The sequence below is a fragment of the Parapedobacter sp. genome (assembly GCF_053550995.1).
Map to the genome: position 1 here is coordinate 1 of NZ_JBMQOC010000073.1, position 42,327 is coordinate 42,327.

General features: G+C 48.5%; 45 protein-coding genes and 1 tRNA gene. 22 read left to right on the top strand and 24 right to left on the bottom strand.

Annotated elements, in window-relative coordinates:
- On the top strand, positions 1-1,201 hold a 1,201-nt coding region (locus tag ACO1NT_RS10545; protein WP_449048593.1), incomplete at its 5' end, for a replication-associated recombination protein A.
- On the opposite strand, the gene ACO1NT_RS10550 is transcribed toward ACO1NT_RS10545, so the two are convergent.
- The 3 genes from ACO1NT_RS10550 to ACO1NT_RS10560 are packed head-to-tail and all read right to left on the bottom strand — an operon-like array spanning position 1,166 to position 4,177.
- A complete protein-coding gene (locus ACO1NT_RS10550) occupies positions 1,166-2,023 on the bottom strand; it encodes a glutamate--tRNA ligase family protein (protein WP_449048594.1) in 858 nt (285 codons plus the stop codon). The genes ACO1NT_RS10545 and ACO1NT_RS10550 overlap by 36 nt on opposite strands.
- A 17-nt stretch (positions 2,024-2,040) precedes the next feature.
- Entirely contained in the window at positions 2,041-2,913 is an 873-nt protein-coding gene (locus ACO1NT_RS10555) for an alpha/beta hydrolase (protein WP_449048595.1), read from the bottom strand.
- A 52-nt stretch (positions 2,914-2,965) separates the two neighbouring features.
- Positions 2,966-4,177: an alanine dehydrogenase gene (locus ACO1NT_RS10560; protein ID WP_449048596.1), complete on the bottom strand. Its 1,212-nt coding sequence runs from the start codon at positions 4,175-4,177 to the stop codon at positions 2,966-2,968.
- Positions 4,178-4,402: 225 nt separating this feature from the next.
- Between ACO1NT_RS10560 and ACO1NT_RS10565 the strand changes: the two genes are divergently transcribed.
- The 5 genes from ACO1NT_RS10565 to ACO1NT_RS10585 all read left to right on the top strand — a co-directional run bounded on the left by ACO1NT_RS10565 (position 4,403) and on the right by ACO1NT_RS10585 (position 8,608).
- Positions 4,403-6,334 (top strand): SDR family NAD(P)-dependent oxidoreductase, encoded by a 1,932-nt coding sequence (locus ACO1NT_RS10565; RefSeq protein ID WP_449048597.1) that lies wholly within the window; start codon positions 4,403-4,405, stop codon positions 6,332-6,334.
- A 72-nt stretch (positions 6,335-6,406) separates the two neighbouring features.
- Entirely contained in the window at positions 6,407-7,087 is a 681-nt protein-coding gene (locus ACO1NT_RS10570; protein WP_449048598.1) for a tetratricopeptide repeat protein, read from the top strand.
- A gap of 17 nt (positions 7,088-7,104) precedes the next feature.
- On the top strand, positions 7,105-7,608 hold the full coding sequence (ribH, locus tag ACO1NT_RS10575) for a 6,7-dimethyl-8-ribityllumazine synthase (protein ID WP_449048599.1): 504 nt from the start codon (positions 7,105-7,107) through the stop codon (positions 7,606-7,608).
- Positions 7,609-7,620: 12 nt separating this feature from the next.
- Positions 7,621-7,743 (top strand): hypothetical protein, encoded by a 123-nt coding sequence (locus ACO1NT_RS10580; protein WP_449048600.1) that lies wholly within the window; start codon positions 7,621-7,623, stop codon positions 7,741-7,743.
- A 103-nt stretch (positions 7,744-7,846) separates the two neighbouring features.
- Positions 7,847-8,608 (top strand): hypothetical protein, encoded by a 762-nt coding sequence (locus ACO1NT_RS10585; RefSeq protein ID WP_449048601.1) that lies wholly within the window; start codon positions 7,847-7,849, stop codon positions 8,606-8,608.
- Here ACO1NT_RS10585 and ACO1NT_RS10590 read toward each other — a convergent pair.
- The gene (locus ACO1NT_RS10590) at positions 8,605-9,003 is read right to left on the bottom strand and encodes an RNA-binding S4 domain-containing protein (protein ID WP_449048602.1); all 399 of its coding nucleotides are present in this window, start codon (positions 9,001-9,003) and stop codon (positions 8,605-8,607) included. The genes ACO1NT_RS10585 and ACO1NT_RS10590 overlap by 4 nt on opposite strands.
- Before the next feature lie 82 nt (positions 9,004-9,085).
- Here ACO1NT_RS10590 and ACO1NT_RS10595 point away from each other — a divergent pair, with 82 nt between their 5' ends.
- The 4 genes from ACO1NT_RS10595 to folP all read left to right on the top strand — a co-directional run bounded on the left by ACO1NT_RS10595 (position 9,086) and on the right by folP (position 11,858).
- The gene (locus ACO1NT_RS10595; protein ID WP_449048603.1) at positions 9,086-9,904 is read left to right on the top strand and encodes a 2,3,4,5-tetrahydropyridine-2,6-dicarboxylate N-succinyltransferase; all 819 of its coding nucleotides are present in this window, start codon (positions 9,086-9,088) and stop codon (positions 9,902-9,904) included.
- 20 nt (positions 9,905-9,924) lie between these two features.
- Positions 9,925-10,503, top strand: a complete 579-nt coding sequence (locus tag ACO1NT_RS10600) for an L-threonylcarbamoyladenylate synthase (protein ID WP_449048604.1) — start codon at positions 9,925-9,927, stop codon at positions 10,501-10,503.
- Positions 10,504-10,567: 64 nt separating this feature from the next.
- Entirely contained in the window at positions 10,568-11,047 is a 480-nt protein-coding gene (locus ACO1NT_RS10605; protein ID WP_449048605.1) for a DUF4920 domain-containing protein, read from the top strand.
- 1 nt (position 11,048) lies between these two features.
- Positions 11,049-11,858, top strand: a complete 810-nt coding sequence (gene folP, locus ACO1NT_RS10610; protein WP_449048606.1) for a dihydropteroate synthase — start codon at positions 11,049-11,051, stop codon at positions 11,856-11,858.
- Positions 11,859-11,881: 23 nt separating this feature from the next.
- Here folP and metG read toward each other — a convergent pair whose 3' ends face one another.
- Positions 11,882-13,957, bottom strand: a complete 2,076-nt coding sequence (gene metG / locus ACO1NT_RS10615; protein ID WP_449048607.1) for a methionine--tRNA ligase — start codon at positions 13,955-13,957, stop codon at positions 11,882-11,884.
- A gap of 134 nt (positions 13,958-14,091) precedes the next feature.
- Between metG and ACO1NT_RS10620 the strand changes: the two genes are divergently transcribed.
- The 5 genes from ACO1NT_RS10620 (at position 14,092) to ACO1NT_RS10640 (ending at position 17,756) form a co-directional block, all read left to right on the top strand.
- Entirely contained in the window at positions 14,092-14,499 is a 408-nt protein-coding gene (locus ACO1NT_RS10620; RefSeq protein ID WP_449048608.1) for a DoxX family protein, read from the top strand.
- A gap of 4 nt (positions 14,500-14,503) precedes the next feature.
- Entirely contained in the window at positions 14,504-15,157 is a 654-nt protein-coding gene (locus tag ACO1NT_RS10625; protein ID WP_449048609.1) for a class I SAM-dependent methyltransferase, read from the top strand.
- A gap of 111 nt (positions 15,158-15,268) precedes the next feature.
- Positions 15,269-15,340, top strand: a tRNA-Glu gene (locus ACO1NT_RS10630).
- A 250-nt stretch (positions 15,341-15,590) separates the two neighbouring features.
- Positions 15,591-16,811: a site-specific integrase gene (locus tag ACO1NT_RS10635; RefSeq protein ID WP_449048610.1), complete on the top strand. Its 1,221-nt coding sequence runs from the start codon at positions 15,591-15,593 to the stop codon at positions 16,809-16,811.
- A 60-nt stretch (positions 16,812-16,871) separates the two neighbouring features.
- Entirely contained in the window at positions 16,872-17,756 is an 885-nt protein-coding gene (locus ACO1NT_RS10640) for an Rpn family recombination-promoting nuclease/putative transposase (protein ID WP_449048611.1), read from the top strand.
- Between the two features lie 338 nt (positions 17,757-18,094).
- Here the strand turns inward: ACO1NT_RS10640 and ACO1NT_RS10645 are convergent, their stop codons facing one another.
- From ACO1NT_RS10645 to ACO1NT_RS10675, 7 genes are all read right to left on the bottom strand, one after another.
- On the bottom strand, positions 18,095-19,081 hold the full coding sequence (locus ACO1NT_RS10645) for a DUF5712 family protein (protein ID WP_449048612.1): 987 nt from the start codon (positions 19,079-19,081) through the stop codon (positions 18,095-18,097).
- A 9-nt stretch (positions 19,082-19,090) separates the two neighbouring features.
- On the bottom strand, positions 19,091-19,645 hold the full coding sequence (locus tag ACO1NT_RS10650; RefSeq protein ID WP_449048613.1) for a BfmA/BtgA family mobilization protein: 555 nt from the start codon (positions 19,643-19,645) through the stop codon (positions 19,091-19,093).
- Positions 19,632-19,961, bottom strand: a complete 330-nt coding sequence (locus ACO1NT_RS10655) for a hypothetical protein (protein WP_081445152.1) — start codon at positions 19,959-19,961, stop codon at positions 19,632-19,634. The genes ACO1NT_RS10650 and ACO1NT_RS10655 overlap by 14 nt, the downstream gene beginning before the upstream one ends.
- On the bottom strand, positions 19,954-20,229 hold the full coding sequence (locus ACO1NT_RS10660; RefSeq protein ID WP_326326652.1) for a helix-turn-helix domain-containing protein: 276 nt from the start codon (positions 20,227-20,229) through the stop codon (positions 19,954-19,956). Before ACO1NT_RS10660 ends, ACO1NT_RS10655 begins: the two co-directional genes overlap by 8 nt.
- A 111-nt stretch (positions 20,230-20,340) precedes the next feature.
- Positions 20,341-20,505: a hypothetical protein gene (locus tag ACO1NT_RS10665; protein ID WP_326326651.1), complete on the bottom strand. Its 165-nt coding sequence runs from the start codon at positions 20,503-20,505 to the stop codon at positions 20,341-20,343.
- A gap of 129 nt (positions 20,506-20,634) precedes the next feature.
- Positions 20,635-21,375: a hypothetical protein gene (locus ACO1NT_RS10670; protein WP_326326649.1), complete on the bottom strand. Its 741-nt coding sequence runs from the start codon at positions 21,373-21,375 to the stop codon at positions 20,635-20,637.
- Positions 21,376-21,398: 23 nt separating this feature from the next.
- On the bottom strand, positions 21,399-22,472 hold the full coding sequence (locus tag ACO1NT_RS10675) for a tyrosine-type recombinase/integrase (protein ID WP_449048614.1): 1,074 nt from the start codon (positions 22,470-22,472) through the stop codon (positions 21,399-21,401).
- Positions 22,473-22,789: 317 nt separating this feature from the next.
- Here ACO1NT_RS10675 and lnu(I) point away from each other — a divergent pair, with 317 nt between their 5' ends.
- From lnu(I) to ACO1NT_RS10695, 4 genes are all read left to right on the top strand, one after another.
- A complete protein-coding gene (gene lnu(I) / locus ACO1NT_RS10680; protein WP_008992950.1) occupies positions 22,790-23,560 on the top strand; it encodes a lincosamide nucleotidyltransferase Lnu(I) in 771 nt (256 codons plus the stop codon).
- A 154-nt stretch (positions 23,561-23,714) separates the two neighbouring features.
- A complete protein-coding gene (locus ACO1NT_RS10685) occupies positions 23,715-24,278 on the top strand; it encodes a hypothetical protein (RefSeq protein WP_449048615.1) in 564 nt (187 codons plus the stop codon).
- A gap of 172 nt (positions 24,279-24,450) precedes the next feature.
- Positions 24,451-24,807, top strand: a complete 357-nt coding sequence (locus ACO1NT_RS10690) for a nuclear transport factor 2 family protein (protein ID WP_449048616.1) — start codon at positions 24,451-24,453, stop codon at positions 24,805-24,807.
- A gap of 302 nt (positions 24,808-25,109) precedes the next feature.
- On the top strand, positions 25,110-26,861 hold the full coding sequence (locus ACO1NT_RS10695) for a CocE/NonD family hydrolase (RefSeq protein WP_449048617.1): 1,752 nt from the start codon (positions 25,110-25,112) through the stop codon (positions 26,859-26,861).
- Positions 26,862-27,321: 460 nt separating this feature from the next.
- On the opposite strand, the gene ACO1NT_RS10700 is transcribed toward ACO1NT_RS10695, so the two are convergent.
- The 6 genes from ACO1NT_RS10700 to ACO1NT_RS10725 are packed head-to-tail and all read right to left on the bottom strand — an operon-like array spanning position 27,322 to position 31,505.
- Positions 27,322-27,873 carry a hypothetical protein gene (locus ACO1NT_RS10700; protein WP_449048618.1) on the bottom strand — a complete coding sequence of 184 codons (552 nt, stop codon included), beginning with the start codon at positions 27,871-27,873 and terminating at the stop codon, positions 27,322-27,324.
- 42 nt (positions 27,874-27,915) lie between these two features.
- Positions 27,916-28,386 carry a hypothetical protein gene (locus ACO1NT_RS10705; protein ID WP_449048619.1) on the bottom strand — a complete coding sequence of 157 codons (471 nt, stop codon included), beginning with the start codon at positions 28,384-28,386 and terminating at the stop codon, positions 27,916-27,918.
- Positions 28,364-30,055, bottom strand: a complete 1,692-nt coding sequence (locus ACO1NT_RS10710) for a WG repeat-containing protein (protein ID WP_449048620.1) — start codon at positions 30,053-30,055, stop codon at positions 28,364-28,366. The genes ACO1NT_RS10705 and ACO1NT_RS10710 overlap by 23 nt, the downstream gene beginning before the upstream one ends.
- The gene (locus tag ACO1NT_RS10715) at positions 30,052-30,447 is read right to left on the bottom strand and encodes a hypothetical protein (RefSeq protein WP_449048621.1); all 396 of its coding nucleotides are present in this window, start codon (positions 30,445-30,447) and stop codon (positions 30,052-30,054) included. The genes ACO1NT_RS10710 and ACO1NT_RS10715 overlap by 4 nt, the downstream gene beginning before the upstream one ends.
- A 32-nt stretch (positions 30,448-30,479) precedes the next feature.
- Positions 30,480-30,950, bottom strand: a complete 471-nt coding sequence (locus ACO1NT_RS10720; RefSeq protein ID WP_449048622.1) for a hypothetical protein — start codon at positions 30,948-30,950, stop codon at positions 30,480-30,482.
- Positions 30,951-31,505, bottom strand: a complete 555-nt coding sequence (locus ACO1NT_RS10725) for a hypothetical protein (protein WP_449048623.1) — start codon at positions 31,503-31,505, stop codon at positions 30,951-30,953.
- A gap of 481 nt (positions 31,506-31,986) precedes the next feature.
- Between ACO1NT_RS10725 and ACO1NT_RS10730 the strand changes: the two genes are divergently transcribed.
- Positions 31,987-34,395 carry an ABC transporter permease gene (locus ACO1NT_RS10730; RefSeq protein ID WP_449048624.1) on the top strand — a complete coding sequence of 803 codons (2,409 nt, stop codon included), beginning with the start codon at positions 31,987-31,989 and terminating at the stop codon, positions 34,393-34,395.
- Between the two features lie 334 nt (positions 34,396-34,729).
- Here ACO1NT_RS10730 and ACO1NT_RS10735 read toward each other — a convergent pair whose 3' ends face one another.
- Entirely contained in the window at positions 34,730-35,158 is a 429-nt protein-coding gene (locus tag ACO1NT_RS10735) for a hypothetical protein (protein WP_449048625.1), read from the bottom strand.
- Here ACO1NT_RS10735 and ACO1NT_RS10740 point away from each other — a divergent pair.
- Positions 35,157-35,540 carry an HU family DNA-binding protein gene (locus ACO1NT_RS10740; protein ID WP_449048626.1) on the top strand — a complete coding sequence of 128 codons (384 nt, stop codon included), beginning with the start codon at positions 35,157-35,159 and terminating at the stop codon, positions 35,538-35,540. The genes ACO1NT_RS10735 and ACO1NT_RS10740 overlap by 2 nt on opposite strands.
- A gap of 232 nt (positions 35,541-35,772) precedes the next feature.
- Here ACO1NT_RS10740 and ACO1NT_RS10745 read toward each other — a convergent pair whose 3' ends face one another.
- Complete coding sequence (locus tag ACO1NT_RS10745) at positions 35,773-36,054, bottom strand: hypothetical protein (RefSeq protein ID WP_449048627.1); 282 nt, start codon at positions 36,052-36,054, stop codon at positions 35,773-35,775.
- On the opposite strand from ACO1NT_RS10745, the gene ACO1NT_RS10750 reads away from it, so the two are divergent.
- Positions 36,047-36,181 (top strand): hypothetical protein, encoded by a 135-nt coding sequence (locus ACO1NT_RS10750; RefSeq protein WP_449048628.1) that lies wholly within the window; start codon positions 36,047-36,049, stop codon positions 36,179-36,181. The two genes, ACO1NT_RS10745 and ACO1NT_RS10750, sit on opposite strands and share 8 nt — an antisense overlap.
- Before the next feature lie 9 nt (positions 36,182-36,190).
- On the opposite strand, the gene ACO1NT_RS10755 is transcribed toward ACO1NT_RS10750, so the two are convergent.
- From ACO1NT_RS10755 to ACO1NT_RS10770, 4 genes are all read right to left on the bottom strand, one after another.
- A complete protein-coding gene (locus ACO1NT_RS10755; protein WP_449048629.1) occupies positions 36,191-37,153 on the bottom strand; it encodes a hypothetical protein in 963 nt (320 codons plus the stop codon).
- 342 nt (positions 37,154-37,495) lie between these two features.
- Positions 37,496-39,736, bottom strand: a complete 2,241-nt coding sequence (locus ACO1NT_RS10760) for an anion permease (protein WP_449048630.1) — start codon at positions 39,734-39,736, stop codon at positions 37,496-37,498.
- Between the two features lie 136 nt (positions 39,737-39,872).
- Positions 39,873-41,660 carry a chloride channel protein gene (locus ACO1NT_RS10765; RefSeq protein WP_449048631.1) on the bottom strand — a complete coding sequence of 596 codons (1,788 nt, stop codon included), beginning with the start codon at positions 41,658-41,660 and terminating at the stop codon, positions 39,873-39,875.
- An 18-nt stretch (positions 41,661-41,678) separates the two neighbouring features.
- The coding region (locus tag ACO1NT_RS10770) for a trans-sulfuration enzyme family protein (protein WP_449048632.1) at positions 41,679-42,327 on the bottom strand (649 nt) is incomplete at its 5' end.

Consider the following 42,327-nt stretch of genomic DNA (forward strand, 5'->3'; position numbering starts at 1 on the left):
CGAAGGAGCCGTGCTCTATCAAGCCATCCAACAGCAAAACATACCGTCTATGATTTTATGGGGGCCACCGGGGGTGGGCAAAACCACATTGGCATCCATCATTTCCGCCCAACTAAGTCGACCGTTCTTCAGCCTCAGCGCTATCAACTCGGGAGTGAAAGATGTACGCGAGGTTATCGATAAGGCTACGCAGCTTCGCAATTTCCAGCAGGAGCAGCCTATCCTTTTCATTGATGAGATCCACCGGTTTTCAAAGTCGCAGCAAGATTCGCTCTTAGGGGCGGTAGAACGCGGGTTGGTAACGTTGATCGGCGCGACTACAGAGAACCCCTCCTTCGAAGTCATCTCCGCCCTGCTTTCGCGTTGCCAGGTATATGTGCTCGAGCACCTTACCGAAGCAGAACTGATCAGTATCATTGAGAAAGCGCTGAAAGAAGACGACTACCTCCGCGGCTTGCCCGTGTCCATCAAAGAACACGGAGCCCTGCTTCGCCTGTCGGGCGGTGATGCCCGCAAACTACTTAATATCCTCGAGTTGGTCATCAATTCGGCCGCTGGCCACCCCCTCGAGATAACCAATGATTTCGTACTTAAGCAGGTGCAGCAGAATTTGGCGCGTTACGACAAAACAGGCGAGCAGCACTATGACATCATATCGGCTTTCATCAAATCGATCCGCGGTAGTGACCCCAACGCCGCAGTGTACTGGCTAGCCCGCATGATCGAAGGTGGGGAAGATCCGTTATTCATCGCCCGCCGGCTGCTTATCCTTGCTTCGGAGGACATCGGCAACGCCAACCCCAATGCACTATTGCTCGCCAACAACTGCTTCCAGGCCGTTAACGTCATCGGTTGGCCCGAATCCCGTATCATCCTTTCACAAACAGTCACCTACTTAGCTTCATCGGCCAAGAGCAACGCATCTTACGAAGCCATCAACAAAGCGCAGGCATTGGTGCGCAAAACCGGAGATCTACCGGTTCCATTACCCATACGTAACGCTCCTACCAAGCTAATGAAGCAATTGGATTACGGCAAAGACTACCTGTATGCACACGCGTATGAAGGGAACTTTATCAGCCAGGAATTCATGCCGGAAGGATTGAGTGGCACCAAGCTATACGACCCGGGCAAAAACCCCGCCGAAGAGAAACTTCGGGAGAAGCTACGGTCCAACTGGAAGGATAAATACGGGTATTAAGGGTTCCAAATCCATCCAAGTGGAAATCGGTTGCCGCAAGCCTGCCATTTCACCTACCATACGGTAGATATCCGTGCTTGAGCAGCCGCTACCCCGTAAATAGTGTACGGAAGTTGCACCGGCCGATTTGGACAATTTTTCGCCCGCCCCCGTTTTCAACAAGGCATGATGTACGAATGATGCTCCACCAAACTGGTCATACCCCATCAAGTCGGCGAGAAAGCGCTGTGCCATCGTCGATTCCCACAAATCATGTCCCCGCACGATCAAATCCAACCCGAAGTGTTTATCGTCTACCACTGAAGTCAATTGATAGGCCGGCATGCCGTCTTTCTTCCGCACGATGAAATAGCGCATGTGCGGCGGAAGAGCGGCTTTTTCCGTATCGATACGCCAGCAACACCCTTCACCATCCAATGGCAGGCCGCGGTGTTTGCATCTCCCGGTATATACGCCGGCAGGATGGTTGCGCAGCAGCATCGTACGCGAACAATCGCAAGCGAAAACCGCCCCCTGTACGCGCAAATAACCTAATGCATCGTGGTACAATCCGAGGCGATGTACCTGCGAATAGATCGATTCGTACGCCGCATAGTCCATCGGCCCCTCATCCCACGGTATATCGAGGTATGTTAAGGTATCAAAGATGTCTGCCACATATGCCGGCCGCACCCTCTCCCGGTCCAGATCATCGATGCGTAGCATCGTTAGGGCGCCGGATTGCCTTGCCAACACCGCCGTAATTGCGAACGATAGCACGTTGCCCAAATGTAAATAACCGCTGGGTGTGGGGGCAATACGGGTACGCACGAATTGTTGCATGGTGCGAAATTAGCGCATCAGCGATCAGCCAACCAATCCAGGAAGTGGTCAAACCACTTGTCTGCAGTGGTTTTATTATTAAGCCCGAACCCATGCCCCCCTTCGGGATATGTGAGGAGCTTGGCGGCAACAACGTGTTTTCTGAGCGCCGCCACATACGCCTCACTATTGGCAATCGGCACGGCAGTGTCGTCTTCAGCATGGACCAGAAAAGCCGGCGGGGTATCGGCAGTCACCTGCCCTTCGTTTGAAAACAGTACAATATCATCTTGGGAGGGGTGGTCGCCCAACAGGTTTTTTCTCGAACCGCCGTGGGTCAGCTGCGCTTGCATGCTGATAACCGGATAGACCAGCAAAGAGAAATCGGGGCGTAGGGAGGTGTGTTTCGGATTAGCGATAACCGCATCTTTATAATGGGTAGATAACGTAGCGGCCAAATGCCCGCCGGCCGAAAAGCCGGCGATACCGATCTGATTTTCGGATATCCCCCATTCGGAAGCCCGCTCGCGCACCAATTGGATGGCCCGCTGCGCATCCTGCAAGGGGCCGATGCGCTTATCTACCATGATCTCGTCTTTTGGCAGCCGATACTTGAGCACAAATGCGCTGATGCCTTGTGCTGCCAGCAGCCGCGCCACATCTAGCCCTTCATGGGAAATGGCCAATATGGCATATCCGCCCCCGGGGCAGATAATGACGGCCTTACCGGTATTGACTACCCCTTCGGGCGGGAAATAGGCTATCAGCGTAGGGTTGGTTACGCCCGTTACGCGCGTAATGCCGTTATCGTCGGTTGTTTGCACATAGTCCATCGAAAAGGCTTTGCTATTGGGCACTTCCATGTCGTACAACGCCAGTTCTTTTTGGCTATATGCAACCCGTGTACCCATCGTTAACAAGGCTACGCAACAAATCCATTTTACATATTGCATGGGCTTTCATTTAGTGGTTGGATACGACCAATAGGTCGAGATCCTTGGGTGTCAAGTTAAATTTATTGGCCATGTCCTTATTTGTAAGGTGCCCCTGGTAGAGGTAGATGGCATTTCGCACGCCCGGCTTTGCCCAAATAAGGTTCATGATGCCCCCCATCTCGCCGATGTCTATCAATATCGGCGTGAAAATGTTGGTGAGCGCATAGGTGGCGGTCCGCGCCACGCGCGATGCCACATTGGGTACACAGTAATGAATCACTTCATACTTGCGGAATACAGGTGATTCATGATTGGTGATTTCGGATGTCTCGAAACAGCCACCCTGATCGATACTGATATCGATCAGCACGGAATTGGGTTTCATCCGCGATACTGTTTCCTCACTGATGATACACGGGCTACGGCCATGGGTGGCACGGATAGCTCCAATCACCACGTCGCAACCGATGACCGCCTTGCGAAGCACAATAGGTTGAATCACGGACGTAAACACACGGCTCCCCACGTTATTCTGTAAGCGGCGCAAACGGTATACCGAACTATCAAACACTTTCACCTGTGCCCCCAATGCAATGGCCGTACGGGCGGCAAACTCACCTACCGTACCGGCGCCAAGAATGACCATCTCCGTGGGTGGCACCCCGGTAACCCCACCTAGCATCAACCCTTTCCCATCGAATACATTGCTCAGGTATTCAGCTGCAATCAATACAGAGGTGGCACCTACAATTTCGCTCATCGCACGTACCACGGTCAAGGTATTGCCCTCGTCGCGCAAATACTCGTACGAAAGTGCCGTCACCTTCTTTTTCATCAGGGCATGAAGCAGATCGATGCTCATCAGCGACGGTTGCTGCGAGGATAGCAACACCTGGCCGCTCCGCATCATGTCAACCTCTTCAAGGGTGGGTGGCGCTATCTTAATAATGATGTCTGCTCTATAAACTTCCGCTTTGTCATGCACAATACGCGCGCCCTGCTCGCTGTAATGATGGTCCAGAAAGTTAGCCGCGTCTCCAGCCCCGCTTTCCAGCACCACTTCATGGCCATATTCCACCAACAGCGCAACAGAAAGCGGCGTCAGTGGAACGCGGTTCTCCTGAAAACTGATTTCCTTGGGTATACCAATATACAGGCTGTCTTTTTTCTTCCCTGTTTCAAGCATTGCCTCTTGCGGTTGCAGCAATGCCTGACGCGCCAACTTCGATAGCTCACTCATGATGCGCTCGCTTTGTCATTAAATTAGGGTTCATCATGCGAAAATAATCAAACTTTTAATAAATTGGACGTTAATTGTACAGAGATAGACGAAGTTAAACGTCCAACTTGCTTGGCAAGAATGACTTAAAATATATTCACTCTTGTTTGATAATAGAAAATACCTATATTTGAAGCGCATTTATAGTATAGCGATATAAGTAACGCTGCACGTTAATCACACTGGATGTTTGACAGATTCAATATCGTCCCCCGCTGGATTATCTTCACGCTAGACTTGGGCTGCAGTGCGATAGCACTATTCTTTGCCTACCTGTTATTAAACCGTTTTGCATACGACGCCATCAATTCCACCGATTTCAGCCGGACACTGCTCGTGGTACTCGCCGTAAGTGCGTTGGTATTCTATCGGTTAAAAATGTATGCGGGCATCGTACGTTATACCAGTGCGTTGGATTCGGTACGCATTCTTTCGTCTGTATCGTTGAGCATCGCCGGCTTGTTCCTGATCAACACCATCCTGATTGCGCTCAATCGCCCGCCATTGATGTCCAACAGTTTGCTGATTGCCTACGGCTTGATGGGATTCCTGCTGCTGATCACTTACCGCTCCACGGTAAAGCTCTTTTTCCTTTACATCAAGAACCTCAAATCCACGCGCAAGCAGACCGTGATATACGGTGCGGGTGACTTAGGCATTGCCGCCAAACGTACGCTTGATCACGACCATCACGCCGAGAATGTTGTCGTTGGATTCATTGACGACAACTTGCATAAAGTCGGCAAGATCATCGACGGTGTACAGATTTACCACACTGATTATTTCGATCAACTCATCGTGCAGGGCAAAGTAGATGAGCTTATTATCTCTACCCACAATATCCCTGTAGAGAAGAAAGCGAATATTGTAGACCTCTGTTTGGAGCGCAACATCAATGTGCTTACCATGCCACCGGTGCACCGGTTAATCAACGGTGAACTGACACCCAATCAGATCCAGAAATTACGCATCGAAGATCTGCTTGAGCGGGAACCCATCAAAATCAACAATCTGTCTATCCAACAGCAACTGGCCGGCAAACGGATATTGGTTACAGGAGCTGCGGGATCCATCGGCAGCGAAATTGCCCGACAACTGGGCAAATATGGCCCCCAAATGATCATCCTTAACGACCAAGCGGAAACTCCACTGCATGAACTGCAGCTCGAGTTGGAAGATGTACAGAAAAACCAAGTATATCATGCGTTCATCGGGGATATCCGTGATGAAGACCGTATGGAGGCGCTTTTCAAAACCTTCAAGCCCCATTATGTTTACCACGCGGCCGCCTATAAGCACGTGCCCATGATGGAAAACCATCCCGTGGAGGCCGTCCGCACCAACATCATGGGCACCCGTTTAATCGCCCGCTTAGCCGTTGCCCACGGGGTCGAAAATTTTGTCATGATTTCCACGGACAAAGCGGTAAACCCAACGAACGTGATGGGGGCCTCCAAACGGATTGCCGAAATTTACGTCCAAACTTATTTCAACTACCTTTCGCACAAACGTACCTTACTTAACGGCAGTGCCCGAGGTGCCGATACGCGCTTCATCACCACCCGCTTCGGAAATGTCTTGGGCTCCAACGGTTCGGTAATACCACGGTTTAAGGCCCAAATAGAAAAAGGCGGGCCGGTTACCGTTACCCATCCTGAAATCACCCGGTATTTCATGACCATCCCCGAAGCATGCCAGTTAGTACTCGAAGCCGGTTCCATGGGCAAAGGCGGCGAAATCTATGTATTTGACATGGGTAAATCGGTGAAAATTGTCGAATTGGCAACAAAAATGATCAAGTTGTCGGGGCTCGTGCCCAATAAAGACATCTCCATCGAGTATTCGGGACTCCGCCCCGGCGAGAAATTGTATGAAGAACTCCTTAATGATTTGGAGAACACCTTGCCCACCCATCACCACAAAATCATGGTGGCCAAAGTAAGAGAGTACGATTTTGAACAAGTAGAGATACAAATCAGTGCGCTGATTGACATGACCAAGAACCAAAACGAGCGAGAAATCGTTCTGAAAATGAAAGAACTGGTCCCCGAATTCAAAAGTAACAACTCGGTTTACGAGGAACTCGACCAAAAACATAAGAATGGTATCGACGTTTGACACGCCCTTACAAAAAGCACTTGGATATAAGTTGTAAAAGTGTATTTTTGCAGTCCGAATTTAGAAACAGAAATGTCAAACAATCAAAAACATAAGGCACCCTCTGCCGGTGCCAAGCATACAACAAACGGCAATTTCATTCAAGAAAACCAAAAGAGCTTGGTCTTCATTATCGGCGGCATTGTCATCTTGATATTACTTTACATTGGTTATCAGCGATTTTACCTCGCACCACGTGCAGAAACAGCTGCCAACCAACTTTTCAAGGCAGAGACGTATGCTACCATCGATTCCCTGCAACAACGTGCCATCGACGGCGATGGGTCGTACCCCGGCTTTAAGGAGATTGCCGCTGAATACGAGAACACCAAATCCGCCAATATTGCGAATGCCTATTTGGGTGGACTGTACCTACGGCAAGGTAATTACCAGGAAGCCATCAATGCATTGGAAAAGTATACGAACACCGGCAGTGTCATACTCGACCCGCTTGTTATCGGCCTGCTTGGCGATGCATACGTTGAGCTGAAGGACTATAAAAAAGCAGCGTCTTTCTACAAGAAAGCAACAGACAAAAATGCGAACAAGTTTACGTCGCCATTGATGCTTAAGAAGCTCGGCTTGGTATACGAGGCACAAAACGATTTCAAAAACGCGGTTGCCGCTTATAAACGCATCCAGTCTGACTATCCGGATAGCCACGAGGCTACCGCTATAGAAAGTTACATCGCACGCGCTGAAGCACAGTTGTAGTCGTTTTTTACCCGCTTATGGCAAGTCACCATAAAAATCTTTCCGATTTCTCACACATAGAGGTAGCATCTGCGGCTCCATACCGGTTTGGTATCGTTGTGTCGCAATGGAATGCCGAAGTGACGGGGCCATTGCTCGAGGGGGCATATGAGGCATTGGCAAAACATGGAGCGACTGCGGAAAACATCCATGTGGTACAGGTACCGGGTAGCTACGAGCTCACCAGCGGCGCAGACATTCTCTTTCGCGATCAGCTATTGGATGCGGTGATATGTTTGGGTTGTGTTATCCAAGGGGAAACCAAGCACTTCGATTTTATCTGTAGTGCCGTTGCACATGGCATCACCCAGGTCGCACTGAAGCACAATAAACCGGCTATCTTCGGCGTTTTAACAACTGATACTTTGCAGCAAGCGCTGGATAGGGCGGGTGGAAAACACGGCAATAAAGGTGAAGAAGCTGCAATCACCGCCATTCAGATGGCCCAACTAAGTGCCCGCGCGACCAGCAGTAACAGTTAATCCGTTAATCGTATGAAAAGGATACTCATCATCGGCATCGCGTCAATTGCGGTAATCTCATTGTCATTTCAGTCCTGCTCACCGAAGACCTGCCCCGCTTACAATACGTATCCGAAAACAAAACGGCTGCGGTAATTGTTACTATCCGTCAAACAAATAATCCCATTTTGCGGTCATTAATACCTTCCGCATTTTCAGTGCCCTATATAAGTCGCGCTGAAAAATAAGAATGATAAAGATGATGCAACATTCCGTCAAACTCAAGCTGAGCCTATTGGTTGCCTTATGGTGTTGCGTAATAATGGGTGTACGCGGACAGGATACCCCCTCGGCCAAGGAAAACGACTTGGCGGATAAATTGTGGGACGCCGCAGGAGGGCGGGAGAATTGGCAAAATGCCCGGTATTTCATGTTCAGCTGCGCGGGAGGGAACCATTCTTTTTCGCAAGGCGAGCGCAAATACCTTTGGGACAAACAAACGGGGAACTGCCGTTTCGACGGCGTTACAACAGACGACGAACGTATTACTGTATTGTTCAATATCGAAACAGGCGAAGGAACGGTATACCTCAACGATGTGAAGCTCGACAATCCACGCATTACCGAAGATATCATTGCAGAAACCACCGAAGCGTTCCATCAGGACGCCCGGCTTTTATTCCTCCCTACCGTTCTAGACGGGAACCAGGCCTCCTATCGGATCAAGGGCGAGAAGCTTGTCGGCTCCCAACGTTTTACGGTGGTAGACATTGAGAATAAACGTACAAGCTTTGAAGATACGGTAGCGGGCCAAATATATGTCGATTCACAAACCGGCCAAATCCACCAGTGGTGGCCCAGCGATAGCTCCGGCGGATACTCCATCGGCAATTATAAGGCTATCGGTAGTGGCTTGGTATTACCCACCCGCTTCACCGGCAACGATACGACTACCAGTATCAATTACCCAATCGCCGCCGCATTGGTCCATATCGAAGGCCAGAAATTCAGTAAACCCTAGTCTTCTTCCCACCAGTCATTTTGTAAGCTATCGATTTCCCGACGGTCCTTTTTAGTGGGCCTACCCGTGCCGCGATCGCGCATGGGTATCGACGCACGGCCCATCGATTTATAACCATTGGTTTCTTCAACCGGGGTGATATCCTCGTAAAAAGCCGCCGCCGTCTTAGCGTCCACCCGTTTATCCAACAAGCCCGTAACCCGCAGCACTTTCTTTTCCATCCCTTTCTGGATATGGTAGTTATCGCCCACCTTCACCAACGCCGAGGGCTTCAAGCTGCGTCCATCGAGTTTCACACGGCCCGCTTTGCATGCATCCGTTGCCAAGCTCCTCGTTTTAAATACGCGGATTGCCCATAGGTATTTGTCTACACGTAACTTTTCCTCTTCAGCCATTACAGCAAACTTAGCCAAAATGCGGCTTATATAAAAAGATTTTACTTTCTTTGCCCCTACAACTTTCGATACACGGCTCAATATGATTAAAGAATTAAAAGGACTGGTTGAAGGTGCCTGGGAAAACCGGCAATTTCTGGAATATAAAGAATACCGGGAGGCTATTGAGGCAGTCATCCAACGGCTGGACAAAGGTGAGCTGCGGGTGGCCGAACCCATCGGTTCCCGCTGGCATGTAAACGATTGGATTAAAAAGGCCGTTATTCTCTATTTCCCCATCCGGCAGATGGAAGAAGTGGCTACAGGTCCGTTCGTATTCCACGATAAGATGAAGCTTAAAACCAACTATAAAGAGTTGGGTGTGCGCGTGGTGCCGCATGGCATTGCACGCTATGGGGCCTATTTGGCCAAGGGCGTCATCATGATGCCATCCTATGTCAATATCGGAGCCTATGTTGATGAGGGTACCATGGTAGATACCTGGGCAACGGTGGGATCATGCGCACAAATCGGTAAGCACGTACACCTCAGCGGTGGCGTGGGTATCGGCGGTGTGTTGGAGCCCGTGCAGGCTGCTCCCGTCATCATCGAAGACAATGTTTTCGTCGGGTCGAGGGCCATCGTGGTAGAGGGTGTCCACGTCGAAGCGGAAGCCGTCCTCGGTGCCAATGTGGTGCTCACCGCGTCAACCAAAATTATCGATGTCAGCGGCACTGAACCGATCGAATACAAAGGCGTTGTACCGGCGAGGTCCGTTGTCATCCCCGGCTCCTACACCAAGACATTCACCGCCGGTGCGTACCAAGTACCCTGTGCACTGATTATCGGCAAGCGCAAGGAGTCGACAGATAAAAAAACATCGCTCAACGATGCGCTACGCGAACACAATGTGGCCGTGTAATAACTACCGGCTGCGGCAACATGCATAACGAGGTTAAAAAAACGGATATCAATCAAGCCCTCGAAACCTTGCGGAACGGAGGATTAATCTTATATCCCACCGATACGATCTGGGGCATCGGTTGTGACGCAACCGACCCCGAAGCCGTAGACCGCGTATTCCGGCTGAAAGGGCGCGACCAGACAAAAAGCCTGATTATATTGCTCGATAGCGATCATAAGCTCGAGAGTTATGTCAAGGAAATACCCGAGGTTGCCTACCAGCTTATCGAATATACGGAACGGCCGCTTACCATCGTCTATTCCGGTGCCAAGAACCTGGCACCAAACCTCCTTGCCATAGATGGCAGTATCGGCATCCGTATCGTACGGCACCCCTTCTGTTCTGCCCTGCTCCAGCGGTTCCGTAAGCCCATCGTTTCTACGTCGGCCAATATCAGTGGCCTTCCGGCACCTGCCAACTTCAGTGAAATAGACCCAATGGTTATCGATGGTGTCGATTACGTGGCCCTCTATGGTCAAGACGATATCCGGCATGGAGCGGCGTCCATCGTGATGAAGCTCGAGCCTGGCGGGCAGTTTTCGTTCATTCGCCGCTAGAACCATACAGGTAGCGCCGTACATACAAGGAAAATAACTAAGTTTGCATATAAAAAAAGCGGTTATGAAGAAAATAGCAATCATCTTTGTTGCCCTATGCTGTTTCATGGCAACATCGACGGCCCAAAATAAAATCCCCGCCGCTCAGCCCGGCGTACAATATGGCAAGGCCATTACCAAAAGCAACGCCATCGACGTACGGCAATTGGAAGCCAAACTGGCCACCGATTCCACCTACACCGGCAAGGTGAAGGGTAAGGTGGTGGAGGTATGCAAAAAAAAGGGGTGTTTCATGCGCGTCCTGCGCGAAGGCGAGGGTGATCCGATTTTGGTACGGTTCAAGGATTATGGATTTTTCATGCCCCAAAACATCGTAGGTAAAACTGTCGTACTCGAAGGCCAAGCCAAGGTTAGGGAGGTTTCGGTAGCCCAACAACAGCACTTTGCTGAAGATGCAGGTAAAGATGCCGAAGAAATTGCCAAAATCACCGAGCCTAGGACCGATATCAACATCATTGCCGATGGCGTAGTGGTGGTTCGTTAAAATGAATGCTGGCGGTAAGCTGATCGATCTTTCCACCCCGAAGGTGATGGGCATATTGAACATCACGCCCGATTCCTTTTACGACGGTGGGCGCCACCATACCGTGGCCGCAGCATTGGCGCAAGCCGAACGGATGCTCGGTGAAGGCGCCGATATACTCGACATCGGAGCCTACTCGTCACGGCCTGGCGCTGCAGATGTAAGCACAACCGAAGAAGTCGATAGGCTTTTACCTGTAATCGAAGCCATTTCCGCACGATTTCCCGAAGCCATCCTATCCATCGACACCTTCCGTGCAGCGGTGGCCCGTGCCAGTATCGCAGCGGGGGCTCATATCATCAATGACATTTCCGGCGGTACCCTCGATGAGGCGATGTTCGCTACCGTTGCCGATTTGCAGGCGCCTTATATCCTCATGCACATGCGGGGCACCCCCGACACCATGCAACAGCTAACCGATTACCGTGGCGACGTGACTGGCGAGGTCAGCCTATTTTTCGGAAGGCAAGTGGCCACTTTACGGCAACTGGGGGTTCGGGATATCATACTGGATCCCGGATTTGGGTTTGCAAAAACACTCGAACAAAATTACGAACTGCTCAGCCGGTTGGAAACATTGCACGTCCACGGCCTACCCCTACTAGGTGCGGTCTCCCGCAAATCGATGATTTACAAGAAGCTGGGCATCAAGCCCGACGATGCCCTCACGGGCACCATTGTACTCAACACCGTACTACTATTAAAAGGTGTACACATCTTGCGGGTGCACGATGTAAAGGCCGCCAAAGAAGCCATCGCCCTGCTCCGCTAGCGGGTGTGGGCCAGGCGTCCGCACTACCGGATCACACTACCCGGCCGCATGGTTGTATGCGGCGACACGAAGTCGAGCCGGCCATCAGCATCCTCGGCCATGAGTATCATGCCCTGCGATACGATCCCTTTAATGGCACGCGGCTCCAGGTTCACGAGGATGGCCACTTGCCTTCCCACGATCTCTTCCGGGGCAAAAAATTCGGCAATGCCGGATACAACAGTACGTTCATCGATACCGGTATCTATCGTCAGCTTCAGCAATTTCTTGGTTTTCGCCACTTTTTCGGCTGCAAGGATCTCACCGGTACGGATATCCATTTTTACAAAATCGGTGAATTCGACGTCTCCTTTAGCGTCAGCCACCGCCTCGGTAGGTTTTCCGCTATCGGCCTTCGCCTCACGGAGCTTGGCAAGCTGTGCATTGACCTGCTCATCGGTTATTTTCTCAAACAGCAATTGCGTCTGTCCCAATTGGTGCCCTGTCGGCAGCAACACACCGCCTCCAGCATTTTCCCATGCTAAATCCCCCAGTCGAAGCATTTCTGCCATTTTCTGTGCGGTGTGGGGCAGAAACGGCTGCGCCAGCACCGCCAAATTGGCCGCAATCTGCAACCCAACATTTAAAACGGTCTTTACGCGCTCCTCATCCGTCTTGATCACCTTCCATGGCTCTGCATCCGCCAAATATTTATTACCCAACCGGGCTACGTTCATGAACTGAGCCAATGCCTCACGGAAGCGGAAATGCGTGATGGATGCCGCGATGTGCTTCGGGTACCGCTCCAGTTCCGCGAAAATGAAGCGATCCGTATCGGTCAGGTTGGTAGCCGACCTGACCTTACCATCGAAATATTTATGCGAAAGCACCAAAACACGATTAATGAAATTGCCAAAGATAGCCACCAATTCATTGTTTACCCGGGCTTGGAAATCGCGCCAGGTAAATTCACTATCCGATGTCTCGGGCAAGATGGATGTCAGCACGTAGCGCAACTCATCCTGCTTATGGGGAAACTCCGCGAGGTACTCATGCAACCACACAGCATGATTGCGGGATGTTGACAGCTTATCTCCCTCCAGGTTGAGGAATTCATTAGCGGGTATGTTCTCGGGCAGCACGTACTCGCCATGCGCATGCAAGATACTCGGAAACGTGATGCAGTGGAAAACGATATTATCCTTGCCGATGAAGTGGATTAGACAGGCATCATCGGCCGGATCGGCCTGTTTTTTCCAATATTTCTCCCAATCATTACCGGTGTCCAACGCCCATTGTTTCGTTGCCGAAATATAACCGATAGGGGCATCGAGCCACACATATAGCTTCTTTCCCGCCGCATCGTCAAGTGGCACGTCCACGCCCCAGTCCAAGTCGCGCGTCATCGATCGGGGCTGCAAGCCTGATTTGAGCCACGAACGGCACTGCCCATAAACATTTGGTTTCAGTACGTCTTTCTTGCCTTCGAGCAGCCACTTTTCCAACCAAGGCTGGTATTTGTCGAGCGGCAGATACCAATGCTTGGTTTCGCGGAGCACGGGTGGCTTACCACTCAGCGTAGACAGTGGGTTAATCAGGTCGGTCGGATTGAGTGAAGTACCGCACTTTTCACACTGGTCGCCATAAGCCCCTTCATTGTTACAGTTCGGGCACGTCCCAGTAATATACCTGTCGGCCAAGAACTGGTGGTATTCTTCGTCGTAATATTGTTCCGTTACCTGCTCGGTAAACTCACCTTTCTCGTACAAATTGAGGAAAAACTCCTGCGAAAGCTCATGGTGAATGCGCTCGGAGGTGCGGTGGTAAATATCAAATGAAATCCCAAACTGCTCAAAACTTGCTTTAATCTGTGCGTGGTATTGGTCGATAATCGCCTGGGGGGTCGTTCCTTCCTTCTTCGCTTTGATCGTAATGGCTGCACCATGTTCATCCGAACCGCACACATAGACCACATCGCGCCCATTGAGGCGCAGAAAGCGAACATAAATATCGGCGGGGATGTAAGCGCCTGCCAGATGACCGATATGCAACGGCCCATTGGCATACGGCAATGCCGAGGTGATGGTATAACGTTTAAAGGGGAAATCTGTACTACTCAATGTATATCAGTTATTTAGTGGGGAAGTAATGCAATTTTACAGAAAAATGAAGCTCCATTGCTTGCAAACACGACAAAGATAAATCAAATTGCGCGGAATTAACAGCAGGTTGCACAAAATCACCAATCAAAAAAATGGCTGCACTATCATCGTTGAGCAAATTCAAAAATACCGGACTGCTACTTATCCGCGTCGGCCTTGGGATCATGTTTATCATGCATGGGTACCCAAAGCTACTAGGCGGACCTGAGCGGTGGGCGGGCGTGGGCAGTGCCATGGGAAATGTAGGCATTACATTCATGCCCATGCTTTGGGGGCTGCTGGCGGCACTAGCCGAGACCGTGGGCGGTGCATGTTTCCTGCTCGGATTGTTTTTCCGACCCATAGCGATTGCACTTGCGTTTACCATGCTTATTGCCGCACTCTCGCATCTAGGCCGCGGTGACGGCCTCATGGGTGCCTCGCACGCCATCGAAATCGGTGTTGTCTTTATCGGGCTTGCCTTCGTCGGGCCTGGAAAGTACAGTGTAGACAAACGTTAGTCGCGTGGCCAAATCCATTGATTTCAAAGCAGTGGCGGCACAATTGGCCAACCCAGTGGGTGAGGCAGGCATCCAGATGGCAACCCGCATGAATGCCAGCAATGGCGACATGACGCGCCACGCCATCGACCTTATGGCATATCATCCAGGGGCCCATGTTTTGGAAATCGGACCCGGAAACGGTAGCTTCGCCGATTATGTGCTATCGAAGGGGAAAGACATCCGATATACTGGCGTAGACAGGTCCGAAACGATGGTTAAGGAAGCGCGGGAAATCAATAGGCACCCTATCAGCGCTGGTCGTGTGCGTTTCGAATGGACCGACGGGCTGACATTCCCTTTCCCCAATCAGTCATTCAACAACATATTTACCGTCAATACCCTTTATTTTTGGGAAGATCCAAGCACACAGCTCGCCGAGATCCGTCGGATGCTGAAACCGGACGGCAGATTATGCATAGCCATTGCCAGCCGCGCCTTTATGGAGCAACTTCCTTTCGCAGCTTACGGGTTTAAGCTATATACGCCCGAAGCGGCTGAGCAGCTACTCGTTGCAAACGGCTTTGCGGTAGTCGAAACAACCATCCGCATGCATAAAACCACCGGCGCAAGCCAGCAAGAGTTGATGCGGGAAGAAGTATTCCTCTGCGTCCGATAGAAAGGTGAAATGATCAACATTAAATTTATATCATTTTTCTTTGGAACAAATGGAAATACTTCTATCTTTGCAGACCGAAAAACGGGAACGAGTTTTTCGAAATTGACAAAAGGCCCGTTCGTCTAGGGGTTAGGACGCAAGATTTTCATTCTTGAAACAGGGGTTCGATTCCCCTACGGGCTACACATCTTGAAGTCAAAACATACAAAAGCCTGCAAATTAAACGTTTGCAGGCTTTTTGTTTTTTACAGCATCCTGATTCATTCAATTATTCGCATAAAAACAGTGAGTAATTCAGTGAGTCAATCCCTGACCTACCGCTACTCACTGAAAGCAAATTAAGTTGTTGAATGACAACCTGTTCAATAACTAAACATCTTGACTACCATAGGCTGCAAGGCTAATTTTGTTTCACCATAAATGATGTATTATCATGAGTACAAATTATTCCTTGCTCTTCTACTTGAAGAAACCAAAAAACTATGTGGGTGGTATGAAACCCATCTACATGCGTATCACCGTGGCCGGTGACCCCAAGGAAGTGTCCACCGGCCGTGAGTGTGACCCCGTACGGTGGAACGCCAAGGCCAACCGTGCCAAGGGCACCAAGGAGGACATCCGTGGCCTGAATGCCTACCTCGACACGCTGGAGCGAAAGGTGGCCGATGCCCACCTGCAACTCGTAAAGGACGGCACGGAAATCACCGCCGAATCGCTGAAACTGAAATACCTCGGCAAGGACGTGCAACGGCGGTATTTGATGGAAACGTTTACCGAACACAACCGGAAGATGGAAGCGCTGCTTGGGAAAGGTTTCAAACCCAACACGCTGAAAGGCTACAACACTTCTGTTGCACACCTGACCTCCTATCTGGAAAAATGCCATGGTGAAACGGACATCGAGATCCGGCACATCGACCATGCGTTCATCACAGGTTATGAGTTTTTCCTCCGCTCTGACATGGAATGCAGTGCGGTGTCGGCGGCCAAGTACATGAAACACCTGCGTAAAATCATAAACCAGTGTCTTGCACACCGATGGATTACGGAAAACCCCTTTGTGTTCTACAAAACGAAGGCCAAGCCAAGGGAAAAGGAATTCCTAACACCGGATGAATTAGACAGGATAACCATTAGGGAATTCAGCATACCAAGGCTTGCGCACGTGCGTGATATCTTTGTGTTCTGCTGCTATACGGGGCTGTCATACGCCGATGTGCGGAAACTGCAAAAGACGGACATCGCCAAGGGTATTGACGGTAGATTGTGGGTATTGACCAGCCGTGAGAAAACGGAAACTTCCTCCAACATCCCGCTGCTTCCGCAAGCCTTGGAAATCATCGGACGGTATGCGGACTATCCCCCATGCGTGGCAAAGGGGCTGGTACTTCCGGTATTGAGCAACCAAAAGATGAACAGCTACCTAAAGGAAATTGCCGACCTGTGCGGTATTACCAAAAAGCTGACATTCCACATGGCACGGCACACATTCGCCACCACCGTAACGCTGGCCAACAACGTGCCGATAGAAACTGTCTCAAAAATGCTGGGGCATACGAACATCAAGACGACCCAGCACTATGCCAAACTGTTGGATACGCGGATCGGCAGTGATATGGAGGCCTTACAGAAGCGGTTGGCCGGAATACGTTAATGGCAACAGACGTCGCTGAAAATTATTCATACTTTTACACACGTACAACCAAGCAGAACAATGAAGCAAAAAGATGACTATCTATGGAAAGGGGTTTTGGAGGACGTTTTTGACGACTTCCTCCGTTTCCTGTATCCCGATGCGGACAGCATTTTTGATTTAAGCAGGGGTATCACATTTCTCGACAAGGAACTGGAACAATTATTCCCTCCGGAAGATGATGAGTTCGCTCTCAAAGTGGTTGATAAGCTGGCGCAGGTATACACCCATGACGGCGTAGAGGAATGGGTTTTAATCCATGTCGAGGTACAGGGCAGCTATCGCAAGGATTTCGCCTCGCGGATGTTCACCTATTACTATCGGATACTTGATAAATACCACAAACGTATCGCTGCCTTTGCCGTCCTGACAGAGGCCAGTAAAAAGCCAAGGCCCAATGTCTATGAAGAGGAATTCATGGGTACAAGCATCCAATACAGGTTCAATACCTACAAAATTGCTGAACAGGATACCGATCGTCTTTTGGCATCCGACAATCCTTTTGCTCTGGTCGTCCTAACGGCCAAGGCGGCATTTGTCGGCAAAAACGTGAATGACAAAGACGAAAGCGACAAGGCCTTGTTACAGACAAAAATACAGTTGGCGCGTGAATTGCTGGAAAGGAATATGAGCAAGGAAAAAATCAGGGGACTGATGAATTTCTTACGCTACTATGTACGTTTTGATAACTCGGAAGTAAACACTATCTTTGAACAAGAAGTCGAAAAATTGACAGAAAGGAGCCACACGATGGGTATCGAAGAATTATTATTAAACAGGGCTAAAAAGGAAGGCAAGCGTGAAAGTTTAATCTCCGTTGCCCGTGAAATGAAAAAGGACGGCATTCCCGTTGAGCAGATTGTCAAATTTACCAAGCTGTCCATCAAGGAAATCGAAAAACTTTAATAAAAAAATCCTCACAATATTAGTGCAAGCCATCCGAAACGGATGGCTTTTTTCGTATCCTCCCTTATTACACACACAACACTTCGCTATCGGCTCACTATTGGTTCTTATCAGCTCGTATCGGTTCATTTTCAGTGGTATTGTTTTTAAATCTGTACACACCAAGGCATTTTCACCGCTTAGGCCACCGGAACGCAAGGCGGGGGAATCGGGTCAAGGGCGCCGGAGGGCAAAGGCCTGCGGGAGGGGGGTGTTTATATACCCTTGACCTTTCCCACGCCGAGGGTAATTTTGGCCGGGTGGTGCAAAGGCCGGATGCTCTGAACCACCCGTAAAACTCACCGCCTGATACCCCGTGACTGAGCTTTCTTTTTCCGTTTGCGCCGCTTCTCCTCCTCCTCGATGGGGCTTTGCTGCCCGCCCACTCCCTCCACCGGAGCCATCAGCAATCCCAATAGGTCGGCAGCCATGTTGCCCGTGGTGGCCAGCATTTCGCCTACGCTTTCGAACCTGCCTTGGGCAACATTGTGTGCCAGCTCCATTGCCAATAGCTGACCCTGCGGATGTCGCTCCGTTAATTCCGTGAGCGTGTGCATCTGCACCTTTTGCCGTGCCGTCCCGTTCTTCATGGTATTGGCGTATTGCAGGCTGTCTTTCAGGTTGCGCTCAAAATCGAACAATTCATCGAACAGTGTCTCGCCCGACTGCTTGAACGCGGTGCGGTCGAACTGCCCCAGCTTCTGCGAATGGGCTTTGTTTTTGCCACGTGACGTATTCTGCGGGCTTAGCTTGATTTTGTTGGTGATATCCTTGCGGCTCACGATGATTTGGACGTGCATCTGCCGCCCCTCCTTGCGTTCCCCTTTTCTCTTTTGCCCGCCTTTCACTTCCTTGTCGTTGTGGCCGTAATAGCGGTGGTTTTCCAGTTTGCCGAACCAAAGCAAATCTTTGTGGCTTTCAATGCCGGGGCGTTTGAAGTTACGGGCATACTCGTCCATTACCCTCGCGGCAAATTCCTTTAGCTTTTCCCGTGCCCCGTCCTCGCCGTATTGGGACACAAGGTGCGCCAGTTCCTTCTGGCTGGGGCTGATGTTGATGAGGAAGAATTTGCTGTCGTCCCTGCCCAGCTTGGCCACGTTGCGGTCGATGCCCGTCCGCACCCCGTGGGGTTTGATGTCGTTGGCCGTTCCATTGAACCAACGCTCCGGCTTGTTTTCCATTGCGTTTTCCGGCTGCATCCGGTTTTCCTTTTCGAGGTAATGCACCAGCGCACCGCTGCTGCCCTTGTTGTCGCCCGTTTCCGATTTGGTAATGTTAATGTACATGGTCTTGTGTTACAGGTTGTCCAACGATTGCCTTGCATGCTTGGCCAGTTCCTCCTTTTTTGCCGCCGATACAGGCCAGCCGAGGGCTTCCCTTTGGGTAATGTAGTAATCCAATACCTGCCGGAACCTGGACTTCAATGTTTCCCTTTCCCGCATGTTGCCAAGTATCTTTTTGAGCGTACCGTCCACCAGTTTCAGGTAGCCGATGGTTTCCCTGCCCATGATGGTCGCCTCCGACTGCCCTTTGCCGATATTCTTCAAAAGCGGGCTTTGTGCTTTGGCGATGGCCATCAGTTCTTCCATTGCCGAATACATAGGCACCAGCAGGTCACCCTCCTGTTTGCGGATGAACGAGAGGATGCGGCTGATACCGCTTGACAGTTCCTTTTTCAGCACCTCGTCGTTCAGGTCGGCGGGGTCTTTCTTGCTTTTGTAGAAATAATCCACCATCTGCATGACCACTTCCCGCTTGGTGCGGCCAAGTTTCCGCGCAAGCAGGGTGAGCCGTTCGTCCACCGCCTCGGGGAAACGGACGGATTTCTTGTTCTCGTCAATCCTGACCATTTACCCCTCCCTCCGTGCGGATGATGAACCTGAACCTGCTGCCCTTGGCCGGATGCCACGAGGGACGGTACTCCACATAACCGTAGGCCACCAATTCCGACAGGCACTTGTGGTAGGTGGCGATGGAGCGTATCCGCGAGAAGCGCATCAGCTTCCTGCGGCTGGCGTGGAAATGGCGATGCGGATTGCCGCAATCGTGGTGGTAAAACAACGCCGCCACCAAACCGATGTGCGTGGGCAGCAAACGCCCGTCATCGCCAATCCGCTCAAAGAACGCGCTGAACGCGTGCTTGGGCAATTCCATCCGTTCACCCATTGCCGTTACCTCCCTCCATCATTTTCCTGATGTCCTCCCTGCGGTAGTACATGCTGCCGCCCAACTTGCGGTACGGCAACGTGCCGCCCGCACGGAGGTTCTGCAACGTTCCGGGCGATATGCCAAGTAGCCTGCGCACCTCGGCACTTTTCAGCCACTCCCTGCCAAGATTGTCTTTTTCCCTGTTTCCGATGATTTGTTTGAACTCATCCAGCATTTCCCGTTTGAACTGCCGGAGGTCTTCCCGTGTGACGATGTCTATTTCCATATCCTTATCATTATATTCCCATATCCGTATATCCCGATAGCGGGATATTGATTTACGCCCTTTACGGGGCGCACGGTATACGGCCAAGTATACCGGAACCTTGCGCTGGTGCTATCCCAGCGCATTGGGGTATCCCCGGAGGATACCCGAAACCCCCATAGCGATAGCGTGGGGGCAAGCAAGTAGGGCTATGCCCAACTTCCGCTTGCTCCATTCCCATCGGGGAATGGCAATTTGGCGGAATGTGCAGTCGGCACGGCTTGCCTCGGCAACCAAACGGGATTGCTCCCGGCATTGCCACCGGGCATCACCCGCTCCGTTGGGACAAAGTTGGGGGATAAAACAGGGATATGAATGACCAAACGAGGCGGCTTGGTCATGTTCGGGGATTGAACGGGTAGATGATTAGGCGGGGACGATGCGGAACAACTTCCTGCCATCCGGCACCTGCGAACCCTTTATCGGGGCTTCGCCCTTGCCCACGAAATAATTGCGTGCCGTATCCAATGGGATTTCCTTGCCGCCGTGGTTGAAGTATTTCGCCACCAGTTTGTAATACGGGCTGTGGTGGTCGCTTTTGAGCAGCTTCCTCCCATTGGGCAGTTCCACTTCGCGCAGTTGCTGGATGAGGTCGGTGAGGGTGGGCAGGTAGCCGTCCTCCACGTACACTTTCTGCGCAACCCCATATTTTGTATGCGCTTTCAACTGTTCTTCCAAATCTTGGATATGGGCTTCGAGTTCGGCTATCTTTCCGTCTTTTTCTTTCAGCAGCACATCGTTTGGCCTAATGTTCCATTTATCGTGTGTGTCGAGGTATTGCTGGAATTCGGTAAGTTTCTCAATGTTTGACAAATGCCGGGGATGCTCGGATGAGAACGGGTCTTTCCGCTCGAAATATTCAATCCGTTTCTGCACGATGTGCCACACGTGGGAAAGGAAATCTTTTTCGGTACCCCGACCTGTAGACCGGAAATGATTCAGGTGGTAGGTGTAATAGGTTTCGAAATCGGCTTTTTCCAATCCGTAGATTTTGAGCAGGAAATGGTTGTTGCCATACCCCCTCTTCAAACCAAGTATGTTGCCAACATCAAACGGATGCGGGGAAAAATCAAAACGTTTTCTGCTTTTGAAGTAATTTAGTCCCATTGTGATAATCTTTAAATCTGTAGCTACAAAATCCTGTCCAACGGGCTTTTGATTGCATTCACTTGCGCATTGCCGACTTTTGCATAAAGCATCGTGGTCTTGATGTCGTTGTGACCAAGTAGCTGCTGAATGAATGATATGTCCGTGCCGTATTCCAGTAAATGTGTGGCGTAACTATGCCGCAAACCGTGTATCCCTATCGGCTTGTTTACCTTTGCGGCCTTCATCGCATTCTTGAACACCGCTTGGACACTGCGGACGGAATACCGCCCTCCGTACTGACCTTCAAAAAGGTAAGTTTTAGGATGGTACGCTTTATAATACTCCCGTAGCAAATCCAGCACTGCGGTCGGTAGCGGTACATACCGGTCTTTCTTTCCTTTGCCTGCTTCGATAAGTACCTGCATCCGTCCACTGTCGATGTCACTCACTTTCAGATTGACAACCTCACTTACTCGCAATCCCATTCCGTAGCACAGTTGCAACATCAGCAAATGCTTCTGGTTTCGTACCGCGTCGAATATCCGTTTTACTTCCTTTTGGCTCAACACCTTTGGCAAAGTGGATGGCTTCTTCGGCCGTGGGATTTCGGCAAAGAAGCCCGGTTTATGGAGCACCTGTTCAAAATAGAATTTGATGGCGTTGAGCCTGCTGTGCAATTGATTTTCCGAAATCTTCAATGTATTGATGCAATAAAGGATGTAAGCACGGAGACGGTCGTAGCCCAGCGAATCAACTGGCACGTCCTTCACCACATACAGTAACTGTGCAAATTCAATCATGTAGGTCTTTATGGTGGAGGGGCTGTAGGCTTTCATCTGCAATACCTCTTTCATACGTTGAAACTCCCGTGCATTCACGGGTGACAATTTGGACAATACCCCTTTGCCAACCGGTGGGATTTTCATCCCAAACAGTGTCCGGAAATGGGTGTTGTCCGGTACATACCAGCACTTTTCAGACCTGCTCCACCTGCCTTTCAGCGATTTGACCAAATCAATCTTTGCTCGGTCGTATTTGAAATCTATCCAAATGACTGCGGCATCCTTATGTCTACCTTCCCGAAAATCAAAACCAGAAAAATCAACAACTTCCATACTGCGTATTTTGTATTATCTACCAAAGCAAATCTAAGAAAGTTATGCAAAATGCGCAATAGATAGAATCTGATAAGGTTAAAGCAAGACACTTAAAAACAACCATTTACAAGAACAAATAGAAAAGAATTTGACATCTTTGTATGCAGAAGATTATTGCGTATATTTGGGAGTTGGCGGTAATTTGAAGAAACAATTAACAACGAAAAACATTCAAGAAAATGAAGCTATAAGTAACTGTAAGATAGAATAAGAATTGAAATATCCTTTAATACGCAAAGTAGAAAGGGCGATTGTTAATATTAAAAAATTAGAAAATGACACAGTTACAAATGATTGACAAAACAAAGTCAATAGCTCAAAATGATAAAAATATTTCTGCCGTATTTATGTACGGGTCATTTACCAAAAATGAAGGGGACAAATATTCAGATATTGAATTCTACATCTTCTTGAAGGATAAAGAAAATTTTTCCGCTGAAAATTGGGTAAGCCAAATTCATCCTTTGGCATTATATTTTACCAACGAGTATGGAAGTGAAGTTGCCATTTTTGAAAATATGATAAGGGGGGAGTTTCATTTTTTGACAAACGACCAAATGGAAGTTATCAAATCGTGGGACGGTTTGGTAGAGTTTAGCGACTTTGACAAGATGATTTTAGTAGATAAAGAAGATTTATTGACTAACACGCTCAAAGAAATAAAAACTAAAGTACCTGATCGAACAACAAATGAAAATATCCTGTGGTTGAGCCAATCATTGTTGAATGTTTTACTTACAACAAGCAACTTAATTAAACGACAGGAATTTGCTCACGCTTACCAAAGCTTATCAAATGTTCAAAAATATTTACTTTGGTTAATAAGAATTGAAACATACCAAACCAAACATTGGGAAAGTCCAACAAAAAGCTTGGAAAAAGACATAGACCCAGATTGGTATTCGTTATTTCAGGAGACAACATCAGAATTAGATCCGACAGATATTAAAACAGCTTTCAAGAAGACATTAACATTGACTGAAAAACTTTTTGATAATCTTGGAGTTGAAGCAAAATTAAAGGGGGTATTAAGGAGAATTGAATAAAAAAAACTACCGCCAACATTGTATAAGCGTAATGCGGGCTGAACTGCTAAATTTGAGCATTTTTGCTCCTAAGAAACTTTGTGGTGGGCGGACAGTGAATTGCTCCGAAATCCCGCACTACGCTTATACTTGACCGTTGTACGCAAGTTGAGAAATGAACACGGAATACAAATTAACATCGAAAGATAAACTAACTGAACTTGCAAAAAGCGAAGGAATTGAAACGTGGAACGAACTGACCGAATTCATTAAAAATTTACCATACGGACGAAACAAAAATCGGACTGATTTTGGACTGGTCTTGTCGGAAAAAAAAGGGACCTGTAGCTCAAAACACGCTCTCCTGAAAAGCATTGCGGATTTGAATAACGTGCCGAATATCGACCTTGTCATCGGAATTTATCGAATGACCGAATTGAATACACCGAAAATCGGAAAGGAACTGACAAAAAACTTAATCGGATTTATCCCAGAAGCCCATTGCTATTTAAAAATCAATGGCAAACGGACTGACTTGACAACAAAAAAATCTGAATTCAAAAAAATAGAAAAGGAAATAATCCAAGAAAAGGAAATCCGACCTGAACAAGTTTCGGAATTTAAAGTTGACTATCACAAAAAATTTATTGAGAGTTGGCTAAAAGAAACCGAATCGGAATTTGAATTTGACCGAATCTGGCAAATAAGAGAAAAATGTATAACGAACTTAACGGAATAAAAACCTGCGTACAACAATGTATAACCGCAATTACGGCGGATTCGACTGCGTCCGAATCCACTCGGAATTGCTACCGTCAGTGCTTAACCGAAAATCATTATCTTTAATCCCGTAACTGACGGTTATACGAACCGTTAGCGGTCAGCTTGGGACGATATCACAACAATAGAAAATGACACCAAAAGAAATACTACAAAAATGGATTGACGCATTTAACAAGGCGGACGTAGAAACTATATCAAACTTGTATGACGACAATGCAACCAATCACCAAGTCACAAACGAACCTATTGTTGGAAAAATTGCGATTAAACAAATGTTTGCAGACGAATTTGCGACAGCCGAAATGACTTGTATTCCCGAAAATATTTTTTCAGACGGAGAATGGGCAATCTTAGAATGGAAAGACCCAAACGGTTTGCGTGGTTGTGGTTTCTTTCAAATACAAAAAGACAAAATTGTTTTTCAACGTGGCTATTGGGACAAACTATCTTTTCTAAAACTTCATAACCTTCCAATTCCACAATGACAATTAGAACAGCACGACTTGACGACTTCGACGAACTGCAAAAATTATTTGTGGACACCATGACAACAATTTGTAAAGCTGACTATGAAGAAAATACAAACGACTTTAACTTATAAAATGACAAAAACGCTGAACGAAAAGCCGAACCGCTAACAAGGGTTTGGCGTCAGGCGGGCTGACGTTCAGTCTTGAAAATTCCTGCGGAGATTTTCCCGCCCGAACGCCAAGCCCCGAACCGTTATGTGCAAGCAGAAAAAATGTCACATTGCAATTAAATAATGGTCCTTAACAAAAACAACCGAATGAAATTAATACTGAATTTATTTATACTCCTTCTAATTGGATTTAATTCATCAAGTCAAAACAAGGAAACAAGTCACTTAACAGACTTAAATGGAGATTACAATATTCAAGATATTCTAATCGAAACAAGAGATGGAGCGAAAATTTCCGCAATCATTGTGCGGAAAAAAGAAACCATTGAACCAAAAGCTGTAATATTACAAAGTACTATCTATGTAAGAGATAAAGGCCGTGACCTGAATACATTAAAAGAATCTGCTGACAAAGGTTATGTAGGTGTAATTGCTTATACAAGAGGAAAACGTTTTAGTCCAAACGAGATATGGCCATACGAAAATGATGCCAATGACATTTTTGATGTGATTGATTGGATAAGTAAACAAAAATGGTGCGATGGGCGTGTAGGAATGTTTGGAGGTAGTTATAACGGTTTTACACAATGGGCGGCTGCCAAAAAGCTACATCCTGCACTTAAAACTATTGTTCCTTATGTTGCCAATAGACCCGGAATGGGCTTGCCAATGGAAAACAACATCTTCATTAATCCAAACTATGAGTGGGCGTTTTATGTTGGCAACAACAAATATTTAGATACGATTGCTGGAAATGACAGACAGCGATTTAGAAATATGATGTTCAAGTGGTGGGAAACTGGTGTAGCTTATAACAAAATGGACAGTATTGACGGCACGCCAAATAAGTGGTTTCAGCGATGGTTAAGCCATCCGTCATTTGATGACTATTGGCAGAAAATGGCACCTTATAAAGAAGACTTTTCACAAATTGATATTCCAGTGCTTTCTATTGATGGTTATTATAATGACTCACAAAATTCAGGTTTGTATTACTTGAGGGAACATTATAAATACAATCCAAATGCAGAACACTATTTAATTATTGGACCTTATAGTCATTTCGGAGCGCAACGCAATGGTTCAGAAGAAATCAACGGTTACAAAGTTGATGCTGATGCCTTAATAAATACAAACGAAATAACCTATCAGTGGTTTGATTACATATTCAACAATGCTGAAAAACCAAAAATAATAAAAGACAAAATTAATTATCAAGTAATGGGCGCAAATGAATGGAGAAGCGCTCCATCTATTGAGGCGATGAGTAATGACCATTTAAAATTGTATTTGACAACCGAAAAATTTGAGGGCATTTATTCCTTAAAAGGAGAAAAACCTGTAAAAACTGATTTTCTAACCCAAGAAGTGGATTTTGCAGATAGGGAAATCAGCAACAACGATTATTATCCAGACCCCATAATACGTGAGGAAATGGATTTGAGAAACGGATTTAATTTTATTAGTGAACCATTGGAAGAATCCATTGTGGTCAATGGCTCATTTATGGGAGAACTAAGAGTAAGCATAAATAAAAAAGATTTCGATTATGGCGTTACGCTATACGAGGTAATGCCAGATGGTAAATTATTCCATTTGTCATATATTATCGGACGAGCCAGTTATGCCAATGATATAACCAATAGAAAATTACTTGTACCAAATAAAATCGAAACAATTCCATTTTCAAACACACATTTAGTGAGTAAAAAATTGAGCAAAGGCAGTCGCTTACTTGTGTATATCAATGTAAACAAAAACCCATTCTCTGAACTAAATTATGGAACTGGAAAAGAAGTGAGCAAAGAAACAATTAATGATGCGAACGAACCATTGGAAGTGAAGTGGTACAATGATAGTTTTGTGGAAATTCCGATTTGGATAGATAAAAATAAGTAATGCCAGCACATAACATCGGCTATGCGCCAGGCGGGATTTTCGTCTTCGGTTGACAGATTACGGATGCGAGAAATGAGCGTTTTCAAAAGAACATTTTGGGGTAAAAGCCCCGCCCGATCGCATAGCCGCGAAACGTTAATATTTCATTCCTACATCACAGAAATTTTGTATCTTAGCATTATAGCAATTGCAGCTAGAACGTATGTCAAACCAGTGAGTGATTCGGTGAGTTGGAAAAAGGGAAGTTTGTAAAATACTGATAAATAGATTGATAGAAAGTAGGTTCGATTCCCCTACGGGCTACGGAAAATAAGAAAAGTTGGTTTAAAGCGATACTGCTGGACACCAACTTTTTTGTTTGGTGACATCGTGGAATAACGTGTTAAACTTTGTACGCCCTCATGGTGAAGCCAACGGATTGAATCCCATTTGATTGCCGCCATCAACAGCAAAGCACATCCTATTCCTTTCCTCCAGCGACCCAACCCGATGGGAGAAAGAACTTTTGATAATTTCCCGACTTCCGTAAAAAAGGTTCTATCGTGAAACTAATCCTACCATTGCTATCAAAAACCCAGTAGTTGCCTACCAACTTTCCACTTTCAGTTTGGATATGATTTGCTGGATTGTGATTAATCGAAAATTGACCTTTTCCCCTATCATACCAAATACCCATTGCACGTAGGTCCTTTTCATTTGAATAGCCAAGTATCAAATGGGATTCAATTGTTTTTTCCGTGGGCCTAAGGATCAAGCACTTCATACTAAAGCCATCCAACCCTTCTGCCCAGGAAATGTCTTTTTCTTTCCAATGCAATAGTGTATCCCACTCTGCAAGGACGATGTTGGTGTCTTCTTCCGATTGGATCACAGCAAATAAATCCGTTTGAATAATTTCTAGGCGTTGTTCCTGAGGGTAAATGTGTATGGTGGTTTTGTCAGCGACAATACGCCCGTCATCAAACCCAAAAAACGATTTCAATACGTAAAACAAGATTTCTATTTCAACCATTTTAGTCTTTTTTACTTATCCAAAATATCTGCTGTGTCTTTGTTAAGCCTGGAAATCAGTTCGGGTATTTTTAGAAACCTTCTCCAAGCGGCAGATATTTTTTCGGCCCGCCCGACGTGGCCAGCCCGGCAGCATCCATATGCCGCGCGAGGAAGTGTGTTTGGCTTCGATAACGACGAAGCGTAACGGCCCCGGAACACCTTTTCGGCGGAAGTACAGCACGCGGGCCATTTCAGCACAGACCGTAAGCCGGATGTTCACCTTAACTGGGCGACCTTCGGTATTGATAACGGACAATTCTCGCTCTAACCTGAAAATGAATGCTTGGAACCCCCGCTGGTGTTCGGCTGTCATCGCCCGAAAGTCGGCATCGGCCTGCAAGGTTTCCAGAAGCTGCTGTTTTTCAACGTCCGTGGGGGCCACGTCACTTACCGCCAACGCATCTTCCGACGGGGTATACAGCTCTTCCGGCGACAATTCTTTGAGCTTTTTAATTATCCATTTGTTGATCATGTGCCTCGTTGTTTATCCGGTACGGCAGCATACCAGTTTCGGCATCCCATCCTGATAGGTACACTTGGCCTGCCGCGGCAAAGCTATTGACAACCCGGGGCTTCAGGCCATCCACCCTCAGAATGAGGTAGGTTTTGTCGGCAAATGCTGTTTCCTTCTTTTCGGCAACGGTAGGGTAAGGATCGCTCCAGATGGCGAGATAGAGGTTGCCACCCCCCGGTTGGGTGAATGGCTTGATGTCTGAATATACTCCTAAAGGGATTATTTCTTTCCCTTTGTTATCAAACAATCCAAAATACCTCTCAATGCCGTTTTCCACTTCCTTTTCTTGGGTGACCCGCACATGGCCTGATTTTAAGACCTCAATTTTCTGGTATACCGCAGGGAGCAGTTCGTCCCCCTTCCAGTCGACTAGGCTGTACGTCCTGGTCTTTTGTCTGGCGGTGTCCGCTGTAGTGTGGAGGTATAGAAACCCCAGTTGCGTAATTTTGGAGATGATCTTTTTGCTGTGTCTATTGACTTCCCGGACAGGCAGTTCGATGGCACCGCTCAAACTGTATTGCTTGCTGGCTTCCTGAGGCTCCCCATCGTGGGGAACGGCTGCAAAAATATCAAAAACCCCTTGCCCTTTGTTGCGATACCTCCCCCCATAATGCGCCTTCAAAACAGGGAGGTCTGCCTGCCGGGGGGACAGGATGACACCATTTACCAGTTGCAAACCGGTATGCTGTGCCGGGATAAGGATGTTGCTCCTTTTTTTCAACCCGGTTTTCCCATCTTGGGTAAACAAACGGTAATCCAAGCTTTCCAAGTAGTTGGCAATTTCGTCGCTTGTCATCCGTCCGTAACTGACGTATGAGGGGTCCATTGCCGGCTGAATCGAATCCGGCTCGGGCAATGCCAGTAAGCTGTCGATGGCTTTTCGCTTTCCTTCTGGGCTTTTATACCCGCCTTCTTCCAGAAACGCGTCGACCCGCTGGAGTTGGTAGGGTTGGAAACCGTCCGTATAGTCGGTTGCGTTCAGCGACGCCAGCTTATTGAACCGCAAATCGTAAATATCGTGCCGGCCTTTTCCGGGGGAAAACCGGTATGCATTCTCTTTGAATTGCTCGTAAAAGCTGCCTTTTGCGATGTCAATGGCTTGGAAGGACGAGTAAAACGGAATATTTTTGTAAAACCGTTGTTTGCTAAGATTGGGCTCATAAGTAATGATAAAGGTGTATCGGTGCGGAAGGATCTCTTTACCGGTGTTATCTATGATTCCCTGGAAAAAAGTGCTGTCGCGGGAAATATAATACTGCCTACCTTCCAATTCGTAAGCTATCAAGTCATAATAATAAGGCGGAATCACAAATTTCCCCTCGTTGTCGATTACCCCGTAGAAATCACCTTTTTGCACAATGGCGCGGCCCTGTTTGAAACTCCTGGCATAATCGAATTGAAAATCGATTACGGCTTTGTTATTTACATCAATATAACCCCATTTTTCCCCTTTTTTTACCGCAGCAAGCCCTTCGGAGAAACTACTCGCCGCCCCGTATACCGGCGGTATGTTTTTGGAGCCGTCTTTCGTGTTTACAAAGCCATGGGCCATTTTCTGTGCGCTAATCGATCCGAACGCCGTAACCAGGAGAAAAAGGACGGCGATATATTTGAATGCTTGCATCATTGCTTATTCGGCTGGGGGTTTACCCTTAGTAAATACACGAAGTACAAAGCAAATATTATATGCAACACGGCAATGGGAATATAGATTGCCAACGGGTCTCCTGAATAGTGCATGGCTGTTTTTACCGAAGCGAACGCCCCGAGCAGAAAATAAAGGAAATTACCCAGTACCAACGGACGATTGTATATCCCACCTACTAAACTGTTCCTTGACACCCAACTCATCATGCCCAAACCCATGTAGGTTGCCCCCAAAAGCTGGAATATCAATAATAGAAAACGATTGGCCTGGGCACCGAAAAAACGAATGATTTCTTCGGGCAGAAAAGTGAACCCCAAGCCCGCTAATATGAAATATCCCGCGGCCGCCATCATCATTGTTTTTGTTTTCATAGGTTTCAAATTTTTAGCTTACGGCCATTGGGCTAGGTTATTTGCTTTCCCACATACATGCAATACGAATTCCATACCGGACTGTATTCATCCTCCAAATACCAAGTTAACCGCATTTTGGTAATGGTCTGGTTGTTAAAGGACCGCCTGGTATATAACGACATGCCCTGGTCGCTTTGATCAGCTAACCAGGATACAAATTCTTGTTCGCTTTCAAAGACGATCAAAACCGGATGCGGCCCCATCCCGTCATTTACTTCGCCAAGGGTAAACTTTCCGTCAAAAAAATACAATCCCGTCCCGCAGTAATCGCGGTGCGCGTGATAAAGTCCACTGACCGCATAATGGTCATTTTCATTTAGTCCGGTAGACATTCGTTTTAACTTTTCAGCGACCCTCCCGGCAAGTTCTTCTCCGTAGCGTACTTGATCTAGTGAGTGAAAAATTTCAAGGTCTTTTTCGCTGAGGGAATCGCGCGATATGTTTGGAATATGCTGTTGCATTCAGTTGGGGCGATTATTTACAAGTTGAATCGGAACGCCATGTTTTTCTGCATAAGGGATTACCAATTCGTCCAAGTCAGCAAGTCGGCCGTGCATATGCTCATCGTGTGTGGCAAACAGCTTTTCTACGGCCGCGTCTATTTCGGACGCGGGACTTTCTGCATCGATCATTTTTGCGATGCTGAGGTATTCGTTTTCAAAAATTCCTTTCCCGTAGTTAAAAACCTCCAGCGAGGCGGCTATCAGTGCTTTGGTCTCTTCATTTTCAGGCAATTTTTCTATCTTATCCATACTTTCGTCCAGTGGGCCGATTACGTACTGGTTCACGTATGCTACCGCTGTTCCCTTTATTTTCTCATTGTTTTGGGCTACTGCCATGCCGCCGCTCGCCCGGAGTTCACGGAGCTCCCCAAAAAATTGCGGTGAATAATTCGCCGTAACGCGGTTCACGTTTAACCAGACCACATCCACCACCTTCTTCGGAGAGGCTTGGTTGCATGCGAACAAAGTGTAACTAACAATGGAGAGGAATAATGTTTTCGTTGTCATCTTCATCTTTCTATTTTTTATCGTTACCATTTCTCGTTTCGGACGTACCATAATCAAATTCGACTTACCTATATGTCCCATATTCAAGTCCTCCAACCGAATGATTGTATTAACCCATAGCCGGAAAACCGTGCCCCCGTTCGGACTTGACGACCCTTAGTCTGTGTGCATTCATACAAAGGTATATGTAAATAGCTGTAATTAACCTCATAGAGCATATACAAGATATCTACATCTCTCCATCCATGCATCGTCATTTCCTGATACGGATGCTGAAACGGGTGGCTTACTGCAACGGCGGCCAGCGGGATGATCGATAACCTGTCCGCTACTGAACACCTAGTGTTCGATATCGAACACTGCGAACACCCTATCCTCACACACAAACTTAATAATCAGCATGTTATTATTTTGGCGCAAAAAATGCCTGTTACCGTTTAAATCGGGTGCGATTGCTATAGGCGTCACCCTAGAAGACCATGTCGCAATGATTAAAAATTATATCAAAATCGCTTGGCGGAACATCCGCAAGAACAAACTCTACAGCGCGATAAACATCATCGGGCTCACCACCGGCATCGTATCGTGTTTGCTCATCGGCCTATATGTTCGCACCGAGCTGACGTACGACAATTTCCACAAAAATGCCGGTCGCATTGCCCGTGTCTACATGGAATACCAATTTTCCGGCACGCTCAACAAAACGGATGTCACCGGGTCGAAAGTGGGCCCGCAGTTCCAGCGTACGTTCCCCCAGGTCGAATCCTACGTACGCACCATGAAGTATACCCGTTCGGTTTCCAACGGAACGGAGTCCTTTGAAGAAAACGGCATCCTATATGCCGATGCAGACTTCTTCAAATTGTTCTCTTTCGCCCTATTCCGGGGCAACGCGGCCACGGTGCTCGACGCACCGCAAAAAGCAGTACTAACGCCAGCAACGGCAAAGAAGTATTTCGGCACCGCCGACCCCATCGGCAAAACCCTACAGCTCGACGGGGGTGACGACGAATACCTCATCACGGGCATTGCCGAGGCGCCACCTCTCAATTCCCAACTCCAATATGACATCTTATTATCCTTTGCCTCGCTCAAAGCGGCCAAAGAGGAGCAATGGCGGCAGGCCAACTACCACACCTATTTGCTGCTCGGAAATGCCGGCCAATTAACAACGCTCGATCGGCAAGTCGGCGATTACATGAAGAAGGTCAACGAAACCGAAATGGGCATAACGGCAGGGAGCGCCGATTACTGGACGTATCATTTGGAGCCACTTACGTCGGTGCACCTGCATTCTGCCGTGACCGATAGTTTCGAATCCAGCGGCAGCATGACCTATGTCTACGTACTTAGCATCGTCGCCATACTTATCTTACTCATCGCCTGCGTCAACTACATTAACCTGGCTACCGCCCAGTCGGTTCGGCGCGGCACTGAAATCGGCATCCGCAAAGTGCTGGGGGCCGAAAAAGCCCAACTCTGGAGACAGTTCCTCGGCGAGTCGTTTCTCATTACACTGTTTGCTACCGGCCTCGCATTGGCCATCTGTGCGGCCTTATTGCCATTATTCAACACCATTACAGACAAGGAATTCACAACCTCGGCACTCATTCGTCCACAGTCGTTGGCGACCGTCCTATTGTTAAGCATCGTCATCGGCATTGTGGCAGGTGCCTACCCTGCCTTTGTCCTTACCAGCACCAAGCTGGTCACCATCCTCAAATCGGGCATCCGCGTATCCAGTTCGGGTGGCCTTCTACGCAAATCGCTCATTACCTTCCAGTTCAGTATTGCCATTTTTTTGGTAGCAGCCACCCTCATTGTGGCCGCACAACTATCGTATATCCAAAATAAAGACTTAGGTTACGACCGTACACAGGTGGTGGTGGTGCCCATAGACCAAAAAACCAAGCCCCTATATGAGCAGTTGAAAATGGCTTTCCAGAATACACCGAATGTCATCAGCGTTACCGGCTCGTATGAAGACCCAACGTCCATCGGCTGGGGCGACGGCATCTCCATCCACGAAGACAACGGCGTAAAAGAACTGTCGCTGAATGCCACACCTGTAGACTTAGACTACCTCAAGACCATGGGCATGGAACTGTCGGCAGGGCGCGACTTCACCCGGGCCGACTTCGCCCTGCAGGACACCAGCAACCAGTACCGCAACTTCCGGTCGACTTTTATCCTCAACGAAAGGGCTGTCGCTGACCTCGGCTGGACACCCGAAAAGGCCATCGGCAAAACCGTAACGCGGTATGGCCAAGGAACCGTTGTGGGCGTTGTCAAGGATTTCCATTTCCAATCGTTGCATAACGCCGTTGGGCCATTACTTATTTTCCTCGACACCAATTCCATCCGGCAGGCGTTCATTAAGATCAATACCGCAAACACAGCTCAAACATTGGCCGCGCTCAGGGCCACGTGGGAGGCACGTGTGGGGCATCGGCCGTTTGATTACCATTTCATGGACGAAGACTTCGCGGCGCTTTACCGTGCCGAATCGCGCATCGCCCACCTGTTCTCGTTGTTTTCGGGAATTGCCATCGTCCTGGCTTGCCTAGGCTTGTTTGCACTGGCCGCGTTCTCAACGGTACAGCGCACTAAAGAAATCGGTATCCGGAAAGTCCTGGGTGCCAGCACGGACAGCATCACTTTTATGATAGCCAACCAGTTCCTGAAGCTGGTGGGCATCGCCATCCTAGTTGCTACACCCATAGCCTGGTGGGCCGGTAGCAGCTGGCTGCAAGATTTCGCATACCGGATTACCATCCATTGGTGGATATTTGCCGCCGCTGGCTTATTTGCCATCATCATCGCATCGGTAGCTGTGAGTTACCACGCCATGCGTGCGGCAACGGCCAATCCGGTCGACTCACTGCGCGACGAATGAGACTCGTTTTCTTAAGGTCATTGGTGCCCACGAAAAGGCTGAGATAACTCGCCCTATGCAATGAATCACCGAACATAACCTGTTCGGGCGTTCCGCAGGCAACAACCTCCGGAAACAAAGGCTTGAGTTCACCACAATTTCGTCGTACGATTTATCCACCGAGAATCCTTGTTGGATGGTTACAGAAGCACCCGCAAGCTTGTAATAACGCGTTTGAAATCCACCAAAGTGAAGGCTAAACCAAAGAAAATCAAGCGAATGTTTCCTAAATAATTAAAAGGTTTGTAGCTTTGTCTAAGCTTTATTGGCGGATATGGAAATATCTTTACCAAGATTAGCTGTTTATCCTGCGGATCTTCAACAGGTTACTGGTCTGAGCGAACGCACCTGCCAGCGGCTCATTAACAGGATCCGGGATATGTTTGGGTTGCGTAAGCACCAGCATGTGACGGTTTATCAGGCCTCGGATTATCTGGGCATTCCGGTAGCGGAACTTTCCGTCTTCATGCGCCGCTCCTAAACCAAGCAGTTGGCAAAGGGTTTGCCACGGCAGCGAAAAGATTTTATGGGATAACCGTCTCGCGTCACGCGGGGCGGTTTTTTTATGCCCGACAAAACCGCCAATTGCGCCAATTACGCCAAAACCGCCAATTCCGACATGTCTTCTTGAGAAGTTCCGCAACTTAGTATGGCCAAGGGAAAGGTACCGCCCGCGGCACGGAGTATTATTTTTATTTTTTAACTTTTTAACAAGAAGTAACATGGCAATTAAATTCAACGTTTTGGAAATCGGCAAACCGGGCGATCCGACGGCACCGAAGAAGTTTTACCCCCGGCCGGTACACTCGGGCGAAATCACGCTGGAGAACCTGGCGGCAGACATCTCGTACGCGTCGTCACTCACCGAATCCGATGTGTATGCGGTTTTGCAGAGCCTGGTGCGCGAAATCCCGCGCAACATCAGTCACGGGTATATCGTACGCTTGGGCAACCTCGGGGCATTCCGCCTGGGGAGCAACAGTACCGGAAGTGAAACTGAGGAGGAGGTAACCGGCGCGAATATTTTCCGCACCCGGCTGCTGTTCCATCCGGGCAAGCATGTCAAGGCGATTGTTGACGGTTTAACTTTCGAGAAAATGCGATAGTCGACGCTTTCATTACGCCGGTCGTTCAGCCGCCTCGTTTGAAACGAGGCGGCTTTTTTGTTGAAATCAGCCAAAAATGACGCTTGGTCACTTCAGAAACCGACTTCGGAGAGTTTCTGGAGTGACGGTGGTCGTTTTAAAATTGGCTTCGGAGACTTCGGAAAGTGACTTCGGAGACTTTTCCGGGCCATTTAACACCCCTCATAAATAGCCTAAAACGAAATTCATTGTCTTAATTCAACTGGTTGCATGGGGCGCAGACGCCCTGATTTACCACCTGTGCTGAGCTGTGCAGCCGTTCCGGCAGAGAAGGACGTAATGGCTTGTGAAAGGAATCATGGTACCGACGGAAAGCATCCACCCCAAAAGGAATGATCTTGTGGGCGATTACGGCGAAGCGGCGGTTATGTTTGCGGCCATCTTGGCCGTTTCTGCCATTTCTTTCTATCAGGATAACCGCAGCAAAAAAGCGCTGGAAAAGCTGGAAAACCAAGTTCGCAAAAACGATGGCCATCGTCAGCATCGTCATTTTTCTGATGGTCTGCCTCTTCCGGTACTACGAGACCGGCGACTTTGTTGCAAGCCTGCTCAACGGGCTGACGCTGGCCATGTCAGTACTTGGCCAAAATACAAACAAGTAGGTAAAAGCGTCAGGGTTTGGTTAACCACCCGCACCCCATATATGTGGCATTCTTATAACTGAAATAGATTTCATGGGTAGGGTTTTCTTTTTCCGTTATGTCAAGATCGCAACCCCCTCCCGTCGATTCCCTGATAATCCCGAAAATATGTTTCCCGCTAAAGGCATAGGTTGCAGTATGGGTCTGTTTTTTAGCCAGGAAAATCAAGCCCGTTTCTGTATCATTGATGCAATGGAGAACAAATTTATTGTCTTTTATTTCTATATCCCAAAACGGCTCGGTACCTTCAAAAAAACCACTGAGCAACCCGCTACCCGACGCCTGCTTTTTCCGCAATCGCTGAAGCAGGTAGTCAAACGGTTTCACGTCCTTGATGGTTTCACCATAATGATACGTGCAGCTCGATGAATCACTCAGATCGGTCACCTGAATATAAGGGACCCATCCATTCGCCTGCCCGGCATGAGTCGCGCCTAACAGCATAAAGCGGTGATTATCTAACCAGAACAGCTCGTCTGTACTTTGGGAAATCCCTTTGAAATGAATACGGTGAATGCTGCTATCACTGAAATTATACAGCTCAATATTGTGCGAATCATCAAAACCGATCTGGTCTTCCGGCGTTTCGGATAAATCGATGTAATAACCTTCATAGCTCAGCGCATTTTGCCTGTCCGGGCTGACAGCCAAGGTGCTGACATCGACCCCGTCCAAGGTAAAATTCCCCGTTGCCCGGTTTTCCGTCCGTGATATAGCAGGTGGTTGGAATGCCGCGGCCGACGCCGATATACCATAAAACTGTAGCCAGTCGGCCAACGCATGGTGTCGCCCTTGCCAAACCTCTCGCTGCAATGAATCCAACATCCCCTGTAAATCCGCGCACGCTTTGCCGCCCGCTGTCGTTTGTGCAGACAACGATAGATTTCCGCAGAATACGATACCAATAATGAGTTTAAAAACTGAACTGGGCATATACAGGGATGTCTTCTTGCATAATTACTCAAACTTTTTGAAGATACCAAAATTTGGTAAACTTCCTGTTGTCTAGCTATGTAAAGTAAAGACAGCAGGCAAGTCGTGCCTCGGAAGGGGCTCGAATACTAATGTAATGCCCACGGATAAGCAACACCTTCTACGGATTTCAATCGTTATTTTTTCGGCTCAATCAGGGGAACTACTTTTGGAAAGCAAGGATTATTTTTTAAAATCGGGGATTTGTCGTTTACCCTAATCAATAGCTTAAGCGCAAAAAGTCAATTCTTTTTGATAAAATTGACGAAATGTTAAAAAATAAACACATGGGAGTAGGCCTTCTTAGTTCTCGAACCGGCCGTACAACTTACAGATGCGGAAAAGTACGGCCTGTATATCGCGGCTTTGCAAGAATATACTGGTTTGGAGCAGCGCACGCTTGCTGCCGATATCCTTGCGCCGGATAATGTCCAGCTCGCTTCCGAAGTTCGTATTGATGAATTCGCGGATCTCATTGCGGCTCAGACGCAGCAATGGTACGTCCGGCCCGTCTTCTTCATTGAGCTCATGGGTAGCTAACCGGAAAAACTTATCCATCTTGCCCGCCAACACCTCCAGTGTGTCGATAAACCCACTGGCCAGCGGCTCATGTAGGTTCTCGATGTATTGTAGGCTCTCCGCACTCAGGAACTTGGCCGATTGGAGCATATCCTGTATCAGGTCAGCTCCATGCACGATCACTTCGGCCGAACGGCGGTCGGCCGCGCCCAGCTTCCGGATGGCCCGCAAGCTGTTCCGCTTTAGTTTATAGGAATATTTGATGAGGTCCATCAGCTCTTTATCCGTGCGCTTGATGGCCGGTGCATCGCCGCTGCGGATACCATTCAACACCGTACCATAATGGCCCGATATTTCGATAATCATCGTTACCAGCATATTCTTGCTGCGGATATACACGTCGAGGTCAGGTTCTTCCAGCAGACTAAGGCGACTTTTCTCAGCCTTCGATTTCTGTTCTTTTTTAGAAAAGGTGATATTCGATATGATAATATAAACGAGTACAATACCCATCAGCACTGCAGTGGCCACCACCCCTTGGTAGATGATGAATACAAACAAACCTGCAACTGAAAATGCAATCAAGGCGGTAATGAACCACCCGCCGATTACGCTAAGCACACCTGTTACGCGGTAGACCGCCGATTCACGGCCCCAAGCCTTATCGGCCAGTGACGTGCCCATAGCCACCATAAAGGTTACATAGGTAGTCGACAGGGGCAACTTCTGCGAGGTAGCCCACGCAATCAAAATACTCGCCAATATCAAATTGGTTCCCGCTCGCACCAAGTCGAAGGCTGGCGCACTTTCACCCACCAATGTCGCCTTCTGCAATTTATCACGCTCAAAACTGAGGTTATACCGCCGCTTTACGTTGCGCGGTATCACGGCATCGAACACGTTGCCCAGCATCATCGCCGTCTTCACCACCCGCCGGGAGACGGTATTTGGTTTGAACCGATCGTCACTTCCGTCGTCACCCTGTTTCCCCAGGTTGATCTCGGTCTCCGTTACCTTTTTGGCCTTCGCACTCAGCCACAGCGTCAGTGCCATCACCACCCCAGCTATCGCCAGCATGTAGCTGGGCACGATGATATCGCTGGTTGCCAAATAATCCTGATACAGTGCATCTGCCGGGACACCGCTACCTACCCAGTTTTGGTAAGCGAGCAGCCCCGTAATCGGCACACCGATAAAGTTGACAAGGTCGTTGCCGGCAAAAGCCATCGCCAACGAAAAGGTACCTGCCAGCACCACGATCTTCAGCGGATTCACGCCGAACTGGCGTTGAAGCCAATAGCAAAGTCCTATGGATACCACGAGGACACCCAACATCACCGCAATGACGTTGCCATAAATCGCCGCTACCCACTCCGCTTGCGCCAATGTGGTACCTTTCAGCCCCTTAATCAACAGGAAATAGATAATTACCGTAATGCCGATACCGGAAAACGGCACGCCCAAGCTCTTTAGCCGCTTCTCGTATTGGAAGGTAAATGCCGAGCGCATCACGAATTGGACAATCACTCCAGCCGTGAAGGCTATAAGGATAGATAAGAAGATTCCTGAAACGATCGAAAATGTGCTATCCATGTTGATGTATTTCATCACCTCGCCGATAGATTCTTCTTTCTCGGCAGCAAAAAGGAAGCCCATGACCATGGAAGCACCTAATAGTTCAAAAACAATGGAAACGGTCGTCGATGTCGGGAGTCCAAGCGTATTGAAAATATCGAGCAGCACAATATCGGCAAGCATGACGGCCAGAAATATCCACATCACCTTGTCGAACGTAAAATGCTGTGGTTGGAAAATACCTTTCCGCGCAATTTCCATCATCCCGCTCGAGAAAAAACACCCTGCCAATATGCCCACCGCGGCAATGAGGATGATATTCCGGTAGCTTGTCACCCTGCTCCCAATGGCCGAATTCAGAAAATTGACCGCATCGTTACTCACGCCCACAATCAAATCCGCAATAGCCAATACCAGCAATACGGCAACAATAAATAACATATACTCCATAGGAACCCCAATAACCAATTAACGGCCCAAAAATGTAAACTTAATGTGTATTTATCGTTGCCAACACATTAAGTTAATGTTAACAACGAAATATTGCCTTGCCAGGGGGAAGCGGTTCAGGTCGCCATAGACGCCTTTAGCCCAGATAATCCGCCTGCCGCATCAGCAACGCCCGGTATTTGTTGAAGACAGCCGATTTTGAGACAAAGCCCATGTATTTCCCTTCGCTGCTTACCACGGGGAGAATCCAGATATCCTCGCGGTTCATCTTATTCATCACTACTTCCATATTGGCTCCCATCTGCACGGTATCCACAGGCTTCTGCACTAAATCTGCAATCGTCTTGTCACCTTCGTTCGTTTCACCCAGCAAAATTTCAAATAAGCGCTCACTGTAGATAATCCCCAACAATTTATCTGCATCGTCCACCACCGGAAAAATATTACGCTTGGTATGGATAATGTCCTGGCGCCTGTCGATCGGCTTTTCCCACGGATGGAGAACCGTGAAGTTAGTCTCCAGCACATAGCGGAGTTTCATCATGCTCAGCACCGTACGGTCTTTATCTTCGTGGGTAAGTAAGTCGCCCTTTTCTGCCAATGCTTTCGTATAGATGGAATGCTTCATCACACTGCGGTTGATAAGGTACGCAATGGAGGTAACGATCATCAATGGCACCATCAGCGCGTAGCCACCGGTTATCTCGGCGCTTAGGAAAATACCCGTAAGGGGGGCATGCATGATACCACTCAACGCAGCAGCCATGCCCGCAACCGAAAAATTCGCGATGTCGAGAGTTACCCATCCCGTGAGGTTCAATCCGTAGGCAAAGGCAAATCCCAACAGGCCACCCATCACCACGGTAGGCCCGAATATGCCGCCATTGCCGCCGCTGTTGAGCGTTATGAGCGAAGCAAACGATTTGGCAAACACCGTGATAATCGCATAGCAAACAATCAGGTAGCCGTAAGAACCGTATTCCGAAAAAATACTATTGTCAAGCAACGACCGGTGGTTACCATCCAGGATTTGTTGGATAGCCAGATACCCCTCCCCATACAACGCCGGAAAAAGGAAAATAAGCAAGCCCAACAGCAGCCCACTCACCCAAACCTTGCGGTAGGGGTTGGTCATACGGGCGAACCATCCATTCACGGCTGTACTCAACTTGGCAAAATAAATGGAGAAAAGTCCCACCAAAATGGCCAGTACCACATAGAAGAACAAGGCGTTGAGGTCCCAATCATCGGTAAGCAGGTGGAACAAAGGCTCGCTATAAAGCAGCCGTGATATCACGGAGGCCGTGGCCGCAGACATCAACAAAGGAATGAAGGCCGGTATCGAAAACTCCGGCAGGAGGATTTCTATCGCAAAAATCATCCCGGCCACGGGACTGTTGAATGCCCCGGCGATTCCTGCCGCGGCGCCACACGCCAACAGCAGGGTAACCTCCCGATAATTGAGTCCAAAAACACGCCCGATGTTCGAACCAATGGCCGAGCCACTGTTAGCAATCGGCGCTTCCAATCCCGCCGACCCCCCAAACCCAATGGTAAGGGCACTGGTGATGATCTGCGAATACATGTTATGGGGTTCGAGCTTGCTCGATTTACGCGATATGGCATACATAATGGGGGTCATCCCGTGTGCCATATGTTTGCTTTTGATAAACCGCCTCACGTAGATCACACTCAGCAAGATGCCGATCAACGGAAAAAAAAGGTACAGGTAGTACTTATATTCCCATTGCACTCCGTCTTGCAAGAACGAAGCAATGGAGTGCGTAAGACCTTTCAACGCAGCAGCGGCAAGGCCACCCATTACCCCCACCAATATCGATAAGATAATGAGGAAATTCCGGTTCGAAAGCCGCTGGATGCGCCATTGGTTTAACCGCCATATGTATTTCCTCAGTCGCGTCATTCGCCCGATTATGTCATACTATAGCCCCGCCAGCGCCTGTTCGAAATCGCCGATCAGGTCATCAATGTGCTCAATGCCCACTGAGATGCGCAACATGCCGTCGTTGATGCCCGCCTTCAGCTTCTGCTCCGGCGAGTGGTGCAACCCCCACATGCTCGCCGGATGTACCGCCAGCGATTCCACGCCTCCCAAACTCGCCGCATTGGCAAAAAACTTCAAGCGGTTCAATACCGTCTGCGCGCGGGTAAATTGCGCGCGCTCATCAGCGCCCACTACCTCCACACAAAGCATGCCCGTAAAACCCTTCATCTGCTTCTTCGCCAGCTCATGCTGCGGATGCGAGGGCAACCCACAATAACCTACGTGTGCAATATGGGGGTGCCGTTCCAGCCACTGGGCCAATGCCAGCGCGTTCGCATTGATCTGGTTCACGCGGAGCGAAAGTGTACGCAGGCCGCGCAGCAACAACCACGCGTCAAACGGCGCCAACGCTCCCCCTAGCGATAGCAATTTCTTCCATGCCTTGTTCACGGTTTCCTCGGTGCCGCAGATCACGCCCGCGGTGAGGTCACTATGGCCACCGAGGTATTTGGTGGCGCTGTGCACTACGATATCGATGCCGAAGTCGGCTGGCCGTTGGTTAATCGGGCTAGCGAAGGTGTTGTCG

Excerpts from the sequence above, each read along its gene's own strand:
- ACO1NT_RS10640 (WP_449048611.1), top strand. The coding sequence starts at position 16,872 with ATGAAGCAAAAAGATGACTATCTATGGAAAGGGGTTTTGGAGGACGTT.
- ACO1NT_RS10730 (WP_449048624.1), top strand. The coding sequence starts at position 31,987 with ATGATTAAAAATTATATCAAAATCGCTTGGCGGAACATCCGCAAGAAC.
- ACO1NT_RS10585 (WP_449048601.1), top strand. The coding sequence starts at position 7,847 with ATGATGCAACATTCCGTCAAACTCAAGCTGAGCCTATTGGTTGCCTTA.
- ACO1NT_RS10765 (WP_449048631.1), bottom strand. The coding sequence starts at position 41,660 with ATGACGCGACTGAGGAAATACATATGGCGGTTAAACCAATGGCGCATC.
- ACO1NT_RS10580 (WP_449048600.1), top strand. The coding sequence starts at position 7,621 with ATGAAAAGGATACTCATCATCGGCATCGCGTCAATTGCGGTAATCTCA.
- ACO1NT_RS10740 (WP_449048626.1), top strand. The coding sequence starts at position 35,157 with ATGGCAATTAAATTCAACGTTTTGGAAATCGGCAAACCGGGCGATCCG.
- ACO1NT_RS10635 (WP_449048610.1), top strand. The coding sequence starts at position 15,591 with ATGAGTACAAATTATTCCTTGCTCTTCTACTTGAAGAAACCAAAAAAC.
- folP (WP_449048606.1), top strand. The coding sequence starts at position 11,049 with ATGAATGCTGGCGGTAAGCTGATCGATCTTTCCACCCCGAAGGTGATG.
- ACO1NT_RS10660 (WP_326326652.1), bottom strand. The coding sequence starts at position 20,229 with ATGGAAATAGACATCGTCACACGGGAAGACCTCCGGCAGTTCAAACGG.
- ACO1NT_RS10705 (WP_449048619.1), bottom strand. The coding sequence starts at position 28,386 with ATGATCAACAAATGGATAATTAAAAAGCTCAAAGAATTGTCGCCGGAA.
- ACO1NT_RS10725 (WP_449048623.1), bottom strand. The coding sequence starts at position 31,505 with ATGAAGATGACAACGAAAACATTATTCCTCTCCATTGTTAGTTACACT.
- ACO1NT_RS10710 (WP_449048620.1), bottom strand. The coding sequence starts at position 30,055 with ATGATGCAAGCATTCAAATATATCGCCGTCCTTTTTCTCCTGGTTACG.
- ACO1NT_RS10650 (WP_449048613.1), bottom strand. The coding sequence starts at position 19,645 with ATGGTCAGGATTGACGAGAACAAGAAATCCGTCCGTTTCCCCGAGGCG.
- ACO1NT_RS10590 (WP_449048602.1), bottom strand. The coding sequence starts at position 9,003 with ATGGCTGAAGAGGAAAAGTTACGTGTAGACAAATACCTATGGGCAATC.
- ACO1NT_RS10685 (WP_449048615.1), top strand. The coding sequence starts at position 23,715 with ATGAACACGGAATACAAATTAACATCGAAAGATAAACTAACTGAACTT.
- ACO1NT_RS10720 (WP_449048622.1), bottom strand. The coding sequence starts at position 30,950 with ATGCAACAGCATATTCCAAACATATCGCGCGATTCCCTCAGCGAAAAA.
- ACO1NT_RS10760 (WP_449048630.1), bottom strand. The coding sequence starts at position 39,736 with ATGGAGTATATGTTATTTATTGTTGCCGTATTGCTGGTATTGGCTATT.
- ACO1NT_RS10595 (WP_449048603.1), top strand. The coding sequence starts at position 9,086 with ATGATTAAAGAATTAAAAGGACTGGTTGAAGGTGCCTGGGAAAACCGG.
- ACO1NT_RS10620 (WP_449048608.1), top strand. The coding sequence starts at position 14,092 with ATGGCTGCACTATCATCGTTGAGCAAATTCAAAAATACCGGACTGCTA.
- ACO1NT_RS10715 (WP_449048621.1), bottom strand. The coding sequence starts at position 30,447 with ATGAAAACAAAAACAATGATGATGGCGGCCGCGGGATATTTCATATTA.
- ACO1NT_RS10695 (WP_449048617.1), top strand. The coding sequence starts at position 25,110 with ATGAAATTAATACTGAATTTATTTATACTCCTTCTAATTGGATTTAAT.
- ACO1NT_RS10745 (WP_449048627.1), bottom strand. The coding sequence starts at position 36,054 with ATGGCCATCGTTTTTGCGAACTTGGTTTTCCAGCTTTTCCAGCGCTTT.
- ACO1NT_RS10690 (WP_449048616.1), top strand. The coding sequence starts at position 24,451 with ATGACACCAAAAGAAATACTACAAAAATGGATTGACGCATTTAACAAG.
- ACO1NT_RS10600 (WP_449048604.1), top strand. The coding sequence starts at position 9,925 with ATGCATAACGAGGTTAAAAAAACGGATATCAATCAAGCCCTCGAAACC.
- ACO1NT_RS10700 (WP_449048618.1), bottom strand. The coding sequence starts at position 27,873 with ATGGTTGAAATAGAAATCTTGTTTTACGTATTGAAATCGTTTTTTGGG.
- ACO1NT_RS10645 (WP_449048612.1), bottom strand. The coding sequence starts at position 19,081 with ATGTACATTAACATTACCAAATCGGAAACGGGCGACAACAAGGGCAGC.
- ribH (WP_449048599.1), top strand. The coding sequence starts at position 7,105 with ATGGCAAGTCACCATAAAAATCTTTCCGATTTCTCACACATAGAGGTA.
- ACO1NT_RS10670 (WP_326326649.1), bottom strand. The coding sequence starts at position 21,375 with ATGGGACTAAATTACTTCAAAAGCAGAAAACGTTTTGATTTTTCCCCG.
- ACO1NT_RS10735 (WP_449048625.1), bottom strand. The coding sequence starts at position 35,158 with ATGTTACTTCTTGTTAAAAAGTTAAAAAATAAAAATAATACTCCGTGC.
- ACO1NT_RS10755 (WP_449048629.1), bottom strand. The coding sequence starts at position 37,153 with ATGCCCAGTTCAGTTTTTAAACTCATTATTGGTATCGTATTCTGCGGA.
- ACO1NT_RS10550 (WP_449048594.1), bottom strand. The coding sequence starts at position 2,023 with ATGCAACAATTCGTGCGTACCCGTATTGCCCCCACACCCAGCGGTTAT.
- ACO1NT_RS10750 (WP_449048628.1), top strand. The coding sequence starts at position 36,047 with ATGGCCATCGTCAGCATCGTCATTTTTCTGATGGTCTGCCTCTTCCGG.
- ACO1NT_RS10570 (WP_449048598.1), top strand. The coding sequence starts at position 6,407 with ATGTCAAACAATCAAAAACATAAGGCACCCTCTGCCGGTGCCAAGCAT.
- ACO1NT_RS10555 (WP_449048595.1), bottom strand. The coding sequence starts at position 2,913 with ATGGGTACACGGGTTGCATATAGCCAAAAAGAACTGGCGTTGTACGAC.
- ACO1NT_RS10560 (WP_449048596.1), bottom strand. The coding sequence starts at position 4,177 with ATGAGTGAGCTATCGAAGTTGGCGCGTCAGGCATTGCTGCAACCGCAA.
- ACO1NT_RS10655 (WP_081445152.1), bottom strand. The coding sequence starts at position 19,961 with ATGGGTGAACGGATGGAATTGCCCAAGCACGCGTTCAGCGCGTTCTTT.
- ACO1NT_RS10605 (WP_449048605.1), top strand. The coding sequence starts at position 10,568 with ATGAAGAAAATAGCAATCATCTTTGTTGCCCTATGCTGTTTCATGGCA.
- ACO1NT_RS10675 (WP_449048614.1), bottom strand. The coding sequence starts at position 22,472 with ATGGAAGTTGTTGATTTTTCTGGTTTTGATTTTCGGGAAGGTAGACAT.
- ACO1NT_RS10565 (WP_449048597.1), top strand. The coding sequence starts at position 4,403 with ATGTTTGACAGATTCAATATCGTCCCCCGCTGGATTATCTTCACGCTA.